Source organism: Planctellipticum variicoloris, from assembly GCF_030622045.1.
GTDB lineage: Bacteria > Planctomycetota > Planctomycetia > Planctomycetales > Planctomycetaceae > Planctellipticum > Planctellipticum variicoloris.
Genome location: NZ_CP130886.1, coordinates 57,672 through 115,342, shown reverse-complemented (window position 1 = coordinate 115,342; position 57,671 = coordinate 57,672). Strand labels below are relative to the sequence as shown.

At 63.6% G+C, this 57,671-nt stretch carries 47 protein-coding genes (2 of these 47 cut by a window edge); 30 read left to right on the top strand and 17 right to left on the bottom strand.

All coding sequences use genetic code 11. The features are described from left to right. Both SH412_RS00460 and SH412_RS00455 read right to left on the bottom strand, forming a co-directional pair. Positions 1 to 689, bottom strand: partial view of a DUF1501 domain-containing protein gene (locus tag SH412_RS00460; RefSeq protein WP_336521533.1) — the 5' portion only. The gene continues 634 nt to the left of window position 1, outside the view; the window shows 689 of its 1,323 coding nt (coding positions 1–689); its start codon is at positions 687 to 689; its stop codon lies beyond the left edge, outside the window. 667 nt (positions 690 to 1,356) lie between these two features. Continuing rightward, positions 1,357 to 2,859, bottom strand: coding sequence for a PP2C family protein-serine/threonine phosphatase (locus tag SH412_RS00455; protein WP_336521532.1), 1,503 nt, complete (start codon positions 2,857 to 2,859; stop codon positions 1,357 to 1,359). Positions 2,860 to 3,288: 429 nt separating this feature from the next. On the opposite strand from SH412_RS00455, the gene SH412_RS00450 reads away from it, so the two are divergent. The 5 genes from SH412_RS00450 (at position 3,289) to SH412_RS00430 (ending at position 9,224) form a co-directional block, all read left to right on the top strand. Continuing rightward, positions 3,289 to 3,756, top strand: coding sequence for a hypothetical protein (locus SH412_RS00450; protein ID WP_336521531.1), 468 nt, complete (start codon positions 3,289 to 3,291; stop codon positions 3,754 to 3,756). 729 nt (positions 3,757 to 4,485) lie between these two features. After that, positions 4,486 to 5,382: an acetylglutamate kinase gene (gene argB, locus SH412_RS00445; RefSeq protein ID WP_336521530.1), complete on the top strand. Its 897-nt coding sequence runs from the start codon at positions 4,486 to 4,488 to the stop codon at positions 5,380 to 5,382. An 87-nt stretch (positions 5,383 to 5,469) separates the two neighbouring features. Beyond that, on the top strand, positions 5,470 to 6,675 hold the full coding sequence (locus tag SH412_RS00440) for an aspartate aminotransferase family protein (protein WP_336521529.1): 1,206 nt from the start codon (positions 5,470 to 5,472) through the stop codon (positions 6,673 to 6,675). 207 nt (positions 6,676 to 6,882) lie between these two features. Further along, on the top strand, positions 6,883 to 7,803 hold the full coding sequence (gene argF / locus SH412_RS00435) for an ornithine carbamoyltransferase (protein ID WP_336521528.1): 921 nt from the start codon (positions 6,883 to 6,885) through the stop codon (positions 7,801 to 7,803). A 104-nt stretch (positions 7,804 to 7,907) separates the two neighbouring features. After that, positions 7,908 to 9,224 (top strand): PP2C family protein-serine/threonine phosphatase, encoded by a 1,317-nt coding sequence (locus tag SH412_RS00430; protein ID WP_336521527.1) that lies wholly within the window; start codon positions 7,908 to 7,910, stop codon positions 9,222 to 9,224. A gap of 22 nt (positions 9,225 to 9,246) precedes the next feature. Here the strand turns inward: SH412_RS00430 and SH412_RS00425 are convergent, their stop codons facing one another. Next, positions 9,247 to 11,019, bottom strand: a complete 1,773-nt coding sequence (locus tag SH412_RS00425; RefSeq protein WP_336521526.1) for a hypothetical protein — start codon at positions 11,017 to 11,019, stop codon at positions 9,247 to 9,249. 290 nt (positions 11,020 to 11,309) lie between these two features. Here SH412_RS00425 and SH412_RS00420 point away from each other — a divergent pair, with 290 nt between their 5' ends. After that, positions 11,310 to 12,839: a pyridoxal phosphate-dependent decarboxylase family protein gene (locus SH412_RS00420; RefSeq protein ID WP_336521525.1), complete on the top strand. Its 1,530-nt coding sequence runs from the start codon at positions 11,310 to 11,312 to the stop codon at positions 12,837 to 12,839. Positions 12,840 to 12,849: 10 nt separating this feature from the next. On the opposite strand, the gene SH412_RS00415 is transcribed toward SH412_RS00420, so the two are convergent. After that, positions 12,850 to 13,560, bottom strand: coding sequence for a uracil-DNA glycosylase (locus SH412_RS00415; protein ID WP_336521524.1), 711 nt, complete (start codon positions 13,558 to 13,560; stop codon positions 12,850 to 12,852). A gap of 307 nt (positions 13,561 to 13,867) precedes the next feature. Here SH412_RS00415 and SH412_RS00410 point away from each other — a divergent pair, with 307 nt between their 5' ends. From SH412_RS00410 to glgP, 3 genes are all read left to right on the top strand, one after another. Next, on the top strand, positions 13,868 to 14,344 hold the full coding sequence (locus tag SH412_RS00410) for a hypothetical protein (RefSeq protein ID WP_336521523.1): 477 nt from the start codon (positions 13,868 to 13,870) through the stop codon (positions 14,342 to 14,344). Between the two features lie 36 nt (positions 14,345 to 14,380). Beyond that, complete coding sequence (locus tag SH412_RS00405) at positions 14,381 to 15,385, top strand: tetratricopeptide repeat protein (RefSeq protein WP_336521522.1); 1,005 nt, start codon at positions 14,381 to 14,383, stop codon at positions 15,383 to 15,385. A gap of 216 nt (positions 15,386 to 15,601) precedes the next feature. Next, positions 15,602 to 17,752, top strand: coding sequence for an alpha-glucan family phosphorylase (gene glgP, locus SH412_RS00400; RefSeq protein WP_336521521.1), 2,151 nt, complete (start codon positions 15,602 to 15,604; stop codon positions 17,750 to 17,752). 178 nt (positions 17,753 to 17,930) lie between these two features. Here glgP and SH412_RS00395 read toward each other — a convergent pair whose 3' ends face one another. Then, positions 17,931 to 18,770 (bottom strand): class I SAM-dependent methyltransferase, encoded by an 840-nt coding sequence (locus SH412_RS00395; RefSeq protein ID WP_336521520.1) that lies wholly within the window; start codon positions 18,768 to 18,770, stop codon positions 17,931 to 17,933. A gap of 262 nt (positions 18,771 to 19,032) precedes the next feature. Here SH412_RS00395 and SH412_RS00390 point away from each other — a divergent pair, with 262 nt between their 5' ends. Next, positions 19,033 to 19,851 carry an alpha/beta hydrolase family protein gene (locus SH412_RS00390; RefSeq protein ID WP_336521519.1) on the top strand — a complete coding sequence of 273 codons (819 nt, stop codon included), beginning with the start codon at positions 19,033 to 19,035 and terminating at the stop codon, positions 19,849 to 19,851. 12 nt (positions 19,852 to 19,863) lie between these two features. On the opposite strand, the gene SH412_RS00385 is transcribed toward SH412_RS00390, so the two are convergent. From SH412_RS00385 to SH412_RS00370, 4 genes are all read right to left on the bottom strand, one after another. After that, the gene (locus tag SH412_RS00385; RefSeq protein WP_336521518.1) at positions 19,864 to 21,147 is read right to left on the bottom strand and encodes a GNAT family N-acetyltransferase; all 1,284 of its coding nucleotides are present in this window, start codon (positions 21,145 to 21,147) and stop codon (positions 19,864 to 19,866) included. A gap of 240 nt (positions 21,148 to 21,387) precedes the next feature. Next, positions 21,388 to 22,620 (bottom strand): GNAT family N-acetyltransferase, encoded by a 1,233-nt coding sequence (locus SH412_RS00380; RefSeq protein ID WP_336521517.1) that lies wholly within the window; start codon positions 22,618 to 22,620, stop codon positions 21,388 to 21,390. 54 nt (positions 22,621 to 22,674) lie between these two features. Continuing rightward, positions 22,675 to 23,832: a bifunctional lysylphosphatidylglycerol flippase/synthetase MprF gene (locus tag SH412_RS00375; RefSeq protein WP_336521516.1), complete on the bottom strand. Its 1,158-nt coding sequence runs from the start codon at positions 23,830 to 23,832 to the stop codon at positions 22,675 to 22,677. Positions 23,833 to 24,217: 385 nt separating this feature from the next. Beyond that, positions 24,218 to 25,612 (bottom strand): POT family MFS transporter, encoded by a 1,395-nt coding sequence (locus tag SH412_RS00370; RefSeq protein ID WP_336521515.1) that lies wholly within the window; start codon positions 25,610 to 25,612, stop codon positions 24,218 to 24,220. Between the two features lie 182 nt (positions 25,613 to 25,794). On the opposite strand from SH412_RS00370, the gene SH412_RS00365 reads away from it, so the two are divergent. Then, complete coding sequence (locus SH412_RS00365; protein WP_419555790.1) at positions 25,795 to 27,096, top strand: IS4 family transposase; 1,302 nt, start codon at positions 25,795 to 25,797, stop codon at positions 27,094 to 27,096. A gap of 63 nt (positions 27,097 to 27,159) precedes the next feature. On the opposite strand, the gene SH412_RS00360 is transcribed toward SH412_RS00365, so the two are convergent. Beyond that, a complete protein-coding gene (locus SH412_RS00360; RefSeq protein ID WP_336521514.1) occupies positions 27,160 to 27,942 on the bottom strand; it encodes an RluA family pseudouridine synthase in 783 nt (260 codons plus the stop codon). 129 nt (positions 27,943 to 28,071) lie between these two features. On the opposite strand from SH412_RS00360, the gene SH412_RS00355 reads away from it, so the two are divergent. Beyond that, the gene (locus SH412_RS00355; RefSeq protein WP_336521513.1) at positions 28,072 to 29,037 is read left to right on the top strand and encodes an amidohydrolase family protein; all 966 of its coding nucleotides are present in this window, start codon (positions 28,072 to 28,074) and stop codon (positions 29,035 to 29,037) included. A gap of 166 nt (positions 29,038 to 29,203) precedes the next feature. Here SH412_RS00355 and SH412_RS00350 read toward each other — a convergent pair whose 3' ends face one another. After that, positions 29,204 to 30,157 (bottom strand): 3'(2'),5'-bisphosphate nucleotidase, encoded by a 954-nt coding sequence (locus SH412_RS00350; RefSeq protein ID WP_336521512.1) that lies wholly within the window; start codon positions 30,155 to 30,157, stop codon positions 29,204 to 29,206. Positions 30,158 to 30,528: 371 nt separating this feature from the next. Between SH412_RS00350 and SH412_RS00345 the strand changes: the two genes are divergently transcribed. From SH412_RS00345 to queF, 5 genes are all read left to right on the top strand, one after another. Continuing rightward, positions 30,529 to 31,488, top strand: a complete 960-nt coding sequence (locus SH412_RS00345; RefSeq protein WP_336521511.1) for a glycosyltransferase family 2 protein — start codon at positions 30,529 to 30,531, stop codon at positions 31,486 to 31,488. A gap of 40 nt (positions 31,489 to 31,528) precedes the next feature. Further along, complete coding sequence (locus SH412_RS00340; protein ID WP_336521510.1) at positions 31,529 to 32,410, top strand: hydroxypyruvate isomerase family protein; 882 nt, start codon at positions 31,529 to 31,531, stop codon at positions 32,408 to 32,410. A gap of 273 nt (positions 32,411 to 32,683) precedes the next feature. Further along, positions 32,684 to 33,304: a CPBP family intramembrane glutamic endopeptidase gene (locus SH412_RS00335; protein WP_336521509.1), complete on the top strand. Its 621-nt coding sequence runs from the start codon at positions 32,684 to 32,686 to the stop codon at positions 33,302 to 33,304. 360 nt (positions 33,305 to 33,664) lie between these two features. After that, entirely contained in the window at positions 33,665 to 36,601 is a 2,937-nt protein-coding gene (locus tag SH412_RS00330; RefSeq protein WP_336521508.1) for an MMPL family transporter, read from the top strand. Between the two features lie 83 nt (positions 36,602 to 36,684). Next, positions 36,685 to 37,041: a preQ(1) synthase gene (gene queF / locus SH412_RS00325; RefSeq protein WP_336521507.1), complete on the top strand. Its 357-nt coding sequence runs from the start codon at positions 36,685 to 36,687 to the stop codon at positions 37,039 to 37,041. Positions 37,042 to 37,162: 121 nt separating this feature from the next. Here the strand turns inward: queF and SH412_RS00320 are convergent, their stop codons facing one another. Further along, positions 37,163 to 38,182: a sugar phosphate isomerase/epimerase family protein gene (locus SH412_RS00320; RefSeq protein ID WP_336521506.1), complete on the bottom strand. Its 1,020-nt coding sequence runs from the start codon at positions 38,180 to 38,182 to the stop codon at positions 37,163 to 37,165. A 389-nt stretch (positions 38,183 to 38,571) separates the two neighbouring features. On the opposite strand from SH412_RS00320, the gene SH412_RS00315 reads away from it, so the two are divergent. The 3 genes from SH412_RS00315 (at position 38,572) to SH412_RS00305 (ending at position 41,431) form a co-directional block, all read left to right on the top strand. Next, a complete protein-coding gene (locus tag SH412_RS00315; protein ID WP_336521505.1) occupies positions 38,572 to 39,108 on the top strand; it encodes a c-type heme family protein in 537 nt (178 codons plus the stop codon). Positions 39,109 to 39,407: 299 nt separating this feature from the next. Then, the gene (locus SH412_RS00310) at positions 39,408 to 40,811 is read left to right on the top strand and encodes an APC family permease (protein WP_336521504.1); all 1,404 of its coding nucleotides are present in this window, start codon (positions 39,408 to 39,410) and stop codon (positions 40,809 to 40,811) included. A 41-nt stretch (positions 40,812 to 40,852) separates the two neighbouring features. Beyond that, positions 40,853 to 41,431, top strand: coding sequence for an SAM-dependent methyltransferase (locus SH412_RS00305; protein ID WP_336521503.1), 579 nt, complete (start codon positions 40,853 to 40,855; stop codon positions 41,429 to 41,431). Between the two features lie 87 nt (positions 41,432 to 41,518). On the opposite strand, the gene SH412_RS00300 is transcribed toward SH412_RS00305, so the two are convergent. After that, positions 41,519 to 42,604, bottom strand: a complete 1,086-nt coding sequence (locus tag SH412_RS00300) for a 3'-5' exonuclease (protein WP_336521502.1) — start codon at positions 42,602 to 42,604, stop codon at positions 41,519 to 41,521. Between SH412_RS00300 and metF the strand changes: the two genes are divergently transcribed. From metF to SH412_RS00250, 10 genes are all read left to right on the top strand, one after another. Then, positions 42,588 to 43,472: a methylenetetrahydrofolate reductase [NAD(P)H] gene (metF, locus tag SH412_RS00295; RefSeq protein ID WP_336521501.1), complete on the top strand. Its 885-nt coding sequence runs from the start codon at positions 42,588 to 42,590 to the stop codon at positions 43,470 to 43,472. The two genes, SH412_RS00300 and metF, sit on opposite strands and share 17 nt — an antisense overlap. Beyond that, positions 43,469 to 43,861, top strand: coding sequence for a barstar family protein (locus tag SH412_RS00290; protein WP_336521500.1), 393 nt, complete (start codon positions 43,469 to 43,471; stop codon positions 43,859 to 43,861). Before metF ends, SH412_RS00290 begins: the two co-directional genes overlap by 4 nt. Positions 43,862 to 43,886: 25 nt before the next feature. Beyond that, positions 43,887 to 44,297, top strand: coding sequence for an SxtJ family membrane protein (locus SH412_RS00285; protein WP_336521499.1), 411 nt, complete (start codon positions 43,887 to 43,889; stop codon positions 44,295 to 44,297). 279 nt (positions 44,298 to 44,576) lie between these two features. Continuing rightward, the gene (locus SH412_RS00280) at positions 44,577 to 44,807 is read left to right on the top strand and encodes a DUF5989 family protein (protein WP_336521498.1); all 231 of its coding nucleotides are present in this window, start codon (positions 44,577 to 44,579) and stop codon (positions 44,805 to 44,807) included. 230 nt (positions 44,808 to 45,037) lie between these two features. Continuing rightward, on the top strand, positions 45,038 to 46,606 hold the full coding sequence (locus SH412_RS00275) for a prenyltransferase/squalene oxidase repeat-containing protein (protein WP_336521497.1): 1,569 nt from the start codon (positions 45,038 to 45,040) through the stop codon (positions 46,604 to 46,606). Between the two features lie 173 nt (positions 46,607 to 46,779). Then, the gene (locus SH412_RS00270) at positions 46,780 to 47,469 is read left to right on the top strand and encodes a DedA family protein (protein WP_336521496.1); all 690 of its coding nucleotides are present in this window, start codon (positions 46,780 to 46,782) and stop codon (positions 47,467 to 47,469) included. Positions 47,470 to 47,612: 143 nt separating this feature from the next. After that, positions 47,613 to 49,268, top strand: coding sequence for a sodium-dependent transporter (locus SH412_RS00265; protein WP_336521495.1), 1,656 nt, complete (start codon positions 47,613 to 47,615; stop codon positions 49,266 to 49,268). A gap of 167 nt (positions 49,269 to 49,435) precedes the next feature. Further along, on the top strand, positions 49,436 to 49,717 hold the full coding sequence (locus SH412_RS00260) for a DUF997 family protein (protein ID WP_336521494.1): 282 nt from the start codon (positions 49,436 to 49,438) through the stop codon (positions 49,715 to 49,717). Positions 49,718 to 49,814: 97 nt separating this feature from the next. Continuing rightward, complete coding sequence (locus SH412_RS00255; RefSeq protein WP_336521493.1) at positions 49,815 to 51,512, top strand: sodium:solute symporter family transporter; 1,698 nt, start codon at positions 49,815 to 49,817, stop codon at positions 51,510 to 51,512. 88 nt (positions 51,513 to 51,600) lie between these two features. Next, positions 51,601 to 52,011: a hypothetical protein gene (locus SH412_RS00250; RefSeq protein WP_336521492.1), complete on the top strand. Its 411-nt coding sequence runs from the start codon at positions 51,601 to 51,603 to the stop codon at positions 52,009 to 52,011. 103 nt (positions 52,012 to 52,114) lie between these two features. Here the strand turns inward: SH412_RS00250 and SH412_RS00245 are convergent, their stop codons facing one another. The 4 genes from SH412_RS00245 to tyrS all read right to left on the bottom strand — a co-directional run. Next, positions 52,115 to 53,584, bottom strand: a complete 1,470-nt coding sequence (locus SH412_RS00245; protein WP_336521491.1) for an ATP-binding protein — start codon at positions 53,582 to 53,584, stop codon at positions 52,115 to 52,117. Positions 53,585 to 53,805: 221 nt separating this feature from the next. Further along, positions 53,806 to 56,094, bottom strand: coding sequence for an ArnT family glycosyltransferase (locus SH412_RS00240; RefSeq protein WP_336521490.1), 2,289 nt, complete (start codon positions 56,092 to 56,094; stop codon positions 53,806 to 53,808). A 58-nt stretch (positions 56,095 to 56,152) separates the two neighbouring features. After that, positions 56,153 to 56,422 carry a hypothetical protein gene (locus SH412_RS00235; protein WP_336521489.1) on the bottom strand — a complete coding sequence of 90 codons (270 nt, stop codon included), beginning with the start codon at positions 56,420 to 56,422 and terminating at the stop codon, positions 56,153 to 56,155. 60 nt (positions 56,423 to 56,482) lie between these two features. Continuing rightward, positions 56,483 to 57,671, bottom strand: partial view of a tyrosine--tRNA ligase gene (tyrS, locus tag SH412_RS00230; protein ID WP_336521488.1) — the 3' portion only. 35 nt of this gene lie beyond the right edge of the window; the window shows 1,189 of its 1,224 coding nt (coding positions 36–1,224); the start codon falls outside the window, past its right edge; the stop codon is at positions 56,483 to 56,485.

The following is a 57,671-nucleotide window of genomic DNA, read 5'->3' as shown; positions in this document are numbered from 1 at the left end:
TTCTGGAAGTGAGCGTTGACGGCGTCCAGCGCATTCCGCCGCGTGGCGAACCGGCTGTCATCCACGCCGTTCGGGAGCGACAGGTCCCGGACTTTGTAGCCGTTCGAGGCGGGATCGCTGCCCAGGCTGAACGGAGCGAACGCGCTGCTCAGGTACCCGCTGCCGGCGTATTCGTTCGGCATGTTGGGGATGCAGACGTAGGGCGGCAGATTGTTCCGCGGACCGTATTCGTGGCTGACCACCGACCCGATGCTCGGGAACACCAGCGCCGGACTCGGGCGATAGCCCGTAAACATGTTGTGCGTGCCGCGCTCATGAGCCGCTTCGCCGTGCGTCATCGAACGGATCACGCAGAGCTTGTCCGCGACGTCGGCAGTCTTCGCGAGCGTTTCGCCGAAGTACTCGCCCGAAATCTTCGTCGCAACCTGCTTCATCTCGCCCCGATACTCGATCGGCGCATGCGGCTTCGGATCGAACGACTCCTGATGGGCGATGCCGCCCGGCAGGAAGATATGGATGATCGACTTCGCCGTCCCTTCGAAGTTCTTGTAATCCTTCAGGTCGGCTCGCGCCTGCTCCATCCGGAGCAGATTCGGCAGCGTCAGGCCCGCCCCGGCCAGCGCACCAACCGACAGAAAACCTCGGCGGTTGAGCCGCGAAAAATGACGCGGATTGCAGCTTTCGCTCATGACCACGAGCTCCCGGAAAACGAAACGCAGAAAGATCTTGTGGGACCGCGTCGTCCCTGCAACGCAGGGTGACCATCGACAGCGTTCTCTTCAGACAGTGAATTGCGGACAGGAACCGCTCCCGAAGAATGCCGACGACGGCGGTTGGGAGAATCCTGTCGCAGTGCGGGTCAATCACAGGCAGGTCGTCCGTTCCGCCGAAACCCGGCTCGAACGGACTCTCGACTGATTGTTTACGGGCAAGTCTCTGGGGCAGGTTCGATTCAAAACCAGATTGCAAAATTTACACAACAGCACTCATGGATGGGTTGACGGTAACCCCGGAGCAATCGGAATGTCAAGGGGTTTCCTCAAGCCGTCGCGATTCTCACGTCACGCACTTGTCATTGAACACAAAATCGCAACCTTCGGGGATGTCCCTGAAGGGATTGTGCGCTCCATCTGACAAGTTACGCATCAACTTTCAGAATTTTGTTCAAGTTCCCAGGTGGCTTGCGTCGGCCGCGACAAATAGCGATCCCTGGAGATTTGGAGAAAGTCTCCGGCCACCTCTCCGCACGGCGGGCGACCGGGGCAGGAACGGCTTCGCGCTGCCCCGGATCCCCACGGACCGGGGCTCGCCTTCGGTCCAGTCCCGGCTACCTGACGCCGTCTTGGACCGACGTTGTTACACGGCTGTCGGGGAATCCGCCTGGCGCTCCAGCACGACCAGCGTGCAGTCATCAGGCAGCAGCGGCTTGCCGTGGAAATCCTGAATAGTCTCGCCAATCATCCGGGCCAGATGCTGTGGCCCTCCCCGGCGGTGCCGGCGTACGAGGTCCATCAGACGCTCCGTCCGGAACAGGTCGCCCGCGGCATTGGACACTTCAACGATGCCGTCAGTTCCCAGGAGCAGCAGATCTCCCGGTTCCAGCGACAACCGATTGTCGATGGGCGGCAGCTCGATCTGCGGGAAGCCGATCGGCAGGCTCGTCGCCTGCAGCCGGACAAACTCATCGGTTGCGGCCCGGTAATGGAGTGCCGGTGCATGGCCGGCGTTCGCGAACCGCACCGCGTGCGAAACCGGGTCGACTGTCGCCATCACCAGCGTAATAAACCGGCTGTCGCGCAGATCGGCGACCAGTCCCTCGTGGAGGAGCGCCAAAATCGCCTCGGGCGTCGAGTGAGTTCGCACAAGAACGTGCAGCATCGCCCGGACCGACGCCATCAGCAGTGCCGCGCCGATGCCATGCCCGCTGACATCGCCAACAACGATCGCCAGCCGCCCGTCCGGAAGCTGCAGCCAGTCGTAGTAGTCGCCGCTCACAAATTCGGCCGGCTGCCAGAGCGCCGCCATGCGGTAGCCCGGAACCGTCGGAAGCTGCTGCGGAAGCAAACCCACCTGAATGCTGCGGGCCGTTTCGAAGGCGGCCGCGTACTGTTGAGACTGTCGCGCTTCGTCGAGCAGACGACGACGTTCGAGGGCCGTTGCGGCGTGACCGGCGAACACCTGAATCAACTGCTCGTCGAAGCTGTCGAAGCCGTCGCCTGCTTTGTTGAGAAGCTGCAGCACCCCCAGCAGTCGGCTGTCGACGTCGGACATGATCGGAACGGCAAGGATATTGCGCGTCGTGAATCCGGTCTGACGGTCGAAGCCGGCGTTCCAGCGCGGATCGCTCGGAGGATGCGGCACATTGGTCAACTGCCCGTGACGGGCCACCCAGCCGGCGATTCCCTGATCCGCGCTGTGACGGATCTCCGCAATCTCCAGCTCGGTCGTGATCCGGGTAAACAGCTCGATCCGTTCGTCGTCATAGAGAAACAGGCTCGCTCGCTCACAGTCGACGGCGTCGCACACGCCATTGGTCACCAGTTCCAAGATCCGGTCCAGATCCTGCACCGCCGCCAGATCCAGAGCGACGCTGAGCAACTTGTGAAGTGCGGCCACTCGATCGGCCAGTACAGTACGCTTCGTCACAATGGCTTCCATGAACGTCGGAACTCCCACGGCCAGCCGCGGCCCTGCCGGTCCGAACGGGCTGCTCACAGCATAGAGTGAGTCGCAGGGCGGTGTCGCCCCGTGTTCGGAGACGACGCAGTGACTGCGGACCGCAAGACGCTCCCCATTTCGAGGATCGCCCGCCGCGCTGCGCCGGGCCAGTCCGGCAGGCCGGCCCGCAGACACAGCCATGCACGCCCCATTCCGCAGCCGGGGGAACGCGCCGAATTCCCGGACGGACTCTGCGAACCCCAGTTGCGGGACCGCAGAAACACCCCAATCGTCCAGCTCACGTCCGGGTGCGGTTGTCGGATGCTGCCGACCCACGCCAACGGGGTCCACGACTTGAGCAGAAATGACCAGATTTCGCGACGGGTGTCATCCAGCCGACACGATGCCGATGCATTCGCAACAACCCTCTCGGTCGCAACCCCTCAACCTGAATCCCGCAAATTACGCCCCTTTCCCGGACGTTTCTCCCTGCCTAAGCCGAAAATATTAGTGTCTTGCGAAACTCGTGTCTGGGTTGGACTCTCCCAGTCACCCGAACAAGGTGTTCGGCGTGAAGATTACGGGAGAGGCCTCACGTTCCCTCGGCTTTGCTGTGTAGGAGATTTTGAGATGAAGTTTGCATGGATTACCGCCGCGCTGGTTTGTTTCGCCAGCATCAACAGCGCCGACGCCGGCCTGTTCCACCGTCATGGCGGCTGCTGCGCTCCCGCGCCGAGCTGCTGCGCTCCCGCCGCTGCCGCCCCGAGCTGCTGCGCTCCGGTCGCTGCGGCCCCGGCCTGTGCTCCCGCCGCTGCCCCGAGCTGCTGTGCTCCGGTCGCTCCGTCCTGCTGCGCTCCGACGACGCACTGCTGCAAGCCTAAGAAGGTTCGCTGCTGCGGCGAACGCGTGAAGAAGGCCTGCTGCGGGTTCAAGAGCGCCTGCTGCAAGATCAAGCTGCCGAAGCTCGGCTGCTGCCACAAGACGAGCTGCTGCGCCCCGGCCGCGCCGACCTGCTGTGCTCCGGCCGCCGCGCCGACCTGCTGTGCTCCGGCTGCTGCTCCGACCTGTGCCGCTCCGGCTGCCGCCTGCTGCAACTGATTTCAACGACGGGGTCTGACCCGCAACTGATGTGAACGCTCCGGGGACCGCCGGCCGCAACCGGCGGGTCTCCGGAAGCCTTCGAAAGCCACGGGGCTGCCTCGCGGTGGAATCGCAACGAACGGACAATTTGACATCGGCAGGAGAACCCCGGCCCTGAGCCGACAGCCTGGTCTGTCGGAAAAGTGGCAGGACCGGGAACGTGAGGCTGAGTCTGGGGGAGTCATGCCAACTCCCCCAGACAAGTCACACGCAACCGGGAATCGCCCCGGGGTTTGACACAATCCGATTCCCACGAGGTGGCGCGTTCCTTAGCGAATGCGGCACCTTTTCTCTTTTGAGTCGGCGATCAGTCGGAACTGACCGACAAGTTTTTCGCCAGTCGCGCGGGCGTCTTGCTCCGGTTTTCGACCGCGATGCCAGCGGCCTGCAGACAATTGGAATCGGAGCCCAACTTCCGAGTCCTGCCCTCAGTTGCAGAAACATGGCGACTCAGACCGGCTCATTCCATTCGTCCGACTGTAAGTCCGGAGCGACTGGGAGGGAAACGTGCTGCAGGAACGGCTGAAGCTCGCCGTCGCGAATCCGCCACTTCCACTCCCCCGATCCCACCACAATCGTACAACGTCGACAGCAACTCGTTTCGGCGAAACATGTTCCGGCCGAATTGACGCTCGTATCCTCCTCGATCTACAATAGTCGTTTCCCCTTTTCTGGAGAGACTTTGCGGTGAGCCCGCTCCCCCACTTCGATAACGACGCCGTTCGCAAGGCCGATGTCCTGCTGGAAGCCCTCAACTGGATCCGGCGGTTTCGCGGTCGGCACGTAGTCATCAAACTGGGAGGGAGCGTCATGGAGGAGCAGGAGGCGGTCCGCGCCTTCCTCACTGACGTCATCTTTATGGAAGCGGTCGGCATGCGGCCGATCCTGGTCCACGGCGGCGGCAAGGCGATCAACGCCGCGATGGCCGGCGCCGGCATTGAGCCCCGCTTCGTGCAGGGCCGGCGGTACACCGACGACGCCACGCTGGAAATCGTCGCGAAGGTTCTGGCGGGAGACATCTGCCAGTCGCTGGTCGACGAAATCATCCGACAGGGAGGAGATGCGGTCGGCCTGCACTTCGACACTCTCAACTGCCTCAAGGGCCGGAAACTGATGCTCCCCGGGTCCGACGGTGCGCCGCTGGATCTGGGACGGGTGGGCGAAGTGACCGATATCGATCGGGACCTGCTGCTGATGACGTGCCGGGAAGGCCGGATCCCCGTCCTCCCATCCGTCGCCCTCGACGAGCAGGGAGGCAAGCTGAACGTCAACGCGGACACGGCGGCGGCGGCAGTCGCCCGCATGATCCAGGCGGAGAAACTCGTGTTTCTGAGCGATGTTCCCGGGATTTTCCTGGATCGCAAAGATCCTTCGACGCTGCAGTCACATCTGAATGCCGCCCGTTGCCGCGAGCTGATTCGCGACGGCATTATCGACGCAGGAATGGTGCCCAAGGTCGAAGCCGCCCTGGAAGCCCTGGAAGCGGGGGTGGGCAAGGTGCACATTATCGATGCGCGGATTCCGCACTCCGTGCTGCTGGAAATCTACTCGAACCAGGGGATCGGCACGGAAATTGTGCGTTAGTCGAAAGGCGGACCCGAACCGCCTCACGGCAATGCTCTCTCTCCGCAGTCGTTTGTTGTCTGACCGCACCCGCCGGAGCGAATCGCCATGTCCGCCGTCAGTTCACGCAGCAGCCAGGAAACGATCGAGCTGTTCAACAAGTACGTGATCCCGAACTATCGCCGGTATCCCGTCTGCATCGTCCGCGGCGAGGGGACGAGCGTATGGGACGCGGAAGGCCGGCGTTACCTGGATCTGTTTCCGGGCTGGGGCTGCAACATTCTCGGGCACTGTCCGCCGCGGGTGGTCCGGGCCATTCAGGAGCAGGCCGCCAGCCTGATCCACGTCCCGAACACCTGGTACACCGAGTCGCAGGGTGAGTTCGCCGAAGCGATCTGCACGCGCAGCTTCGGCAAGGTTTTCTTCGCCAACAGCGGCGCCGAGGCCAACGAAGGGGCGATGAAGCTGGCCCGCCTGCACGCGGGGCGCGGCCGGTACAAAATCATCACTTTCACAAACGGCTTTCATGGCCGGACGTTCGGGGCAGTGACGGCGACGGCGCAGCCCAAGTATCACGAAGGACTCGGCCCGCTCCTTCCGGGATTCCGCTACGCTCCGTTCAATGATCTCGATGCCGTGGCAGAGCTGATTGACGACGAGACGTGCGCAATCCTGCTGGAGCCGATCCAGGGCGAGGGGGGCGTAAACATCCCGGACGACGACTATCTGCGCGGACTCCGCAAGATCTGCGATGAGCGGGAACTGCTGCTGATCTTTGACGAGGTCCAGACCGGAATGGGACGGACCGGGAACTGGTTCGGCTATCAGCAGTCCGGCGTGCAGCCGGACATCATGACGCTGGCCAAGGGGCTCGCGGCGGGGGTGGCCTGCGGCGCCTTCGTCTGCCGGGACCACATCGCCCCGAGCCTGAAGCCCGGAATGCACGCCAGTACGTTCGGGGGGAACCCGCTGGCGATGGCGGCCGGTCTGGCGACTGTGCGGACGATTGAAGAAGACAATCTGCTGGAGAACGCCCGGCAGATGGGAGAGCGGTTCCGCGGGCACTTTGCAGCCCTGCGGGAAGAACTGCCGATCATTCAAGATGTTCGGGTTCGCGGCATGATGATCGGGGTCGAACTCTCGGTGCCGGCGACGGCGGCCGTCGGTCGATGTATGGAACGGGGTGTGCTCATCAACGTCACGCACGACACCGTGGTCCGGCTGCTCCCGCCGTTGAACATTACCGCAGAAGAGGTCGATGAAGGGGCGGAAGTCGTCTGCCAGGCAATTCGGGAGCTGGCTCAAGAGGCATGATCGCCCGCCGCGGAGCGGCGGGATTTCACTGAGTTTCAAACGGAGGGGCAGGCGGAACGTCTGCCCTCCGCCGTTTTTTTCAAAGGGGGGAGAATCGGGTATCGGGCCTCGGGTATCGGGTCTCGCAGAACTGGGCGGAACTGCTTCGCGTCGCTCTGCGAGACCCGAATCCCGATACCCGTACCCGCTTCCCGGTCGAGGCGGTTTATGCGGCATCTGAACTCGTTACTGGAACTGCGACGCGAGGACGTCGACGCCATTTTTTCGCTCGCACGCGTGTTGAAGGTCGGGCTGGAGAACGGGCAGCGTCCGCCGCTGCTCGCCGGCCGGGTTCTGACGCAGGTCTTCGAAAAGCCCTCGCTGCGCACGCGGGTCAGCTTCGAAGCGGCGATGATGCAGCTTGGCGGCAGCAGCATCTTTCTGCCGGCGAAAGACGCGGGACTCGGCGGTCGAGAAGCGATCCGCGACGTGGCCCGGGTGCTGGGGGGCTACAGCGATGTCATCGTGCTGCGAACGTTTTCGCAGCAGCTCATCGACGACTTCGTCGCCTTCTCCGGAACTTCCGTGATCAACGGCCTGTCCGATCTGCGTCATCCCTGCCAGGCGCTGACCGACCTGTTCACGATGCAGGAAGCCTTTGGCGAGATCCGCGGCCGTAAATTCGTGTTTGTGGGGGACGGGAACAACGTCGCGGCGTCGCTCGCCACGGCCTGTGCGATGCTCGAGGTCCCGATGACCGTCTGCACCCCCAATGACTATCGCCTGCCGGACGACTTTCTGGTCAAACTGCGGCTGCGCTGCCCCAAGGCCGAGATTGAACAGACCTCCGATCTCAAAGACGCCTTGAAGGACGCGTCGATCGTCTATACGGACGTCTGGACCAGCATGGGCCAGGAGGCCGAGGATGGAGAGCGACAGCAGGTGCTGGGGCCGTTTCAGGTCAATGCGCAGGTGATGCGGCTGGCCCCCAGAACCGCCCGCTTCATGCACTGCCTCCCGGCGAAGCGAGGCCGCGAGGTCACCGATGAAGTGATCGACGGCCCGCAGAGCATCGTCTTCCAGCAGGCGGATAACCGGATGCACCTCGCGAAGGGACTCTTCTGCTGGGTGCTGGAGGTGACTCCGTAGCTCTGCGAGGACCGTCCTTCCAGTGGCGCAATGCGCGCAGGTCTGTCGAGTCCGTCGCCTCGGAGAGACCAGTTTCATCCGGAATGGATGACGGGAGAGTCGCAGTGGACCGGGAATTTGTGGAATCCGAAGCGCAGGACGACGGCTCGAATCGACCGGCCGAAGTCCGAACCCGCCTCCAGCACGTACTGGAAACCATGCGGGAAATGAGTCTGCAGACCGACCCGCAGAAGATGGTTGGCGCTTACGTCCGGCGGATGCAGTCCATGATGCCCATGGATGCACGGCTGGGACTCAGCCGTCGCGGCCTGGTCAATCCGCAGGTCAGGATCACCCGCTTCAGCGGCTGGAATGAAGACATCAATCCCTGGATGGATCAAAGCCGGCTGCCGATCGTCGCCGGCGGACTGCTCGCCGATCTGATCTACAGCGACGAACCGCAGATCATCAGCGATCTGCGGATCAGCAGCGACGATCCCGCGGCCGAGTTTCTGGGGGAAATGCGATCGCTTCTGGCCATTCCGCTGTTCGACGAGGGCGTTTCACTGAATATGGTCGTCCTGTTGCGCCGGGAGCCCGATGCGTTTCGACTCGACGAACTTCCCGAGCGGGTCTGGATGGCCAATCTCTTCGGGCGAGCCACCAGCAATCTGGTCCTCGCCGAGCAGCGCGACGCCGCGTATCGGATGGTCGACGACGAGCTGCGTGTGGTGGCGGATATTCAGCGCTCGCTGCTGCCGACGTCGCTCCCGACCATCCCCGGAATGGAACTGGCCGCTCACTATCAGACGTCGCAGCGGGCTGGCGGCGACTACTATGACTTCTTCGCGCTGCCGGAAGGTCGCTGGGGACTGCTGATCGCCGACGTCAGCGGACACGGAACGCCGGCCGCGGTCGTGATGGCGGTGACCCATTGCATCGCCCATACGCTGCCCGGGGCGCCGACTCCCCCGGGAGTCCTGCTGGAGCATCTCAACCATCACCTGACCCGACGCTACACGCGAGACTCCGGACGGTTCGTGACGGCGTTCTATGCCGAGTTCGATCCCGCAACCCGGCGGCTGAAGTACGCTTCAGCAGGGCACAACCCGCCCCGCCTGCGGCATTGCGGCCAGCCGGAAGTACTCAGCCTCGACGAGGCCAACACCTTGCCGCTGGGAATCGCCCCCGACTGGACGTTCCCGGTCAGAACTGTCGACCTGCTGCCGGGCGATCGACTGGTGCTGTATACCGACGGAATCGTGGAAGCGGGGAACGGTCACGGACAGATGTTCGGCACGGAGCGCCTGGATGCCATCCTGCAGGACTGCACCGGCACGGCGACTCAAACGCGCGACCGGATTCTCCGCGAGATCCACGACTTCACTGAGGGTCTGCCCCCCGCCGACGACCGGACGCTCCTGGTCATCGACGTGTCCTGATTCCGCTTGCTGCGTGCAAAGACTACTGCCGACGCGGGAGCCACGCGCTGAGCCCCAGAATCGCGAGCAGAATGCCCGCCGCCGAGAACCACCACACCGTCTCTCGGGTCAGGCCGGGCTGACGATTCGTTCCGCCGGTCGCGGCGACAGCGATTTCGGCCGGTGGAGGAGGGGCGACTTCCCAGGCTGTAGCCGCTCCCGTCGCCGGTTCCCGAAAGACCACGAACGGTCCCGTGGCTTCGTCCTCGACGGGCCTGCGTGACGCAGCCTCTCCCCTGCCCGTCGAGGACCATTCGTCGCGTCCCCGGAATCCCGCCTGCTCGACGCCCGCGGTCTCCTCGCTTTCGAACGCCAGCTCGCCGAACGGCGCGCCGGCTTCCGCATCGATCTGCCGCGGCTCTTCCACCGTCACCTCGGCCGAAATGACCGGCTGCGACTGCGGTTCGACGACCGGCGACCACTCCAGGTAACGCACGCCCGATGACGACCGGAATGTTTCGGTCGACTGGGCGTCCTCGGCCGGCTGCTGGTCGGAAACCTGCTCGAAGGTCGGCTCGGCCTCGGCAACGGCCTCGGCCGTCTGCACCTCGTAAATCGGCGCCAGCGTCTCTATCGATTCAACCTCGCTGGTTGCTTCCTTCGGCGGCGGTGACTCGACTTCGACCTCGGCTGCAACCAGCGGAGCCTGAATCTCCGGTTCAGCAGCCGCCAGTTCCTCGCCGGTCCCCACCATGTCGATGGATTCGGCGGCCAGCGCAACGACGTCGTCCGCAGGTGCCGCGACCTCATCCTCAGCGGGGGCGGACGGCGTAAACGCCGGTTCCTGAATGCGGACGCGCATGCCGCTCAGCGGCTTGAGCAGTCGTTCTGTCAGCGCGGGGTCGATTCCCGAAGTCGTTGAAGCCGCAGCCTGACTGGCCATCAGCGAGCCGGAATCCATGGCTTCGACTTCCGCCGCGACTTCCGTGGTCGGCTGGTCCGGGACGCCGGCGGCTTTGTGAAGATCCGGCGGCTGCGGCGGAGTGGACTGCCGCGCTGCACTCGTACGAATCAGCGATTCGTCGAAGAACGACGACCGCGAGGCCTGCGGTTCGTCGGGACGTTTCCGGATCTCGACGGCGGAAGGTCGAGTGCGGGACGCGATCGGCGTGGGTCGAAATTCTGTGATGTTCTTTGGCGTCGGACGCGGAACGGCCTGCGCGATTGCCGGTGGCGTTGTGGTCGCCGCCGCCGCAGGGCGACTGCGTTCGCCGAGCAGTTTTTCGACGGGAGCGCCCGTCTTTCCGGATTTTGTTTCCACGGCGGGGCGTGCGGAGGACGTCGTCGGGGGACGAACGGTCGACAGGTTCGCTTTCGACGCCGGTTTGACTGGCTGAACCGCATTGGACGCAGGATTCAGAGACAGCCGAACATCCTTCCCGGCGCGAGCCTGGCGATACTGCTGCAGGACCGTCGCAATCTGGGCTGGCGAACAGTCGGGGGCAGAGCGGATCGTGGCTGCCGAACCTTCAGCCAGCTTCTGCGCCCGCTCGGCCTGGCGAATCGCGGTCGAGTAGTCCCGCTGCGTCGCTGCAAATCGGGCTTCCGCCAGCAGTTTGCGGATCTCCAGAACGGAATCGACCGGCTGAGCGTCGGTCGCCGGCTGAGCCTTGCCGAACAGTGACGACAGCCCTCCTTTGGCGAGCGCAACCTCGCTCAACGACAGCGTTCCGCCGACGACAACCGTCCCCAGCAAAAAACTCCGGGGAATCCAGCGGACAATACGCCGCGTGAAAGCAGATGTGTGCCGAGTCATTGATGACCCCCTGACCTGAAGTGAGCGCAACCTTACGGACTGTGCCGATTGCATCGGATACAATGCCGGCTCGACTGGAGTTCAACCCGCGGCCGATGCCCCGATGCCGTCGATCGGCGATCACTGACCGGAACCAACCTCGCACAGATTTCCCAGACTCACAGCCGTTCCGATGGGAGTCGCCGCGCTTGACGGATAGAGCGCGGGAGAAAGTCGATGCGAAATGGCGGCCGGGCGTCAACGCATGTTCAATCGCCCCTGTGAAACGTCAGGCGTGAAACGAGCCCTCGATGCAACCTGCTAACTTATCTGCAGACCGACAGGCGGAGATTCGCCGTCGGATCTCCCCGGCGTACGATCCCGCAATCCTGGTGTCCGCCGGTTCCCGGTTGATGGAGCTGCTGGGACGGCATCTGGAATCGGTTCAGAACCGTGAGGGTCCGGTCCTCAACTGGCGACCGCCGGCCGAGAATCTGGCGGCTGCCGGAGAGACGCTTGCGGCGCCCGCCGGCCCGCTCGCAGAGATCCCGGACCGATTCGAAGAACTGGCTCGGCTGGTACTGGCCCACGGACAGAACCTGCATCATCCGCGCTACGTCGGGCATCAGGTGCCGGCGTCGATTCCGCTGGCCGGATTGTTCGATGCGCTGGGAGCGATCTCGAATCAGGTCATGGCAGTCTACGAAATGGGGCCCTTTGTCACCGCCGTTGAGAAAGTGCTGGTCGAGCAGCTCGGCATGCGAATCGGCTGGCCGGCCGGGACGTTCGCCGGCTTCGCAACACACGGCGGGTCGCTCGCCAACCTGACCGCGCTGCTGACGGCGCGCAATGTGGCTCTGCCGCGGGCCTGGGAGCAGGGACTGGCGACGGCCGGGAATCCGGTCCTCGTCACGGGGGCGGATTCGCACTATTCCATTGCACGCGCCGCGGGCGTGCTTGGCCTGGGGACCGAACAGGTCGTCAAGGCGGAACTGGATTCCCGGCGGCGCATGGATCCGGTGCGGCTCGACACCCTGCTTCGTCGGCTTCGGGACGACGGGCGACCGGTGATCGCGGTGGCTGCGAGCTGCTGCGCCACGCCGATCGGGGCCTTCGACCCTCTGCCTGAAATCGCCGAGGTCTGCCGGCGCTGGAATGTCTGGCTGCACGTCGACGCGGCCCACGGCGGCGGGGCGCTCTTCAGCGACCGTCATCGAAGTCTGCTGGTCGGGATCGATCAGGCCGACAGCGTCGTCTGGGACGCCCACAAGATGCTGTTCGTTCCGGCCCTGTGCGCGTTTGTGTTCTATCGCAAGGCGGAGCATCGCTTTGACGCGTTTCGCCAGAGTGCTCCGTACCTGTTCGACCCGGCAGCCCCCGGGGGCGCGGACTTCGATCTCGGGCTGCAGACGCTGGAATGCACGAAACGGGCCGCGGCTCTGGGGTTGTGGGGGGCGTGGTCGGTTTTCGGCCCCGGTCTGTTTGCCGATCTCGTGGACCTGACATTCGATCTGACTCGGAAATTGCATCAACTGCTCACCGAGCAGCCTGACTTCACGCCCCTTCACGAGCCCCAGTGCAATATCCTGGCGTTCCGTTATCTCCCCGTCGAACTGGCCGGCGCCGGCCCGGCGGAAGTCGGCGATTTTCAGCTCGCCCTCCGCCGGCAGGTGATCGAGTCGGGCGATTTCTATCTGGCGCCGGTCAAACTCGACGGCGTCGGTGCATTGCGGGTGACGCTGATCAATCCGCTGACCACGCTGCAGGATCTGCATGATCTGCTCAACACGCTTCGGAGGCACGGACGCGAAGTCCTCCACGCCGTCGACATCCTGAAGTGACGACCGGCCATCAGCCTCGCTGCGAATCGAGTTCTGCGCGGGCGCGGGCGAAGACGGCGTCGAACATCGGCTCGGTCAGCCGGCCCGTAAAAGTGTTCTGCTGACTGGGGTGGTAGCTGCCAAGCACCGGCCGACCATCGCGCAATCGAACTTCGGCGCCGTGCGAGAATTTCGGGAGAGCCCCGTCCCATTGGCCGGCCTCGCGCGCCCAGAGAAAAATCGCCCGCCAGGCGATCTGGCCGAGGGCCAGCAGGACGCGAACCGGCAGCTCGGCGATCGTCTTGTGGAGCCAGCCGGCGCAGGCCGTCAGCTCGTCCGGCAACGGCTTGTTGTCGGGAGGAGCACAGTGGCAGGCCGCCGTGATGGCTGCGTCCCGCAACGTCAGGCCGTCGTCGGAGCGGGTGGACGTCGGCTGGCTGGCGAAGCCCGCCTTGTGCAGCGCCCGATACAGCCAGTCGCCGCTGCGGTCGCCGGTGAACATCCTCCCTGTCCGGTTGGCGCCATGCGCCGCCGGGGCGAGGCCAACGATCAGCAGCCGGGCGTTCGGGTCGCCGAAATTCGGGACCGGCCGCCCCCAGTAGTCCCAGTCGCTGAACGCCCGGCGTTTCTCCCGGGCGACGGCCTGGCAGTACGTTCGCAGCCGTGGGCAGCGGTGGCAGGCCACGATGCGGGCATTGAGTGCATCGAAGAGAGTTGGACCCGATCGGGAGCCGGAGGACATCAGGGCACACCTCGCAGGAACAGGGAAATTCTGCCGGGAATCGTCGTCCGCCCGGGCGTTTTCCGCAACCGGACCGGCAGGGTCGCCATATTCGTAAGTCCGGCGGCACAATCCCTTTTTCCCGACGACGATTCCCGTCGTGAAGGCCGCTGCGGGGAGACGATCTTGTCAGCGGGGGGATTTCCTCCCTACGATGGATGGTTCACCCGCAACTTTTCCGGTCAGGAAAACCGCGCCGGCCCGCAGGCGACTGCTGCCCGCCGTCGCGGTTCAATCGGAATGATTCTCCCAGACGAGGGATCCCGCCGTGGGTCGCGTACAACTGTTTCTGACATCGCTCGTCGCCGCACTTCCGGCTGCGTTCCTCACCTACCTGGTGGCGATGATGATTGTCACTCAGTCGGAAAACCTGTCGACGACGCTGATGGGCATCCTCGGCGTGACGGCGGCCTGCGGCGTAGTCGCCACGATCGGACTGCCGGTCATGTGCCTGATGCCGAGTCGCAGCAAGTCCTCCAAGGCCACCTCGAAACGCGGCGATTCGGTGGAAGACGCGGCCGCCGTCGAGGACGAGGATTTCGGCGAGTTGGATGCCATTGAAGTTGAAGAAGACGGCGACTCTGCAGAAACCGCAGCGTACGAAGCCAGCGATGCGAATGCAGATATCTTCGAAGATTCGGGCAGCCTTTCGGACGCCACGCTGTCCGATACGGATCTGCTGGACTCCGGCACCGACCTGCTCGACGACGAAGACGACGCTCCCAAGAAGAAAAAGAAGAAGTAGAGAGTTCCTCGCGATTGACCTCATTCGGCAGGGACGATGAGCGGCCGTTCGACATCGCTGAGGATTCTGCTCCTGATCGGTCTGGCTTTCTCAGCAGGACCCGTCCGCGGCGAGGATCGCGTCACTTTGCGCGGCCCCTCTGGCGTCGGACGCGTCAGTCATACCGGAACCGTGATCGACTACAATGGCCGGGAGCTGGTCATTCAGTCGCGGGATCGCTCCAACGTCCATCGGCTCCCTGTCGAGGATGTGATCGAGATCTCGACGAACTATCTCCCCGCCCACGCCGAAGGTCGGAAGCTCCTGCGCGCAGGCGACGTTGCCGCCGCCCAGAAACTGCTGGAAGCGGCCTACGAGAATGAATCCCGCGACTGGGTCCGGCGGGAGATTCTGTCGCTGCTGGTCCAGTGCGCCCTCTATCGCGGCGATCATCTGGCCGCGGCGGAGCGGTTTCTGATGATCACCGCCAGCGACCCGCAGACGCCGTACTTTTCGCTGGCGCCGCTCGTCTGGAACGAGGCCCCCCCCGAAAGTGCACTGGCGGCGCGAGCGCTGACCTGGCTGCAGTCAAAGAACGACGTGGCCCGCCTGCTGGGCGCCAGCGTGCTGCTGGCCCGTCCGCCATTCGGGGATCAGTCGCAGGCGACGCTGCGCGAGCTGGCGTCATCGGGGAATCTGCCGCTGCAGCGGCACGCGCAGCTCCAGCTCTGGCGATTGCGGGCGCACCGATCGGATATCAGCGTGAACGCCGTCCGGCATTGGGAGCGCCAACTGGACGATCTGCCCCGCGCGGCCCGGGCCGGAGCCTACCTGCTGCTCGCCGACGCGTACGAACAGACCGGCGATCCGTCCCATGCCCTGGCCTGCGCTCTGCGAACGGGTCTGAGCGGGACGCCGCACCGCGCACTCGCTGCACAGGCACTGCGCTCGGCGGAGCGACTGGCGGAACGGACGGGGGACCGGCCAACGGCGCAGGCAGTTGCGGCAGAGCTCCAGTCGCGATTCTCCGATCTGACGGTAACTGCAGACGCAGAAAGATGATCCGACGAGGTCGGGATCGTCTTTCCGACGGAGTTCGGTTCGTTCACCGAGTCGGACAGTACGTCAGTGAGCGAGAGTGGTCGTTCGACGGCGCGCCGACTGCACGCTCGGCAGGCAGTCTCGACCCTCTTCGACAATCGACCTATACTGCTCGTCAAATTCTCCTGGTTCGACATCGGGTGAGATCGGTCGGCTTCCGCACGGAAAGTACGTTTCATGACTACGCAGAACCTGGCGTTGCACGACAAACTCTGGGCGTTGGCGCGCAATTACTGGTGGAGCTGGCAGCCCGAAGTCACCGCCATCTTTCGAGATCTGGATCCGCTGCGATGGGTGCAGCTCGATCACAATCCCGTGTTGCTGCTCGACGAGTACACGCCCCAGCAGCTCGAGGACCGCGCTCGCGAAACCGTTCTGCATTCTCGGGTCAATTTCGCCTATCGTCGCTGGCAGGAGTACATGGAGTCCCGCGATACCTGGGCCGGCAAGCACGCCGGTGTCCTCGGACATCGGCCGGTCGCCTACTTCTCAGCGGAATTCGGCGTCCACGAGTCGTTGCCGAACTATTCGGGGGGTCTTGGCGTTCTGGCGGGCGATCACCTGAAGAGCGCTTCGGACCTGGGCGTCCCGCTCGTCGCAGTGGGACTGTTCTATCACGAAGGCTATTTTTCTCAGCTCATCGATCAGGACGGCTGGCAGCGCGAGGTCTACGCGCAGGTTTCCAAGGACAAGCTCCCCATTCGGCTGGTCCGGCTGGCCAATGACGAACCGGTCGTCGTCAGCGTCGATACCCGCCACGGCCCCATCTACGCGCAGGCCTGGCAGGTCGACGTCGGCCGGGTCAAGCTGTTCCTGCTCGACGTCAACATCGAGCAGAACTCGATCGAAGATCGCAAGCTGACCGCGCGACTCTACGGCGGCGACTCGCGCACCCGGATCCGCCAGGAAATCATCCTGGGCATCGGCGGCGTCCGGCTGCTGACGGCGCTCGGCTACAGCCCGCACTGCGTTCACATGAACGAGGGACACTCCGCCTTCGCGCCGCTCGAATTCATCCGCTTGAGGATGCAGGAGGACGGCTATTCGTTCGATGAAGCACTCCGCGAAACCGCCGCCATGTGCGTCTTCACCACGCACACTCCCGTTCCCGCGGGCCACGACCGCTTCGACTGGGACTTGATCGACGAACACCTCGGCCCTCTGGGAGACCAGATGGGAATCGGCGCCGGCGGCCTGATGGGGCTCGGCCGGATCGATCCCAATAACCATCACGAACCCTTCTGCATGACGGTCCTCGCCTTCAAGTGCAGCCGTCGGGCCAACGCCGTGTCCAACCTGCACGGCGTGGTCAGCCGCCGGATGTGGGCCAGCCTGTGGCCCTGGCGGGCGGAAGAAGAAATTCCCATCGGCCACATCACCAACGGCGTCCACCTGGGAAGCTGGCTCGCGCCGCAGATGCGCCAGCTCTACGACCGGACCCTCCCTCCCGGCTGGCACGTCCGCTCCGGCGAGCAGGCCGTCTGGCAGGACTTCGGCAGCATCGCCGACGGCGAATTGTGGGAAACCCACCAGTCGCTGAAGAGTCGGCTGATCGCGTTCGCTCGCGATCGGATGACCCGCCGGGCGCGACGACTCGGCTGGAACGCCGACCAGGTCTCATCGATCCAGAGCTGCCTGAGCCCCACGACGCTGACAATCGGCTTCGCCCGACGATTCGCGCCGTACAAGCGGGCCGACCTCGTCCTGCGGGATATCGAGCTGTTGAAGCGGATCGTGTCCGACGCAAAGCATCCGGTGCAGCTCGTTTTCGCCGGCAAGTCTCACCCCGCAGACGAAAACGGCAAGGCGATTCTGCAGCGGATCTATCACCTGGCGCAGGAGCCGGAGTTCCGCGGCAAGATCGTGCTGCTGGAAGACTACGACATCAACCTGGCCCGCTACCTGGTCCAAGGAGTCGACGTCTGGCTGAATAATCCCCGCCGTCCGCTGGAGGCTTCCGGGACGAGCGGCGAGAAGGTCGTCCTCAACGGCGGCCTGAACTGCTCGATCCTCGACGGATGGTGGGCCGAGGCTTATGACGGGCAGAACGGCTTCGCCATCGGCACCGGGCGAACGCACACAAATCAGGAGATCCTGGACGACCGGGACGCAAACGATCTGATGAAAACGCTGCAGAACGAAGTGATTCCGCTGTTTTACGACCGCGACCACGACGACCTGCCGCGGCTTTGGATTCAGCGGATGAAGCGCTCCGTCAGCACTCTGGGCTGGCGGTTCAATTCCGACCGCATGGTCATGGACTACGTGACAACGTCCTACCTGCACGCCGCCGGAAGCGTGTCGTGCGACATGCACCGGTTTACGTGATCGATCCCGATCTCTCGATCAAAGGACCCGGAAGAAATTGCAGGAAGCGCCGCCGCGCGACGGGGGGCATCCGGGCGGCTCGAAATCTGGCGCTATGCGGGGGGGGATCGACGGCCGGGTCTCGATCCCCCGATGTTTTCGCGGGCGCCCGCGACTGCCAAACGGGATGTCCAGGAGTTCAAGTCGACGGGGGCTTTTGCAGTTCAAAGATCATCACGCAGCGGAAGCCCTCGAACACTCGCGAGGAATTCACCAGCCGCTCGTAGAGCCATCCGCACACGTAGGTCGGCGGCGTGATTCGCAGATACTCCGGCCGCCCCTCGATGAACTGCACGTTGCGGACGACCAGACCGGCGACCGCGGCCGACTTCACCACCGCGGCCCGCGTATTGCATTGATAGGTCGTCGGAAACGTATCGACGACGTCCCGTCCGCGCAGCCGGTTGTAGAACCGGTGGAACCAGGTCGGCGTCGATCGCGCTATCGTCGGCATGTAATGCCACTTGTTGGGCGTCTTGGCGAGGAATCTTCCGCCCGGCCTCAGAACGCGCTGAATTTCGCAGAACACCTGGTCCGGATCCTCGACGTGCTCCATCACGTTGTCCGCGAAAACCAGGTCAAACGCGGCATCCGGATAGGGGATGCGGCCGGTCTGCAGATCGAGCAGGCCGGATTCATCGAGATGCGGATTGTCATGCACCTCGGGTTCCGGATCGATCCCGGCCACGCGGCGGGCGATCCCGCGAAAATTCATCTGTCGGACGTTTCCCCGTCCCGCTCCGTAGTCCAGGCAGTCCGTCTCCGCGCAGACATGCTCAAGAATCGCCGCACGGAATCGTTCGTCGTCCCAGTTGCAGCCAAAGCCCGGATAAAGCACTCGATCCAGCCAGGCCGTCATACCTTTGACCGCCGATCGCAATCCAGTCCGGCGAATCGGGTGCGTAGGACCGTCGAGCGTCGCCGCCGAACCCAGCGGCGACCGACTGACTCCGCTCTGCAACCCGGCTTGATTGGACATCGTGCGTCTCCTTCCGCCTCACAGGAACCGGGCCGCCGCTCCGCGTCGGTGAACCGCGGGATTCTCGTGATCGAGCGAAGTGAGGTCAATGTCGATCTGCCGTTTCGGCAGGAGGACAGCCTGCGGAAACTCAAGCAGCCATGATCCATGGCGTCGCAGGACTGACAACGGACTTCAATGAAGTCGGCAACATGCGGCCGATTGACCGACAGAACGCCGTCTGCCACGATACCCGGACCAATCTCCGCACCAGGAATCTCCCATGCGACACTGTCTGGCAATCGCTCTCGTTTTCGCGTCGGCCCCGGTTCTGGCGCAGGACTCCGGCAATCAGGATCCGGCGTCCCTGGCCATCAAGAAGCTGATTCTTCCCGGTGAAGCCTTCCGCGTCGAAGGTCGGCCCGCCTTCATTCTGTGGCCAGCCAAAGAACTGCGCCGGACGCCGCAACCGTGGATCATGTATGGTCCCACGCTGCCGGGATATCCCGACTCCCACGAGAAATGGATGCACGAAAAGTTCCTGGCCGCCGGCGTGGCGGTCGCGGGGATCGACGTCGACGAGGCCTATGGCAGTCCGCGCAGCCAGATGCTGTTCACCTCGCTCTATAACGAGCTGACGAGGAATCGCGGCTTTGCCGCAAAGCCCTGTCTGCTGGGCCGCAGCCGGGGCGGCCTGTGGGTCACGAGTTGGGCGGCGGCCAACCCCGACAAGGTCGCCGGCATCGCAGGGATCTATCCGGTCTTCGATTTCCGCACGTACCCCGGTCTGGAGAAGGCGGCCCCGGCCTATGGCGTGACGCCCGCCGAATTGCAGGACCGGCTGACGGAGCTCAATCCGATCGAGCGGATTGGCGGACTGATCAAAGCGCGAGTCCCGATCTGCATCATTCACGGCGACGACGACAAGGTCGTGCCGCTCAAAGAGAACTCGGCGGAGCTGCTGGCGCGCTACGAGGCCGCCGGCGCGAAAGACTCCGTGCAGCTCATCATCGCCCGGGGCCAGGGGCACAATTTCTGGGAGGGCTTCTTCCACTGCCAGGAGCTGGTCGACTTTGCAATCGCCAGGGCCAAAGGCGAGTAGCCCCGCCCGGAGCTATTCCCCCTGCCCTTCACCGTGCAACGGACGGGGCGGGAACAGTTGTTTGAACAACAGCCCGATCACCCCGTTCATCAGGGCGTTGCGACCGCGGACAAAGATCGACCGGCGGGCCTGCAGACAACCCAGTTTCGTCCGTTTCAAGTAGTCGGAATTCTGCCCCAGTTCCACAATCGCCGCGCCATGCCCCGCGCCGTCGGCAATCGTCCGGAACAGCAGATTGAAATAGAGATCAACGTCCCGATTGCGCTCGTAGTCGAAGCCGACAAACAGCGGCCGATATTCGTGCCCGGCCCGGACGGAAATGCAGAAGCCCACGACGCGGTCGCTCTCCAGTGCGAACTGGAACTCGCTGCAGTCCGGCAACTGACGGGCCATTTCCAGGAAGAAGGCGCGCGGCAGGCGTTCAAGCTGCGTCTTCGAACGGTTCAACACCGCTTCATACAACTGATGCACTTCCGGCGTGAAGAGCCGCTCGATCGTGGCCAGATCGGACGTCGTCACCACCTGAATCCCGCTCTCGGCGAACTTCTTCATCGACTGGCGGATGTGGTGCCGCTTCTTCTTGCCGACATCCTGCAGGTAGCCGTCGAACGTGGTGCTCTGCAACGCCAGCACGTGCGTCGGCAGGCTGTCGGCCCGCCGATATCCGAGAGGCATCAGCGCCTCCAGCGGCGGAAGCTCGTCGTCGGCGAATTCTTTGAAGACGAGAATGCTGGCGCCGTCTTTGCGAGCCAGCCGACGCAGCGTCTGATCGAGCTTCCCCAGGATGGCAGTCGTGTCAGCTCCCGGAACGAAACGCAGGCTGCTCTGACACGCGGACAACGGCAGGCCGCAGAACGCGATGCGGTAATCCACCAGCCAGCGCGAAATCCGCCGGCACAGTCCCAGCGCCCACCGCGACCAGTCGTCATCGGCCAGGACTCCGATATCGATCGTAAACGTGCAGAACACGGCGATGGCCACCGGCTCGGAGGCCGCGTTGCGGTAGAGGACGTAGCGAAACCGGCATGTCGACCCCATGCTGGTTTCGACAGCCCGCAGCAGCCGGAGGTCCAGAAAGATGTCGGAGGCGGGACGGACCTGCTCCCACGCAGCGACCTCGATCTCCGCCACCGACGACCAGATTTCTTCGAAGACCGACTGGGGTGACCGTGCGCCTGCACCGGCGAATTGCCCGGTTGCCGGCTCGGTTCCGGGACGACCGGTGGAACCTTGCGAACTGGACCGTTCGTGAACGGCCAGACTGGAGCTTGGCGTCAAATCCGAATCGCCGTTCATGTTCGGTCCAAACTCGTCTGCAGGTCGCGAAACAGGTGCGGATTCGTCATCACGCGCGCCACCTCGAAAACACAACGTGATCCGCTGAATCATCGGCGTAACTGGCGTCGGCGAACGCGCAATTCTCAACGGCACGCCAACAAGTCCAGACTTTGAAGTGTTACGGTCGGAAAAATACGCGACCGGGGAGCAACGTCAGCCGGCCGGATCGCACAACAGTTCGCCAACGCCGCAGAAGCGTTATTGCCCCTCCCCCGCGCCATCCAGCGGTCTGGGCGGAAAGAGCTGTTTGAACAGCAACCCGATCACCCCGTTCATGACGGCATTGCCTCCGCGGACGTAGAGCGAACGGCGCGACTGAACGGCGCCCAGCTTCGTCCGCTTGAAGTAGGAGGAGTTCTGGCCGATCTCGACGACCGCCGACCGATGAAAGGCCGCTTCGGCAATGGTCCGGAACGCCAGATTGAAGTACAGATCGAGGTCCTGATTGCGGGAAGCGTCGTAGCCGATGAACAGCCCCCGGTACTCGTGATCGTTCCAGAGGGAGATGCAGAACGCAATCACGCGCTCGCCCTCAACGGCAAACGTGAACTCGCAGCAATCCGGCAATTGCCGGGCCATCTCCAGAAAGAGCTCCTGCGGCAGATGTTCGAGCTTCGTCTCCGAACGGCCGAGCACCTCTTCGTAGAGCCGATACGTCTCCGGCGTAAACAGCCGCTCGATCGTCGCATAATCGGACGTCGTGACAAACTCGACCCCCTTACCGGCGAACTTCTTCAGCGACATCCGGACGTTCGCCCGCCGCTTGCTGTTCATATCCTTCAGGAAACCGTCGAACGAATCGCTGTGCAGCGCGACCAGGTGTGTCGGCAGGCTGTCGGCTTTGCGATAGCCCAGCGTTTCGAGCGGCTTCAGCGGCGGCAGTTCCTCGTCGGCGAATTCCTTCAGAACGATGACGCTCGCCCGGTCCTGCTTCGCAAAGCGACGCAGCGCGACGTCCAGCCGCTGCAGAATGATCTGGCTGTCGGCTCCGGGAGCAAAGCGGAGGCTGCTCTGACAGGCCGACAGCGGCAGACCGCAGAAGAGAATGCGGTAGTCGACCAGCTTCCGCGAAATCCGGCGCAGACCGCGGAGCGCCCAGCGCGACCAGGCATCATCGGCCAGCACGCCGATATCGATGGTGAATGTGCAAAGGACGGCGATCGCCGCCGGTTCGCCCGCGGCGTCCCGGTACAGGACATACCGGAACCGGCAGGTGGCCGCCATGCTGGTTTCGACCGCCTGCAGCAGCCGCAGATCCAGAAACAGGTCGCTCGGATCTCGCACCTGTTCCCAGGCGGCGACGTCGATCTCGTCAACCGACGACCAGATCTCCTCCTCAACAACCGCACTCCAGGACCGTTCCGCCGGTGCGGACCGCCGTTCGAGAACGGCCGTTCCACCGCCTTGATTTGTCCGCCAGTCTGACATCATGGCTCCAATCCTTTGGATCCGTTGCAGTTCTCACGGGCGCTCCAGCCCGTCTCTTTAATGCACCTCGGCCAGCGTGCTCCGCGATGCGTACTTGCGGAGCCGCCCCGCCGAGATTTTGACGACCTTCCAGGGATTCACGTCGAACAATCCGCAGACGCGCGCCCAGGCCAGCAGCGACCCGATGGTCACGCGCGGCTGCACGCAGACGTACCGGTTTTCGTATCGCGGGCGAAAGCGGCTTTTGAAATGCCGCAGGCCGGCGACGTCGAACACGCATCCCAGCCACGCTTCGCCCCACGTCATCCCCAGGCGGACCATCGCACTGTCCCCCGGCAGCTTCGTGCCGCAGCGCAACGCCGGGTCCAGGCAGAGTCCGACGCGCTGGATTCCCTCGTCCTGAAACTGCTGAATCACGTGGTGAAACAGGAAGGCCATCGTCCCGCGGACCGCATCGGCGCGACGACGGTACAGTTCGGTGGCCCACATCGTCCCGCCGCGCATCGGCGTACAGACCATGAAGCCTTCGATCCGACCCAGCCCCTCTTCGCTGCGAACGATGAAAACGCGACGGAGTCCCACTTCGTGATCGCCGATCCGCCCTTCAAAGAACTGCATTTCACGGTTCTGCGGTTTGTCGGCCAGGCTTTCGGCCCCGACTTCGAGCATCTCTTCCAGGGTCCGGCTCCACTGCTCAGGCGTCAGTTCGTTGTGGGGAACCTCGAAGGCCTGCAAACCGTGCCGGCGGCAGTAATTCGTCTGCCGGCGGACCCATTCGTACGCCTTGCCGCCCCAGGTGATGTTTCCCAGATCGACGACCGGCTCCTCACCCCACTTCGTCACCTGGTAGCCATGTTCACGGAACAGCGGCAGTTCGTGATCGCCGATATTGTGAAAGGCTGACCGCAGCTTCTTTTCTCGCAGGAACTCATTGAACTCCTGCAGAAGCTGTGGCTTGTGGTCGTCGGGCGCAATCAGTCCGCCGCCGACCAGCACGTAGCGCCCGCGGCGGGTGTAGGAGATCAGTCCTTCGCCGGTGCTCGACCAGAACTCTTCGCGCCCCGGTTCGGTCGCGAGGTACGAATCGAAGTACTCGCCGTGCTGAAAGACGTGGACTTCCCGTCGCCAGACCACATGGGTGTCCAGCCCGGATTGCCCGTGTGCAGCATCGAGCCTGCGCTCGGCGGCGAGTGATTCTGTCTTCAAAGTCGGCATAGCCCGTCCCCTCCCCAGATTACCAGGAATGTGAATCTAGAGAGTTTGAGTAGCAAATAGCAATAGGGAGATCCGCGAGCCTGAGGAAACTGCGGGAACCTATCGACATGTCCATACGGCCACATCGATGATCAAATCGCAGCCCTTTGCTTCCCTGCCGGGACAGATCGACTCAAGTTGCCGACGAAATCCAGAACACAGTCGACGGACGGTTCCTGCGCACCGAACGTCATAAAATTGCGCCAATTCGGCAATCTGCACCAAAGTGTGGCGGTTCTGTCGACGGGCAATCGGGGTCCCAACTCCTGAGACGGCGATGGGAACGCGTCGCCGTTGCGCTGGGCGGGCGCTGGATTCTCGCGCCGATTAAGCCAGGGTCGGCCAGCTATGCCGCGTTCTCTTCATCCTGGATGTAGGCCCGCTCGCGGAACGTCAACGCGAGCGGAATGAAGACCACCGCCGCCGCCAGCATGAGCCCGGTGAAGAACCAGTAATACTGCGCACCGGGAAGCCGGCTCGTGCCGCTGGCGTCTTGAATGATCCAGTTCACGAACGATGTCAGCGCGTTTCCTAACGAGACCGACAGCAGATACAGGGACATGATCAGCGACTTCATCTTGTTCGGCGCCTGCGTGTAGGAAAACTCCAGGCAGGTGATCGAGACCATCACCTCGGCGGCGGTCAACACCACATACGCCCAGACCTGCCACTGCACGTGCGGCGTCTCTCCCCGGTCAATCAGCAGTTGCGCGTAGCCGCTGATGGCGAACGCCGCCGCGGTCAGGAAGAACCCGATGGCGACTTTTCGCAGCGAGGTCAACCGAAAACACCTGCCCAGCAGCGGGTAGATCACGTACGAAAAGATCGGGATATAGATGAGAATCAGGATGGGATTAATCGCCTGCAGTTGCGACGAAAGGACTTCCTGCCGCTCGACGGTGATAAAGGGAAATCCGGACGTCAGCGACGGCCACCATGTCGTCCGGTCCATCAGCTCTGCCTGAATGACCCAGGCTGACGCCGTCTGGTCGTAGAGAGCCCAGAAGATTGCAACGAACAGATACAGCGGTATCAGCCGGCCGATCGCATCCAGACCCTCGTAGCTGAAGGACTCGCGAAAGAACTGCCGACCGCCGGGAGGGACATGAACGAACTTGTTGCGCCCCAGCCAGAACAAGAACGTGGCGATCCCCATCAGGATTCCGGGAATTCCAAACGCCCAGTGCGGACCATAGTGCTGCAACACCCACGGAGTCAGCAGGGTCGAAATGAAGGAACCAAAGTTAATCGAAAAGTAGAACCAGCCGAAGACCCGCCCGAGCAGATGCCGATTCTTCTCGCCGAACTGGTCGCCGACGTGGGCGGAGACGCAGGGCTTGATGCCGCCCGCCCCGATGGCGATCAGGGTCAATCCCAGCAGCAGTCCTTCCCGCGCCGGGACGACTGCCAGCGCGAGGTGTCCCAGGCAATAGACGAGCGACAGCCAGAAAATCGTCCTGTACTTGCCCCACAGCCAGTCCGACAGAATCGCCCCGAGAATCGGAAAAAAGTAGGCGGACGCCACGAACAAATGGACGTAGGTCTTGGCCTCTGCGCCAGTCATCGGCTCCGATTTGCCGGCCCAGTTCAGCAGATACTGGGTCATGTAGACCGTCAGGATCGCCTTCATGCCGTAGAAGCTGAACCGCTCGGCGGCCTCGTTCCCGACGATGTACGGAATCCCCGGCGGCATGGTCGTCAGCGGCTGAGGAGCGGTCAGATACCGGGCGGTAGTGGTCATGGAACCTCATTTGCAGCAGGAGGCCGGCGGCCGAACCGTGACAGGATAGTGAGCCGGGCCACCTGTGGCGAGTCGCATCTGACAACCCAGCCGTAGGGCAGGCTCCCGCCCAATCTCGTTCGGCACGCTTTTTGCGCAGGCCGATTGAGATTGTAGTCTTTCTCCCTGCGGAGGGAGTGGCGATGGCGGAGAAGGGGCTGACGGAGGAGGAGCGGCGGGAGCTGATTGGTCCTTTGGCCGGGACCGTCCTGCTGCGGCGCATCTTTCCGCTGCTGCAACGATTGGCTCCCTGCGGGACAGAACGCGACACCGCTCGCAACCGGCAGCTGTTCTACAGCCAGTATGCCGCGCTCCTCCTGATCGGCTTCTTCAACCCCGTTCTCAAGTCCGCCCGGGCGCTCGTCGCAGCCTCGGGACTGAAAAAGGTCCAACAGCTCGCCGGCGGGCAAAAGGTCTCGGCCGGGGCCTTCTCCGAGGCCTCGTCCGTCTTCGATCCCTCGCTCCTGGAAGGACTCGTTCACGAACTCCGCCGCCAGTTCGCCCGGCATCAGTTCCGCGTGAGCCGCAGCGGTCGGCTGGGACGCCTTCCCAACCCGATCGTCGAACGTCTCGTCGCCGTCGACGGGACCGTGCTGTCGGCCTTGCCGCAGATCGCCGCCCGGCTGGGACGCGGTTCTCAAGGCCAGTGGCGGCTGCACACCCAGCTTCGCATTCACGACCAGAGGGTCGTGGCCTCGACCCTCACCGAGGAGCCGGCCAAAGGGCCGCACTCCGAGCGCGCCGTCACGCTCCAGCAGATCCAGGCCCGCGAACCGCAACCCGCCGGTGCGCCGGGAGACCTTTATATTCTGGACCGGGGCTATCGCTCGGCCGTGGTGTTCAACGAACTGGTCGAAGCCCGCTGCGACTACGTCTGCCGGCTCAATCGCGGGGACGGTCGCGTGGTCGAGGGACCGGTCAACGACGCGAACGGTCATGCGGTTCAACTCCCCGCGCTCACCGAAGCCGATCGCGCCGCGGGGGTCGTGGCGGATGAACTGATCGCGCTGGGCGGCGGCAGCGGAGCCAGTCCCGCAAGAACCAATCACGTCGTGCGGCGGATCACCGTCGAGCCAGTGCCCGGTCGACCAAGTTCGGCAAGGCAGGGGCGGCTTCGCAGCGACCAGACCGGGCGGGAAGGCCTGATCCTGGCCACGACGCTGCTGGATCTCCCGGCCGAACAGGTGGTGCTAATCTATGAATGCCGGTGGCAGATCGAGCTGTTCTTCCGGTTTCTGAAGCAGGTGCTGGGCTGCCAGCAACTGCTCTCGGCGAAGACGCGGGGCGTGGAGATCCAGCTCTACTGTTCGCTGCTCGCCGGGCTGCTCCTGGCCCTGGCGACGGGAGGCAACCTGTCGCGTCGAGCGTATGAAATGGTCTGTCTCTACATGACCGGCTGGGCCGACGACGAAGAACTCCTCGCCGCCTTCCCCCAGCCGCCATAGATTATGCAAGCACCGTGCCGAACGAGATTGGGCTCCCGCCTGCCGAATTGTGATTTCCCACGTCTACGACGTCGGAGGCTCCATGCCCGGCGATAACTGCCGCGGCAGTACGATTTCCAGATCGAACCCCAGCAGCGCCCACGCCGCGGGCAACGGAGCCTGCAAGTGCAGCCGGTCGTAGCGCACCGGGTGGCTCAGGTGCAACTGGCCCGCATGCAGCGCAATCATCGAAGCCTGCGCGTCGTACTCGCTCACGCCAGGAAACGGCTCCCGGGCTCCGTACTGCACGTCGCCCACAATCGGCCAGCCCCGGCTGGCGAACTGGACCCGGATCTGGTGCATCCGGCCGGTGATCAGCTCCACCTCCACCAGCGCCCGGCCATCCACGACCTGCAGCGTCCGGTAGCGAAGCTCGGCCAGCTTCGCGCCGGGAGTCTGCGGCACGACGACCTGCACATGAGCCGCCTCCGCGTCTTTCAACAGCCAGTCCCGAAAATTGTCCGCCGGTCGGTCGGGCACGACTTCGGTCACGCCGTAATAGAACTTCCGGACCTGCCGCTCGCGAAACTGTTCCGCGAGCCGGGCTGCGGCTTTGGAGTTCTTCGCCAGCACGACGATCCCCGAGACCGGACGGTCGAGGCGGTGCGGCACTCCCAGGTAGACATTGCCCGGCTTCTGGTACTTCTCCCGCAGGTAGTCCTTGACCAGCCATTCCAGGGCGGGCAGTTTATGCGGCACGCCTTGCGTCAGCAGCCCGGCGGATTTGTTGACCGCCAGGAGCGGGCCGTCTTCGAGCAGTAGTTCCCAGAGGGGAGCGGGGGGCGGCGTTTCCATAAGTCCGGCCACTATCGCATCGAATCCGCCGCCGGGAAAGGGTGCCCGACCGACGGAAATTGTCCGCGACTTTTGAATCGAAACTCGCCAAGCTGTCCGCACCCGATCCGTCCATCACTCCATCTGCCCAGAGGAACCTCCATGAGCCTTCTGTCCCGCCGATCGTTCCTGCAGCAGTCTGCAATCGCCGCTCTGGCCGCCGCCGCGTCCCCGTCCGCCTTCGCTGCCGAGGCCCCGTCGCTGATCGTCGATACTCACCAGCACCTGTGGGACCTCGACAACCTGAAGCTCCCGTGGCTGGCCGGGGCGCCGGAGATTCTCCGCCACACGTACGGTCCGACGGAGTACGCCGTGGCGACGAAGGGCCTCCGCATGCGGGCCATCTACATGGAAGTCGACGTCGACGCGACCATGCACGACCGGGAAGCGGACTACGTCATCGGACTGTGCAAATCCGGGAAAGTCCCGACCGAAGCCGCAGTCCTCGGCGGTCGACCGGCGTCCCCGGATTTCGGAGCCTATCTCGACCGCCATCGCGAAGGAGGCTATCTGAAGGGAGTCCGTCAGGTGCTGCACGGCGGCGAAACGCCCCGCGGCACATGCCTGAAGGACGAATTCGTCGCCGGCGTCCGCCTGCTGGGCAAGAAGGGGCTCAAGTTTGACCTCTGCCTGCGGCCGACGGAGCTGGCCGACGGCCTCAAGCTGACCGAACTCTGCCCCGACACGCAGTTTGTCCTCGATCACTGCGGCAACGCCGATGTCGTAGCGTTCTCCGGCGGCAAAGGAAGCCACGAGCCAGATCAATGGAAAAAGGACATCGACGCCCTGTCGAAGCGGCCGAACCTGATCTGCAAGATTTCCGGAATCGTGGCCCGCGCTCCAGAGGGCTGGAAACCGGCCGACCTGGCCCCCATCGTCAACCACTGTCTCGACGCCTTCGGCCCGGACCGCGTGGTCTTCGGCGGCGATTGGCCGGTCTGCCTGCTGGGAAGCCCGCTGCAGGGCTGGGTCTCCGCCCTGGCAGAAATCATCGCGAAACGCCCGCAGGCCGAGCGTGAAAAACTCTGGTCCGGCAACGCCATCAGGCACTACGGATTGAAGGCCTAAAAGAAATGTCGAATGTCGCGAGGAAGAGGCTGATCGCGAATCGCTTTTCGCTCATCGCCAGTCAAGAAAAGATTGCACTCGGCAACTCAATTCTGGCGATCAGCGATTCCCGATAAGCGATCAGCCCCTTTTCTCTGGCTATTCGCTACTCGCTATTCCCTGCTCGCTACTTCACTCCCGCCTCCTTCACCGCCGCCAGAATCGCCTCGTGTAACACGCCATTCGTGACGATCACGCCCCGGTTGGCCTTGAGCTGCCGACCGTGGGTGAAGTCGAGGGGGAGGCCGGCGACGTCCGTCACTCGTCCGCCCGCTTCTTCGACCACCAGCACGCCGCCGGCGTGATCCCAGATCTGCTCGGAATAGTCCGCGCGGGTCGGCAGACGCAGATAGGCGTCAGCTTCGCCCCGCGCGACGACGCCGTATTTCGCCTGGCTGTCCATCCGGACCGGCGGCGCCGTCAGGCCCAGCGTGCGGGCGATTTCGGCGGAGGTGTCGTGGGCGCTGTGTCCCGACTCGACCGATTCGCAGAATCGAGCGAGAGCCGGATCTGCAGTTTTGGAAACATGAATCTGAACCGGGGCGCCGGGACCATCGAGCGGCTGCAGCCAGGCCCCCTTGCCGCGGACCGCATAAAACAGTGATCCCGCATCAGCACCTGGAGCCGGCGGCAAATTCGGGCAGCCCAGCACGCCGATCTCGATCTGCCCTTCCAGAATCAGGGCCAGTGAGATCGCATACTGTTCGCCGCGGAGAAATCCCTTCGTCCCGTCGATCGGGTCGAGCGTCCAGAAACGGTGCGAGTAGTCGGCCGCCCCTCCCAAGTCGATCCAGCGGCAGATCTCATCCTTCGACGCCTGGACGCACTCCCGGCAGATTTCGTCGTGGATGCGGTGCAGAAACGGCGCGTTCTCTTCCGTCTGCAACGCCGACGAGTCCTCCTCGGCGATGATCGGATCGTGCGGGAACGACTGACCGATCACCCGGCAGACAACCGCCTGGCTGCCGAAATCGGCCACCGTTACCGGACTACGATCCTTCTTGGCCAGGGATTCCGGCGTAATGCCGGCCTGCACCGAACGGCAGATCCGGGCGGCGTCGCGAACAGCGGCGATCGCCACTTCCAGCTCACTCCTGCCAGTCACGACAGGCAACGGGGAAACAGTCACAGCAATTCTCGTTCTGGCGACAGGATTGATTCGGAATTCAGCGACGGCGACTCGCGCCGTCCGACGGCCTCGACGATGATATCACACCCCGCCGCCCCCTGACGAGCCGGCCCCGGAGCCGGGAACTTGCGGGCGTTTTCTGGTACACATGCTGACAGAAATCGATTCACAACCAATCGCGAGCGGGTGGCCGGGGCAGGAGCGTCTTCGCGATGCCCCGGAAATCAAAGAACCGGGCCTTCCCTGCGGTCCAGCTTCGGCCACCCGACGCGAATTAAGAATTCGCTGTCAGACACCGCCGATTGCGAAAGGGCGACATCTCCATGCAGTTGTCGATCATCATCCCCGTCCTGAACGAGGCCGAGAGCCTGCGGGAACTGCACGCCCAGATTCGCCAGGTCACATCAACCGCCAACCTCGACGCCGAGATCATTTTCGTCGACGACGGTTCGCGGGACGAGTCCTGGGCAATCATCGCGGGCCTCTCCGCGGCCGACGCCAATGTCCGCGGCATCCGCTTCCGACGGAATTTCGGCAAGGCGGCGGCGCTGACGGCGGGGTTCAAAATCGCCCGCGGCGACCTGATCATGACCCTCGACGCCGACCTGCAGGACGACCCCGCCGAGATCCCGCATTTTCTCGAACGGCTCGGCACGAAATTCGACGTCGTCAACGGCTGGAAGGAACGCCGGCTCGACCCCTGGCATAAAGTCTATCCGAGCAAAGTCTTCAACTGGCTGGTCGGCCGACTGACCGGACTCTCGCTGCACGATCACAACTGCGGCATCAAGCTCTTTCGGGCGCAGGTGGCTCGCGAGATCCGCCTGTACGGCGAGCTGCACCGCTTCATCCCCGTCCTGGCCCATGCCCGCGGGTTCCGCGTCGCCGAACTGGCGGTCCACCACCGGCCGCGGCAGTTCGGCCACTCCAAGTATGGTTTCCGCCGCTTCACCCGCGGCTTTCTCGACCTGCTGACCGTGGCCTTCCTGATCTCGTATCGCCAGCGGCCTCAGCATATGCTGGGCGCCATCGGCCTGGCGTTCTTCGGCACCGGCTGCCTGGGACTGACCTATCTGGCGTTCGTCTGGATCATGATGAACGTCTTCGGACTCGTCACGCCCGCCCCGATTGGGGGTCGACCGCTGCTGGCCTATTCCATCGCGGCGACACTCCTGGGCGGCCAGGCGATTTCGCTGGGACTGCTCGCCGAACTCGTGGTCCACTACGCCAGCCGGGACAGCGACGCCTACAGCATCGCCGAAACGACGACTCCTCCCGTATAACCAATCACCGATCGGTTCCCGCTTCACGGAGCACGCTTCCATGACTTCTCCCACAATTTCCCGTCGCGGCGTGTTGCAGGTGGCGGCTGGCGTCGCGGCCTCAACCCTTTTGACGGGCGCTGCTCAACCCACGCCTCCGAAGCTCAACGGGCGCATTCGCCACTCGGTGGTCAACTGGTGCTTCAACAGCCATTGGAAAGACGTCGACGACTATTGCCGCGTCGTGAAAGGTCTCGGCTGCGAAAGCCTGGAGCTGATCGATCCCATGCACTGGCCGACTCTGAAAAAGCATGGTCTGACCTGCGCCATCGCCGGCAGCCACGGCTTCGTGAAAGGTCTCAACAACCCCAAATATCAGGAGGAATGCTCCGCAAAGATCCGCTCACGCATCGATGAGGCGGCTGACTTCGGCTGCCCGAGCGTCATCACCTTCACCGGCATGGCGGAGGACATTCCCGCCGACGTCGGCGCCGACAACTGCGTGGACGCCTTGAAGGCGTTGGCAGGGCATGCCGAGGCCAAGGGAGTTACCATCTGCCTGGAGATGCTCAACACGCGGGCTTCCGATCACCCGATGAAAGGGCACCCGGGGTACCAGGGAAACCACACCGACTATTGCGTGGAGATCCTCAAACGGGTCGGCTCGCCGCGGGTCAAGCTGCTGTTCGACGTCTACCACGTCCAGATCATGGATGGCGACGTCATTCGCAGGATTCGCGAGCACAAGGACTTGATCGGCCACGTCCACACGGCGGGCAATCCCGGCCGGGGCGAGCTCGATACGAAGCAGGAAATCTACTACCCGCCGATCATGCAGGCGCTGCTCGACGTCGGCTACGCGGGTTTCGTCGGCCACGAATTCATCCCCACGCGCGACCCGCTCGCGGGACTGCAGGAAGCCATCGCTGCCTGCGACGTCTGAACGGAGCCGGCGACCCGGAAAAGCCGATCGCCGTCGTCACTCAGAGGGGATGAGTGACGACGGCGATCACGGAAAGCTGTCGTGGGAATTCTCGGCGGGGATCATCGCCCCGCCAGAATCAGAGATCGACACGGCGACTTCTGGAAAATCATCGACCCCCTTCGAATTCCGCCAGGAACGATCCGGCAGAGACTGACGCACGATCCCGGCAGACGGGTTGGCGATGGAATCGGGACCGTATCGGACGAATCAGCAACGGAGGATGTGCGGGGAATGACGGCTGCCGACGAAGATCCCCGGCTGACGCGCGCCCGCTTTCTCAATCTGTCCGGGTTGTTCCAGACGGCGATGGTGCTGGTCGCGCTCGGATTGAGCTGGCTGCTGGACGTCGATCCGCTGGAGCGACTCCTGCCTCGCTGGGACGCCCTCGGGCCGGCGTTCCTGAGCCTCGCGCCGCTGGCGCTCTTCTTCTACGTCTCATTCCGCTTCCCGATCGGCGGACTGATCCGGATCCGGGATTTCCTGCTCGAAACACTCGGGCCGCTGCTGGTTTCGTGCAGTGCGCTCGATCTGCTGCTGCTGGCGGGGTTGGTCGGATTCTCGGAGGAGCTGCTCTTTCGCGGCGTGCTTCAGCCCTGGCTGGGCCAATGGGGATTCTGGTTCGGGCTGATCGGCTGCAGCGTGCTGTTCGGACTGGCGCATGCCATCACGCCGACCTACGCGATCGTCGCCGCACTGGTCGGCCTGTATCTGGGAGGGCTGCTGGAGTTCTGCCAGCCTTCCAATCTGACGATCCCGATCCTGGTCCATTCGTTCTACGACTGGCTGGCGTTTCTCATCGTTCGACAATCCTGCGCGAAGCGGTCGACAGCGGCCCGTGATGGCGGGGATTGAGACCTGCCGTGCAAACCCCTCAGATTACGCAGAATCCAGAAACCGAAGACTTCTTGCCCAAATTGCGAGCAAACCGCTATGATCCGGCACGCGGCCTGGCGGCAATGCTGCCTAAGCCGTTGTCCGGGCAAGACTTGCCGCAGCAATCCGGGTGGGATGCGAACCTGATCCGAACGGATGGATTGGGAGGAGCCGGTTCGCACCGGATTGAGACTGAGGGTGGTTTCGCCGATGAACCTGATATCCGCCGCTTCGGAATCCCGGAGCCCTTTCCGCTTCACATCTCGCAACGGTTTCGACACTCGGCCGCAGGATGCGGTGTCCGGAGCGCGAAATTGTTTCGTCGGTCAGGGATGATGCATGTCCAACTCCGCACATGACGGCGACGCCTCCGTGCTGTCGGACATGCTGCGCCGCGTGACCCGACTTTCGGTCAGCTATCCGCGGCTCACCGTCGGACTGGTGGCCGTTTCGGCCCTGGCTTGCGCGATCTACGCCGGTGTCTTTCTGAAGTTCAAGACCGACCGCTCGGACCTGATCGACCCCTCCGCCGCCTATCACCAGCGGTGGCAGCGGTATGAGGAGGCCTTCGGCGCCACCAGCGACATCGTGGTCGTCGTCGAAGCCGAGAAGCCCAACACCATCAAGCAGGTCCTCGACCGACTGGGCACCCGCCTGCAGCAGCAGCCCGACCTCTTCACGCATGTCCTGTTCAAAGTCGAACCGGGCCGGCTCCGCAGCAAAGGGCTGCAATACCTCAGCCCGGAAGCCCTTTCGACCGGACTCAACCGCGTTGACGATTACCGTCCGATCCTGAACGGCCGATGGGATCTCATTCAGCTCCAGAGCCTGCTGCCGCGTTTGAAGCTGCAACTGCAGTCGGCGAGTGCGCGCGGCCCCCGGGAGGCTGAGAACCTGCTGCACCACGCCGACCGGCTCACGTCGTCGATGGCGAGTTTCTTCGACGACCGGAACGAATTCCCCAATCCCTGGCCCGACGTCGTTCCGGTCGAACCCAAACTCGCCGAACGGGCCAGCGAAACGGTCTACCTGCTCAGCGACGACGGCACGATGGGATTCGTCATGGCCTCCCCGGCGAGCAAGGGAGATTCGTTCGAAGGGGCGTCCGAAGCCATTGACGCCATGCGCAAATTGACCGACGAAGTCAGGGCCGAGTTTCCCGGCACGAAGATCGCGCTGACCGGAATTCCGGTGCTGGAGAACGATGAAATGCGCCGTTCGGCGCAGGACAGCACCTGGGCCTCCCTTCTGTCGTTTGCGGGCGTCGCGCTGATTACGATCTGGGGCTTCCGCGGCCTGCGGCATCCGCTGCTGGCAATGCTGATGCTCGGCGTCGGCATGGCCTGGTCGTTCGGCATCGCGACCGCAGTGGTCGGCCACCTCAACATTCTGTCGGTGTCGTTCGCCGCCATTCTGATCGGGCTGGGCTGCGACTTTTCGACCCATATTCTCTCCCGCTATCTCGATCTCCGGCACAAGGGCGAAGACGTCGCCGAAGCGATGGTGGACTCCGCCGGGGTCGTCGGGGGCGGCATCGTCACCGGGGCCATCACGACCGCCCTGGCGTTCTTTTGCGCCACATTCACCGATTTTCTGGGGGTCGCAGAACTGGGCATTATCGCCAGCGGCGGCATCTTGGCCTGCCTGATTGCGACGTTTACGTTCTTTCCCGCCGTCGTCGTGCTCGCCGACCAGAACGCCCCGGCCCGGACGTTGCCGAACCCGTTTCAAGGCAAATGGCTCCGGAAGCTGACGCAATTCTACCCGGGACTCACGCTGGGATTTGCGATCGCGTTGTCGGTCACCGTCGGAGTCTTCGCCTGCCGCTGGACCGACGGCGCCCCGAAACCCCTGCTGAAGTACGACCACAATCTGTTGAATCTGCAGGCGACGGGCTTGGAATCGGTCGAGACTCAGAAGCGGGTCTTCGAATCCTCCAAGCATTCGCTGCTGTATGCGATTTCCCTGGCGGACTCTCCGGAGGAAGCCCGGCGGCTGAGACAGAAATTCGAAGCTCTCCCCAGCGTCCACCACGTCGAAGAGCTGGCGACGCGCCTGCCCGATCGGGGGGCCGGAGAAACCAAGCTGCTCGTGCAGGCCTTTCACGCGGAGTTGGCCCGCCTGCCGGAGCGGCCCCCCCAGTTCCAGCCGGTCATGCCCGACCCGATCGGAAAGTCGCTGGACGATCTGTATCGGTTTCTGCGGATGCGCAAGGATCCCTTGTCGCAAAAGGTGGCCGGTAACATCGACCGGTTCCTGGATGGATTCACCCAGCTCAACGGCGCCGATCAGATGGCGTTTCTGACGGAGTTCCAGTATCGCGTGGCCTATGCTCTGCTGGCGCAGTTTCAGGCCCTGGCGGACGCCTCCGACCCCGAACCGGTCGTCCCGGCCGATCTGCCCGAGGAGCTAATGTCCCGTTTCGTCAGTCCGCAGGGCAAGTGGCTGCTGCAGATTTACCCAAAAGACCAGATCTGGGACATGGCCCCGCTGAAGAAGTTCGTCACCGAGACGCGATCCATCGATCCGGAAGTCACCGGCACTCCCCTGCAGAACTACGAAGCCGCCCTGCAGATCAAGCACAGCTACGAAGTCTGCGCGATCTACGCGATGGTGGTCATCCTGATCGTGCTGCTGGTCGATTTTCTGCCCAAACAGCACCTGGCGTGGACGCTGGGGCCGCCCCTGGTGCTGGTCGTCGGTGCGGTGGCCATTTTGCAGGCCCGCCGGGTTGACTGGTCGCTGAGCTGGGTACTCCTCTCGTACGCCGGGCTGGCCTTCACCATTGCGTCGACCCTGAGTTTCCGCAGCGTGATCGACACGGTGCTGACGATGGCCACGCCCGTCTGCGGGCTGCTGCTGACGTTCGGGCTGATGGGGATCTTCGGCATTCCCCTCAACCCGGCGAACCTGATCATCCTCCCCCTCATCCTCGGGATTGGCGTCGACCACGGCGTCCACATCCTGCACGACTACCACGCGAAACCGAACGAGGTCTATGGCGTTTCCCCCAGCATCGTGAACTCCGTCGTCCTGACGTCGACCACGACGATGGTCGGGTTCGGCAGCATGATGATCGCCGCCCACCGCGGCCTCTACAGCCTGGGGGCCGTGCTGACGATTGGCGTCGGCATGTGCCTGTTCGTCAGCCTGGTCCCCGTGCCCGCCTTGCTGGCGGTCGTTTCTCGTCGGCGAAATGCGGCCCCCGCAGCGGCCGGCGGCGGGACGGTTGCGCCGGCGAGTCAGCGACCGAAGGCCGCCTCGCGCGTCGCCTGACCCGCAGATTGGGCGGGCGGGCGGCAGGGTGCTAGAATCTCACTTTGAGAATTCACATTCCCTGCTGCAGGAGCCCGCGCCCGATGACCGCCCCGTCGCGCGATACGCTGGAAACCTTCGAAAACCCGTGTCCCGGACGGGACTACGAGATCGAAACCGTCTGCCCCGAGTTTACGTCCCTCTGCCCCAAGACCGGCCAGCCCGATTTCGGGACGCTGACGATCACTTACGTCCCGGACGGGAAGTGCTTCGAGCTGAAGTCGCTCAAGATCTACCTGCAGCAGTACCGCAATCACGGCGCCTTCTACGAGCGCGTGACCAACGAGATCCTCGACGATCTGGTGGCCGTCACGGAACCCAAGTGGATGGTGCTGCACGCCGCTTTCACGCCCCGCGGCGGCATTCGGACGAACGTGAAGGCGGAGTATCGCAAGGCGTGAGGAGCGTTGATCGTCGATCGTTGAGGAAGAGTCAAAGCGGGAGGCACGCCGACCGCATAGCCTCAGGGCGTGCCTCCCGAATTTCTCAACGCAGAACCCTCAACGCTCAACGATTTGTTCCTCAAAATCCCCGCGCCGTGCGGATATCGCCGAAATCCCGCAGGTGGTAGTCGATGCCGACGTAGTCGAGCACTCGGCAGAGTGAGCGGACGGCGACGCCCATGCCATCGGGACCGCTGAAGCCGCCGAACTGGCCGCCCCCCTTGAGATGGGGCTCGAGTTCGAGGAAGACGCCCGGCGCGCCGAGCTTCCGCATCTTCTTCTCGATCTTCGGGAGGTGCTCCTTCAGGTCGCGAAGAATCAGTTCATGTCCCGAGTCGCCGACATCGGCGGGAACGAAGTTCTTCAGGCGTTCTTCATCGACGACGCCGGTCCAGGCCAGGCTGGAGTCGATGCGGTAATCCTTGATGTGCATCCAGCCGAACGAGTCCCGCATCGCGACGTATTCGGCGCAGCAATCGATTCCGTTGACGTTCTGGCAACTGATGTTCGCGCCGTCGAAGATGCAGACCAGGTTCGGCTTCTTGATGGCTTTGGCGAGCGCCGCCAGCAGATGGCCGTTCTGTCCGATCAGGTTGGCTTCGACTTCCAGCCCGAAGATCAGCCCGACTTTGGCGCAGACGTCGACGATCGGAATCAGGCGGTCGGCGGCCTGTTTGACGTACTGCTGCGGATCCTGGCCCTGCGGATGGTAGAACGAAAAACCGCGGATCATCGTCGCGCCGAGCGCCTCGGCGGCCCGGAGCGTATCCGCAACAGTGGTATTGAGATAGGTCTTCGGATCGACGTATTTGTTGTGCGATCCGTCTTCGATATCGAGCAGTTTCACTTTGCCGATCCGCGAGCCGATGCTGCAGACCGACAGCCCGTATTCCTTCTGCAGCTTGGCGAGCTGCTTGAATTCCTCTTTCGACAGCTCGGTGACGTGCTTGACCTGGCCGACGCCGGCGACGTCCACGAAACGCGGGCTGTAATACTGCAGGCCCAGCGCTGCCAGGGCGGCAAACTGCTCGACGGCGGACTTGGTGTTGGCGGCTTCGTCGGCAAACGCAGAGAGGATGACGGAGGGCTTTTCGGACATCGGATCTTCCGGAAAGAGAGGCAGGGGACACGAGCCAGTCACTCGCGTCAGAGAATGCCCCAAACCGGTCGGGATCGGCAAGTCCCAGCCGTGCAATGACGAGTCCCGCGCTCAAACTTGGGCCGCCGATCTGTGACCGTTTTCCCAAACCGGCTGGTGTCCCCGGCTGTGGATTGCCTGATGTCGATTGCAAAACTGGCGCTGGGTCGTCGCGGACTCCGACGCCAGCCCCCGGCGCATTGATCCGCAAAATTCTGGATGTCGAGATCCAGTTATTGACAGCATTGAAATCGTCAGCCAAAATTGGACCCGAATGTACTGATTTCAGCCGGCACAGGGGCTGACTGCAGATCAGTGGGTTGTTCACCGCTTGCGAGGAGCCCGTTAAAATGCGTCTGACTCGACTGACCGGGGGATCGCTGATCGCCCTCCTGATCGCCGCTGGCTGGCTGGGAAGTCTCAGTTCCGGAATCGGACAGACTAAGGCCCCGGCCGATCCCGCCTTGGAACGGACCCGCGACCAGGTCCGGATGCTCGACGACCTTTACAAGACCGTCGTCGTCTTCATCACCGACAAGTATGTCCACAAGGACACCGACGTGTCCGCCGGGACCGCGGCCGTCACACTGTTCAGCGCGATGAAGGCCAAGGGCTGGCACGATATCCGCCTGGTCGACGCCACCGACCAGCCGTTCGAGGAAAACAACTCCCCGAAGGACGCCTTCGAAAAGTCGGCGGTCAAGGCCCTCAAGGGGGGCAAGACCTACGTTGAAGAAGTCGTCCAGATCGACGGCAAACCCTTTCTGCGGGCGGCGACTCCCGTCCCGGTCGTCATGAAAAAATGCGTGCTGTGCCATCCGCACTACGCCGACGTGAAGGAAGGCGAACCGATCGGCATCCTGAGCTACATCGTCCCGATCAAGTAGTAGAGTCTGCTCTGCCAACGAAGCGAGTGGGTGGCCGGGGCAGGAGCGTCTTCGCGATGCCCCGGTCTTTCCCGGGTTCTGCGAAAACCGGGGCGGTCCAGCCCCGGCCACCCGGCCCGGGACGCTCATTCGAACTGTCGCGGCCGACGCGTCCTCTGGGAGGCGTCGGCCGTTTCGCTTTCTGGCGGGCCGACATTCGGCATCCGGCGCGGCCGACGGTATGCTGACTCGACCTTGTCAGCCGGGTGGCCTAACAGCTCCCGGATGGCGTTCGACAGACTTGCCGTCGGGAATGCTCCGTGTCAGCGATCGCCCCTTCGCGTCCAGCGCTCGGACTGTGGGACTCTGTCAGCCTGATCGTGGGCATCGTGATCGGCACCGTCATCTTCCGGATGCCGCCGTTCATCTTCGCCAAGGCGGGCGGACCCTGGACCGGACTGGGCTTGTGGCTGGCTGGCGGACTGGCGGCCTACTGCGGCGGGCTGGTCTTCGCCGAGCTGGCGACCGCCTACCCCCGTTCCGGCGGCGAATACAACTATCTCACGCGGGCCTTCGGCCGCTGGGCGGGGTTCGCTTTCGGCTGGGCGCAACTGTCGGTCGTCCAGACCGGGAGTATCGGTTTTCTCTCCTATGTCGCCGGGGAATATGCGGCGCGCCTGTTTGGTTTTCCGGAAGCTTCGATTCCGTGGCTCGCGGCGGGGGTCGTGGTCGTCATCACGGTGCTCAACATGGCCGGCGTCCAGGCGGGACGGCGGGTGCAGAATACGCTGAGTCTGACCAAGCTCGCCGGGATGACGGCGCTGATCCTGGCCGGACTGCTGCTGGGTCGGGCCGATCTGGCCAGCCCGTCCGCTGTCGCCGCCGTCGAGACCGACTGGTCGACCGCGTTTATTCTGATTCTGTATGCGTATGGCGGCTGGAACGATGCGGCGTACGTGGTCGCCGAAATCAAAGACCCGTCGCGGAACGTCCCGCGGGCGCTGTTCCTGGGGATCGGAGCCGTCACCGCGGTCTACCTGCTCTGCAATCTGGCCTATCTGCGGGCGCTGGGTTACGAGGGACTGTGCGCATCGCAGGCCCCTCCCACCGATACGCTGCAGCTCATCGCCGGCGTCCATGCCGCGAACCTGATGAGCATCGTGGTCCTGATTTCCGCCCTCGGGGGTGTCAACGGACTGGTGTTCGCGGTCAGTCGCGTCCATGCGGCACTGGGAGCGGATCACCCCTTGTTCTCTGCCTTCGCCCGACGCGATGCCGCCGGCCGGTCCCCCGTCTGGGCGCTGGCCGCACAGGGGCTGGTGACACTCGGCATCATTCTCGGGGTCGGGACCGATGCCGGACGCGGGATCGTCGACGCCCTGTTTGCCCCGGTCGGGCTGGGGCCGATCCCCTGGGGCCAGTTCTTTGGCGGCTGGGACACGCTGTTTGCCGCGACGGCTCCGGTTTTCTGGCTGTTTTTCCTGATGACCGGCGTCTCCTACTTCGTCCTGCGGTGGAAGGACGCCGCCCTCGAACGGCCCTTCCGGACGCCGCTGTTCCCCGTCATTCCGCTCGCTTTCTGCGCGGTGAGCGTGTTCGGTCTGTGGGCGGCGTGGAAATATGGCGGCGTCCTGTGGCCGCTGGTGGCGACGCCGCTGGCTGCCGGTGTACCCTTATTTGCCCTGAGCGAGTGGCTCCGGCTTCGCCGACGGGCGGCGAATTGACCCGGTCCGATTTTGCCCCGGTTGAGTTTCGGAGATTGGCGATGCTGCGTGGGTGGCTGATTCCGGTGGTGCTGCTGACGGCCGTCGACATCGTCGTTGCAGAGGACGCCTCACCCCGTCCCCCCAAGAAACCGGACGTCGGCTATTACGCCACGACGCAGGACGTCGTCGACAAGATGCTCGACCTCGCCAAGGTGACAAAGAAGGACCACGTCTGCGACCTCGGCTGCGGAGACGGGCGATTCGTCGTGACGGCCGCGAAGAAATTCGGCTGCCGATCCACAGGCTACGAACTCGACCCCCAGCTCGTCGCGACGGGGCGGACGAAGATCCGCGAAGCCGGTCTTGAGAAGCTGGCGAAGATTGAAGAGCAGGACATCTTCACGGCCGACCTCGCCGACACCACCGTCGTCATGCTCTTTCTGCTTCCGAAGCTCAACGCCCGGCTGGTACCCCAGCTCCAGAAGATGCCCCCTGGCAGCCGGATCATCACCCACGAATTCGACATCCCTGGTATCCAGGCCGACCAGGAGCTGACCTGGGTCTCGAAGCAGGACGACAGCGAACACCTGCTGTTTGTCTACACGATTCCGCTGAAGCCTATGCTGGACAAGAAGTAGATCCTGCCTGGCGGCGCACTGGGGGCTGAAGGTCACCAGTGCCACCCGGTGAAGAACGCCCATTGCCGCCGAATGCGGCATCCTCGCCTATCCCAGCTCCGAGTTGGCAGCATCCGCCACCGGCGGCGTCTGGGGTGGCGTCCAGTCGCCCCAATGGGAGAGATACTCCGCGTAGGCCGGCACTGTGGCGGCCTGCTGTTCGAGCCACTGGCGGGTGGCGGCGACCAGTTCGTGTTCCTTTTCGAGCGTCAGTTTGCCGAGGAGGACGCGGGAGCGGAGAAAGACGAAGTAGGTGTCGAGGACGTCGCAGCGGCAATAGTCGTTGACCGCGTCGACCTGCCCGGAGTCATACATGTCCTGGACTTGCGAGCCGTCCACGCCGGTCTTGCCCGGCTTGCCGATCAGGTTGGCCAGCAGATTGAGTCCGCCGGTCAGACGGGTCGCTCCGAAGTTGGACATCAGATCGTACAAGTCGAGGTGAGCGTCGGAGTTATAGCGATTCCTGGACTGCTCGAAGCTGCGGGCTTCGACGTTGAACCAGGCGGGGACCGAGTAGCCGTAACGGAAGGCTGCCAGCTCCAGAACCGGCAGGTCGTAGCCCCGCCCGTTGAAGCTGACCAGCGTCGGCCGGCCGTAGTGATTCCAGCCCTGCCAGAAATTTTTGGCGATCACGTGCGGGCGATACTGGGGCGCGTCGAGCGTCACCAGGTCCAGCAGCTTGTATTCCGCATCTATTTTCGCCACCGCGACCGAAATCGGAAGCATGAACGTCACGGGCAGGATGTCCTTCCCGTTCTGCTCCAGCAGCTCGGCCCGGTATTTCGCCAAGGCCGCTTCGGGGGGCAAGCCTTGCCCCGGATAGCGGATTCGGGAGACCAGTGCGCCGTCGGCAATCGCCTCGATATCGAAAATCAGGTAACTGACGGCGGGACGGCGTTCTTCGGGAAACACGGCAGCGCTCCGGGAGAGAGGTCGGCGGGTCTCGATGTTGAGGTCGAGAATGTCGCGGCCGCCGCCGGAAGTCCAGAGCCTGAGCAATCCGTGGACCGGGTGACAGCCATGACAGCGGTAGCGGGATTCCGGTATGCTCGTCGCACGATCGAGGGCGGAGGCGCGGACGGCGCCCCCCTCCGGTGCGGTCCTATAAGGAACGGGAATGCGGATTCGGGACATTTACGCACAGCGCCAGTTCGGCCTGTCGATCGAGATTTTCCCCCCTAAGACGCCGGAGGGGGACGAAGCCTTGCGACAGACGCTGCGCGAGCTGGCTCCGTTCGGGCCGGCCTTCGTCTCCTGCACCTACGGCGCGGGGGGCTCGACGAGCAAGCGGACGGTCGAGTGGTGCCGGGAGATCCAGGAGCAGTTCTCCCTGCCAGCCACCGCCCACTTCACCTGCGTCGGCAGCACGCGCGACGAACTCGTGGAGTGGCTGCAGTTCGCCTGGACAGCCGGCATTCGCAATATCATGGCGCTTCGCGGCGACGCGCCGGCCGGCCAGACCGAGTTCCGGGCGGTCGCCGGCGGACTGGGGCACGCCAACGAGCTGGTGTCTCTGATCCGCGAGGAGTTCCCCGAGATGGGGATCGGCGTCGCCGGCTATCCCGAGAAGCACCCGGAAGCCAGCGATCTCGCGACCGACCTGCGTTACCTGCAGCAGAAGGTGGCCTGCGGGGCGGATGCCGTCTATACGCAGCTCTTCTTCGACAACAGCGCCTTCCTGCGGTTTCGAGAGCAGTGCGAGCGAGCCGGCATTCGCATTCCGATCATCCCCGGAATCATGCCGATCACCGAATTCGCCCGGATTCAGAGAATCACCGCCATGTGCGGCGCGAAGATCCCGGCGGGTCTCGCTGCCCGCCTGGAAAATGCTCGCGACGATAAGGCCGCGCAGTTCGAGATCGGCGTCGATTTCGCCATCCAGCAGTGCCGCGAACTGATCGATCAGGGTGTCGCGGGCATCCACCTGTATGTGCTCAATAAGTCGCACGCCGGCCAGCGGATTCTGGACGCACTGGGTCTCCTGCCGGCCAGCCACTCATGACCGACGATCTCCCCGGCTTTCATTTCGGTTCGTGGTCGAAGCGGCTGATGCCGCTGGGGCGGATCGTGCGCGTCCCGGCAGACATGCGTCGCAAGCAGACGCTGCTGGAGCTGCTGGCGAAAGGCCTGAGCCTTCCCGAAGATTTCGCCTGGCACTGGGACTCCTTCTGCGATTGCCTGAAAGATCTGAGCTGGCTCGATAAGCCTCCGCAGGCGGCCATCGTCCATGCCGACGTCCCGTTCCTGCAGCACTCCGCCCAGCGGGCGCCGTACTTCGCGGCGCTGCGCGAGGCGACGGAGTGGTGGGCCGAACAGGGAACCGGCGAGCTGATCGTCGCCTTTCCCGCGGAGGACGAGGCTGAAGTCCGTCGGATTCTGGAAAACCTCTGAAAGTTCACCGGGAGGCCGGCGTCGCATGCTGACTATCAAGCACCAGCCGACCGATCGCGACCTGCGCTGGTTTGCCGGGCTGCTGCTCCCCTTCATCGCGGTCGTGATGTGGGGGGTGTGGCGGCGGACCGGGTGGACCACGCTGCCGGTCGTGCTGATCGCCCTGGCGGCGCTCGTCACTGTCATCGGTCTCATCCAGCCGCGGGTAATTCGCCGGGTCTACCTCGGCTGGGTCTATGCGTTCTTTCCTCTCGGCTGGGTCGTGTCGCACCTCATCCTGGCGGCGACGTTCTATCTGGTCTTCACGCCGCTGGGCCTGCTGCTGCGGCTATCCGGCCTCGACCTGATCGGCAGGCGCTGGGAACCGGAGCGGAAGACCTACTGGACGGAGCGCCCGGCCGCACCGCCCGCCGAGAGCTATTTCCGGCAGTTTTGACGAGGACGGTTCAAATGGTGGAAGACGGCCGGAACCGTGCCCCATATGCTGTGATAGTGCCGCAGAATCTGGGGAACGTGCTCCTGGGCCGAAGGGGTGGCTGAGGTCGAGTCTTCGAGCCCTCAGTTTCTCACCACTTCGCTGGGGGCGGCCCAGAGCGGCCGACCCCAGCCACCCGATATCAGATCCGATCTGCGTAAGTCGCAACACTATGACAAAGTCGCTGTTGTCGAATCAGGGATCGCCGCTACGACATTCAACGGTGGATCGGGAACCGCAATGACTGACACTTCTTCCTCGCCTCAGAACACGACCGGACAATCCGCCAACCAGAGCTTTCAGCAAGCTGCGGACGCTCCCGATCCCGGCATCATCCGGGAGTTCATCGATTTCCTGTCGACGAGCAAGAAGTGGTGGCTGACGCCGATCATCGTGGTACTGCTGCTGGTCGCGGGATTGGTGCTCCTGGCGGGCTCGCCGGCCGGGCCGTTCCTGTATTCGTTGTGGTAGCGAGTGGCAGGGGCAAGCCGGTCCACCATCAACGGAACGCGAAGTCCCCCTGGATCGCGCCCCGCACCTCGGCCCCCGCAGGTGCCCCGCACGATTCTCCGGAAGCCTGCTGGGGATGAGACCTCGTTGTTGACGAAGGGTTTCGACGGCCCTAGGATTCCCGGTCCGATCCGCGTGTCTTGCTGCCCCCCTTCGAAATCAGAACTTACGGCCACCACTTCGAGGCGGACATGAACAGTCCCAAGGCCCCTGCGTCGGGAGGGGTTCCCGCATCGCCACAGGCCTCGGCCTTGTCACAGCAGCCGCGTGAGGGCGCCGGCCGGCCGACCATTCGCGACCGGGTCGGACCGCTGAAGCCTGAGCGCCGTCCGGTCGACTGGAAGAGCACGGCGACGACGACGGGGATCAGCCTGCTGGTCCATGTCGTCGTCCTCTTCGTCTGCTCGCTGATCGTCTTGGATCACGACAATCTGCGCGAGATCGTCACGGTTCTCGTCTCGACGAAAGAAAACGACCAGGAGCCGATCGTCGAGACGACGATTCAACCAGACCAGATCGACGAGAATACGTCTGAAATCACTCCCCAGCAGAGCGTGACGGACTTCGTTTCAGACATCCGAGCGCCGGTCAATCTGGATGTCAGCGATGCGGAGCCGCAGGTGGTCATTGACGAAGCCAACCTGCCGGGACTGGCCGGCATCAAGGTGGGCGATCAGATGGCGGGCCGGTCGTCGGCGGCCAAGTCGGCGATGGTGAAGAGGTTTGGCGGCAGCGATGCCAGCGAACGGGCCGTGGCCACGGGGCTCAAATGGTTGAAGTCGCGACAATTTCCGGACGGGAGCTGGAGTTTCGACCACGCCGCACACCCCGACAACCAGGGAACGTGGTCGCAGCCGGGGACACTGAAGGAGGTCCGGACAGGTTCCACCGGACTGGCGCTGCTGGCCTTTCTCGGAGCCGGCCATACTCCCGACAAGGGGGACTATCAGCAGGAAATCCAAAGGGGTTTCGACGCCCTGGTGAAGCTCGGCAAGTTGTCTCCGGCGGGGTTCGACCTGCGCGGCACCCCGGAAAGCGGCCACGGTCACACCGCAATGTACTCCCATGCGATCGCCACGCTGGCTCTTTGCGAAGTGGTGGCGATGACCGGGGATGTTCGTTACCGCCAGCAGGCCGAAAGTGCGGTCCGGTTCATTGTGAATGCGCAGGATCCGAAAGGGGGCGGCTGGCGCTATGCGCCGGGGGATCCGGGCGACACCTCTGTCGTCGGCTGGGAAGTCATGGCGCTCAAGGCCGCATCGCAGGCCAGGATGCGGATTCCGCAGGGGGTCTTCCGGAAGGCCGGAACGTTTCTCGACAGCGTCGAATATGAGAAGGGGGCGAAGTACTCGTACACGGCCGTTCCCAAAACGCCGCCGACCCCCACGCTGAGCGCGGCCGGGTTGCTCTGCCGGATGTATCTGGGCTGGGACAACCGCAGGCCAGCGTTGAAGGCGGGGGTGGCGTATCTCGATGCGGTCAAGCCGATGACCAACAACATGTACTACAACTACTACGCCACCCAGGTGCTGCATCACTGGGGAGGCGAAGAGTGGGACCGGTGGAACGACGTGATGCGCGAGCAGCTCGTCCGGACGCAACTCAAAGACGGCCCGGAAGCGGGGAGCTGGGACGTCGCCGATCCGCACGGCAGCGTCGGCGGTCGGCTGTTCATGACGTCGCTGTGCGTGATGACGCTCGAAGTCTACTACCGTCATTTGCCGCTCTATCAGCGGGATAAGGTGAAGGTCGAATTCTGACCGGCGTTTCCCGCAGTATCCGCACAGCCAGTCCAGCGGGCACGTGACCTGCGGTCTCCCTGCGAAGCTCGCATGGTGCGCGCCTCGGATTTGTCCTATCCTGAGGTCGTGGCCCGCCTGAAGGGTGTACACAGGCCCACAGCTTTCCTGCGCACTCTCGATCCCGGACGCCCATGGACTCCGTCAAATACCTGTTCGACCTGCTGCTGCACTTTGACGAGCATCTCAAGCAGATGGTCGAAAACTTCGGGAGCTGGACCTACCTGTTCCTGTTCCTGATCGTCTTTTGCGAAACCGGCCTGGTGGTCACGCCATTTTTGCCGGGGGACTCGCTCCTGTTTGCGGCGGGGGCCGTCGCCGCCCTGGCGCCCGACACGATCAACCTCTGGGTGCTGATGGCCCTGCTGCTGATTGCCGCCATCGCGGGCGATGCCGTCAACTACTCGATCGGCTACTGGATCGGCCCCCGCGCCTTCAGCGGCAAGATTCCGCTCCTCAAGCAGGAGTATCTGCTCCGCGCCCAGGCGTTCTACGTGACGCATGGCGGCAAGGCGATCTTCCTGGCCCGCTTCATTCCGATCATCCGCACCTTTGCCCCCTTCGTGGCGGGGATCGGGCGGATGAACTACGCGAAGTTTGCGATGTACAACATCATCGGCGGCGTCGTGTGGGTCGTGACCTTTCTGCTGCTGGGCTACTTCTGCGGCAACATCCCGTTCGTCAGGAAGCACTTCGAGATCGTGATTCTCGGAATCGTCGGCGTCTCGTTGTTGCCGATCGTCTGGGAAGTCGCCGTGGCCCGCCTGCGCGGCCGCAAGCTGGCGGAAGTCCTCCCCGCGGATTCCCAGCCTCCGCAGGCCTGAATTTCCGGATTGCGGCGAAATGTCTCATCTTTCGTCGTGGAAACTGGCGTCCGGGGCGGGTCCGTGATTAGGATGTCCCCCGTCCGGTCGGGGGACCTGGCGCTGACAGCGTTTCTGGAGACGTGACGTACTGAGGGACGGGCATGAGCGGAAGCGAACGGTGGGCCTCCCGGGTGGGACTGGTGCTGGCCATGGCGGGGAACGCCGTGGGGCTGGGCAACTTCCTCCGGTTTCCCGCCCAGGCTGTCCAGAACGGCGGCGGCGCGTTTCTCATTCCCTACTTCGTCTCCCTGGCGATCGTCGGTTTTCCGCTGATGTGGATGGAATGGACGATCGGTCGCTACGGCGGTCAGTTCGGACATCATTCGACCCCCGGCATGTTCGATGCGATGGGGCGCGGTCGGCTCTGGAAGTACTTCGGGGTCTTTGGACTCTGGAACTGCCTGCTGATCGCGGCGTTCTACCTCTACATCGAATCGTGGTGTCTGGCCTACGCCGGGAACTCGCTGCTGGGGGGCTTCCGGTCCACGACCGGGAAGGAATACTACGACTATCTGCTGGGAACGCGGGAGAATTCCGTCATCGCCGTCGGCGGATTCGGCATGCTGATGTTCGGCGTCTGCATTCTGATGAATCTCTACATTCTGTCCCGCGGCCTGGCGAAAGGAATCGAGATTGTCTCCAAGATCGGCATGCCGGTCCTGATCATCTTCGCGACGATCCTGGCGGTGCGCGGGCTGATGATCTCGCCCGAGACCGATCCGCACGCCGTCGCCAGCCCCTTCGAGGGGTTGAATTTCGTCTGGAATCCGAAGTTCGACTCGCTGCTCAATCCGACCGTCTGGCTGGCGGCGGTGGGGCAGACGTTTTTCACGCTGTCGATCGGCATGGGGTCGATGCACTGCTATGCCTCCTACCTGCGTCAGAACGACGACATTGCGCTCAACGGCGCCGCCGGGGCGTGGACCAATGAGTTCTGCGAAGTAGTGCTGGGGGGGACGATTCTGATTCCGATCGCCGTGGCCTATCTGGGACTGGAAACAGTCCAGGGGAGCTCGGGGTTCGGGCTGGGGTTCATGGTCTTTCCGCAGCTCTTCAACAACTGGGGCTCGTTTGCCCCGCTGGCCGGTTTCCTGTGGTTCGGCCTGCTGTTCTTTGCCGCGATCACCAGTTCGCTGGCGATGGGTCAGCCGATGATGGCCTTCCTGGAGGACGAGTTCGACCTCCCTCGCGAGAAGTGCGCACTGCTGTTCGGGGCGATGCTGCTGCCGCTGGCCCTGCCCGTCGCGCTGCTGCATTCCAAGACGTTCTTCGACGAGTTCGACTTCTGGGCGGGAACGTTTTCGCTCGTGGTGATGGCGGTCGGCGAAGCGATCCTGTTCTCATGGGTCTTCGGCGCCGGCAAGGGCTGGGAAGAACTGATGCGGGGCTCCGATCTGAAGGTGCCCCGCATTTTCTTTTACATCATGAAGTACGTCACGCCGGTCTTCCTGATCGTCATCCTGGTCGCCTTCATGCTGAAGCCGCAGGCCGGGTGGGATACCTACCTCGCGGCCGCCGCCGGCCAGAAGGAGGCGCCGCCGTGGGAATGGGCGCCGGACGGAATGGTCGGCATGCTGCTGCACCGGGACCTGCCGATCCCCGACGGAGCGCATCCCGACGAAGCCGCCTTCGTCAACAATCTGAAGCTGGTCCGGACTGTTGATCGCGGAGTGATGATCGCCACATTTCTGGGGCTGGCGGGCCTGGTCGCCGTCGCGTGGAATCGCCGCAAGCTGAAGTCGGGAGCCGCCGTATGACCGTTCTCGCGTGGGTGTTTCTGGCATCGACCTGGTCGATCATCATCGGCTGTACGCTGTATTCGTTCTACAAGCTGCTGTTCATATCGCGCGGGCTGGACGAAGATCCGAAGTAACGCCGCCCCCAGCCGCATCGATTTCCGTTTTGTCACCGAAAGGCCGCCGCGATGCCTCAGGAAGATCCCGTCCTCACCAGTTCCCGCCGGGAAATGCTGGTCGCCTTCGGCATCTGGCTGACCGCCACCGTTTACTCGCTGAGCTACTGCGGGCTCTACGGCTACAACCGCGACCCGGCGTCGCTGAAATTCGTGTTCGGCTTCCCCGACTGGATCTTCTGGGGCGTTGTCTTCCCCTGGGGGCTGTGCACCGTCGCTTCGGGGATCTTTGCGTTCGGCTTCATGCGCGACGAGGATCTCGGCGATCCGCATCCCGAGGAATCCGACGGCTGAGTCCCCGCCAGCACTTCAACCTCACCTTCGAGCCTGCACCTGCGTCCCTCCCGCCCGCTGAACCCTCCCGACTCCCCGCTCGCCCCGAGGACCACGCATGCCCGAAGTTATCCTGGCAGACGCCCCTTCCCCCGGTCTCGCCGTCCTGGGGGCTCTGCTCGTCTTCATCGCCGCCTCGGTCTGGCTGGGGACGATGGCCCAGCGGTCGCTCAAGAAGCAGCGGTTTCTGGAAGGATTCTTTCTCGGCAACCGCGGCCTGGGCGCGTGGACGCTGGCCCTGACCGCCACGGTGCAGAGCGGCGGCACCTTCATGGGCTTCCCCGCGCTGGTCTACAGCCACGGCTGGGTCGTGACGCTCTGGATCGGCAGCTATATGGTCGTGCCGCTGACGGGCTTCGCCATCGTCGGCAAACGACTCGCTCAGATCTCCCGCAAGACGCAGACCGTGACGGTCCCCGATATGTTCCGCGAACGCTACGCCGCTCCGCGCGTCGGCCTGACCGCGTCGCTGCTGATCATCATCTTCCTGAGCTTCACGATGATCGCCCAGTTCAAGGCCGGGGCGACGATCATGAAGCTCTCGATTCCCGGCAGTGGGGCGTTTGTCCTGTCCGAAGACCTTCCGGTCGAAATCGACATGAAGTTCTACCTCGGCCTGGCGGTGTTCGGCGTGACCGTCGTCGGCTACACGATGATCGGCGGCTTCCTCGCCTCCGTCTGGACCGACCTGTTCCAGAGCGTGATGATGGCGTTCGGCGTCATGATCCTGCTCTGCCTCGCGCTCCCTGCCGCGGGCGGGATGGAGCAGGCGACTGTCGTCGCCATGGAGCGGACCGGACCCGGCTATGTGTTCGCACCCGGCTACGAGCCCGGCGGACGCGATTTCCTGCCGATCGGTCTGGCGATTTCGATGTTCTTCATCTGGGTCTATGCCGGCTTCGCCACGCCGGCCAGCATGATCCGCGTGATGGCGGCCCAGAACACCGAGGTCATGCGGAAGTCGATCTGTCTGCTGGCCTGCTACAACTGCCTGATCTACGTCCCGCTGATCATGATCTGCATCGCCGCCCGGGCGATTCTGCCGGACTTCAATCAGCCCGACGAAGTGATTCCGCGAATTGCCATGCACGTGACGCAGGACATTCCATTTGGCGGCCTGCTGACCGGACTGATTCTCGCCGCGCCGTTCGGCGCGATCATGGCCTCCGTAAGCTGCTTCGTGCTCGTGATCGCCTCAGGCCTCGTGCAGGACATCTACCTCCGGTTCATCAATCCGAAAGCCACGCAGGACCAGATCAAGTTCGTCACCCGCGCCGCCATGGTCCTTGTCGGCTTCGTCGGCATCGCCGCCAATATCTACCCCCCCAAGTACCTGCAGGCGCTGGTCGTGATCAGCGGCTCGGCAGGGGCGTCCGCATTCGTGACGCCGGCGCTCATGGCCTGCTACTGGCGACGGTCGACCGCGAATGGCGTCATGGCGGCCATGCTTTGCGGCTTCGGCGTCTACTTCGGCCTCTACGCCACCGGCTGGATTCAAACCTGGGCCCTGGCCGTCGGGGGCGAAACTCCGACCGGCCTGGCGGCGACGATTCTTGGAATTCTCGGCCCGGATCGCGGCATCGGCCTGGCATCCGCCGTGCGGCCCTATTACCTGCTCAGCGTCGATCCCGTGCTGTGGGGGCTCGCGGCGTCCGCCGTCGCCGGCGTGGGGGTGTCGCTGATCACCACCCCTCCGCCTGCTTCGCTGGTTTCCAGGTTCTTCGACGCGCCGGAGAAGGCTCCGTCCCCCGCCTGATGCCGCCAGCGGGACGGTCCGGCTAGAATTCGGGGTGGAGCCTCAAACCGAGGCCCGATTTCCTTCCTCCGTTCCGAGCCGAAACTTCATGTCCGCTGGCCCGCCCCACCCCGCTCTGCCCTACCGAACCGCCCTCGCAGTCGCCGTCGGCAGCGCGGTCTGCGTCATGGTCATTACGATTCTCGCCGGCGGCGGACGAGGGGTGATCCATCCCCCGGCGGAATCGCTGGTCTACACGGTCGAAGGCCAGGGGACCGCCGACGTCAAGGACGAATTTGAAGTTCGCGACGGCTGGGAGCTGCGCTGGGACAAGACCGGGAAGATCGATGAGATTCGCTGGACCCGCGACAGCGGAGAGTCCCGAGCATCGCAAGGGCTCCCCGCACAGCCGCTCCACGACCACGGCAGCGTGAACGTCGCCCGCGGCGGCAAATACCGCTTCAGCGTCAAAGGAACCGGTCACTGGAAGATCAACGTCTACCAGTTTGACGTGAAGTAGTCGTCAGGGCTGCGGCCGGTTCGAATCCCGTCACCCCGACTGACATTGCAGTGGCATTGCATTCATGCTGTGGTCGCGTTGACCGGCGCGGTGGAAGAGTCTTTTATCCCAAGCCCTGTGTGAGATCGTTGAGATCCTGCGGAATGATGCCGTGGCTGGTCAGCATGGCGCGTTGATCTGCGTCCAATACTGGCGAGATGCCGACGAGTTGCTTAGACCAGCCCTGGTATTTCGGCATCGTTTGAAGGAATCGTGCGACGTGTTGCTTGAAGTTGTTCACGTCGGATATGAGCTTGCCCGGTGAACGCTTGCAGGAACCAAATCGAATTGTTTCAGTCGTCTCATTGACAGCCACCAGGTCAATTTCGGTATCCGCCTTATCCCAGAATCCTTGAATTCGATGTGTAATGGGAAAATCGCCTGCCCCATTGCGGCTTCGTTCCTCATAAAGCTGGCCCGCCAGTTTTTCCAAGGAACCACCTTCGACATCTGCCAGGCGCTGGTCGGCTTCATCGACGAGTTCCTGAAGCGGCCGAAACGCTATCGCGGAAACCGGATTGGCCAACGCCGCCAGCCATGAACGGAGGAAATTGTCGGTGACGTAGTAACGACTGCGCTTTGCTTCCGGTTTGGCGAACACGGGCAACTTGCGTTCGATCAGCCCAAATCGCTCAATAAGAACCTTCAGGTAGCCGCCCACTTGGGTATCAGGATTTCCGCCGACGTCCCGAATCGCCTGCACAAGTTCGTTGTGCATACGCCCCGGATTTCGAGCCACGAACTTCAGTATCACGTCATATCGCCCCCGCAGTTCACGCAGGAACCAATTCTCGGCTTCTGACCGAAGTGGTGAGGAACTCTCGAAGAAAATGCGACGGAGTATCGTCTTGCGGTCGGCGGCAAGGACATTCTGTTCGTAGCAGTCCCGATAGAACTTCGGCACTCCCTCGAAGAGGTTCCAAAGAAACAACAGGCGCTGAGGACTCGGCTCTGCATGATCTTTGAGGATGGACAGAATCGAGCCGATGTCGAGATGCGTGAGATTGATCGTGTCCGTGACCCGGTTGTAGAGAGGCGCCGTTCGATCTTCGAGCAGGGCCACCATCTCTGTGTGGATCGATCCGAGGACAATCAGCCCGCCCCGTACCTGATCCGCCTTTGCCGCTAATCGATCCACACTCGCCTGCAAGTACGAGCAAAACTGCTCATAGCCCTTGCGATTGAAGTATTGGAATTCATCGAGAACGAGTATGAAGCCACCTTCAGCCATCGACTCCAGGAGCTTCGCCAGTCGCAACAGGTCATTGGGACGAGGATATTGGTTCGCGGGAATATGGAACGTTTCCAGGGCGTCATTGACCGCCGAAAGAACGCCGGTCGGCTCGGAGTCAGGAACCTGCACGTAGAAAACCGGCTGGTCGCTCCTGATCTCCTGCATGGCCCGCTGGATCAGTGTCGTCTTGCCGATTCGGCGGCGCCCCGTCACTTTGGCGAAGAACCAGCGTTTACGGTCGAGCATCCGCTCCAATTCCGCAAGCTGTTCCTTTCGACCGTAAAACTTCCAATCGCCCATGCTATCCTCCAGAGATAAAGCTGCTTTACCAAAGTGAGGTAAAGCTGTATTACCTCGTCGGATTGCGTATTGCAAGTCATTTCTAGTTAAGAGTTTGCGGAACAATTAGGCGAGATTAAATCGTTGCAGCCCGGCTTCCCATCCCCGCATGCCCGCGAGAAAAGTTCGAACGGTGTCCTGTCACCCCGTTCCCGGAATTCGCAACCGTCGGCAAACTGCCGTCACCGTCCGCGAACGCGAAACAACTGACGCGCCACATACAGCGGCGGTTCCGATCCGGCGACGATCTGTTCTGGCGCCCAGCGGCGAATCTCGGCGGCCTCGTTGCCTTCGCCCAGCGGCGCCAGTGCCACCTGGTCCGGCAAGTTGATGGCTCGATCGAGCACGCCCGCGGCCACCAGTTCGTCGAACCGCCGGGGACTGGCGAAATCGGTGTACCCGTAGGTCAGCCGATACCGGACAACTTCGGCCCAGTTGACGTAGAGATGCGTCACGCCGCGGCTGGCCAGCGTCGCAAGAATTTCCTCCGCCGGCTTTAAAGGCCGCTCGGCGGAGGAAACGTCCGGATCGTCGACCCCGCACCACTCCTCAAACAGCGAATGGTCGAAGACCGTGTTGTACGTGACCGGAAACTCCGCATGGAACAGGGCGGCTTCTCCCACGCAGAGCGGATGAAAGTCCGCCGGCAATCCTCCGTCGTCGATCTCGTGCTTCAGGAAACTCAGCACCGGCGCCGCCCGCTGCCGGCCAACGGACAGATCCGTCAGCCCCGCACTGTATCCCACCAGCCCGCTCGTCACGATCGCCAGATTCAGCAACAGTCCCGCCAGCAGCACCGGCGGGACCAGTTTCCGCCGGACGCCCGTCGCACACGCCGACCACCCCGCCCCCGCCAGCAGCGACGCTACCGGCAGCATCGGCACCCAGAAGCGGTCGATGTGGTGCGTCAGCAGGAACCACTCCAGAAACAGCCAGCCCAGGTACAGCGCAATCAGCCCGATCAGCCACCGCCCCCGCTCCAGCAACCACGCCAGCGGAACGAAGGCGAACACCAGCCCGCTGTGCCAGTCGTTGTTGCCGACGAAATCCTGCAGCTTGCGAACCAGATCGACTGCCCATGCGCCGAAGCTGGCATAGTGCGGCAGCGGATGCCCGTGCTGCCATTTGGCATGATCGGCGGGAGTCCAGTCGACGCCGCCGAAGAGCCCGTACGCGAGCGGATAAACCGGATTGCCGGTCTCGCAGAGATTCTTCAGCAGCCACGGACCGGCGACCAGCAGGACCCCGGCGGAGTAGACCCCGACCAGCCAGCCGCGCGTCTTGAGCGACGCCGACTTCCCGCCGGCCCAGACGAGCGCCAGGCCCACGGGAATCGTCGACACCAGCAACCCCGGATACTTGCAGCCGAACGCTCCGCCGGCGAAGACGCCCGCCAGACTCGCCCAGGCCAGCAGCGTTCGATCGATCTTCCCGTCCTTCGCCCGCAGAACTTCCAGCGCAACCCCCGCGGCGATCATCGCCGCGAAAATGTAGGCGCTCAAGCCTCCCTCGGCATAGGCGATGATCGAGATCCGCGTCGTCCACGGGATCGACAGCCAGACCACCGCCGACATCCAGCCGGCGGCCGGCGAGAACCAGCGTCGGCCGAACGCGTAGAGCCCGACCGCCGTCAGCGGGGCGTAGAGCGCAAGGACCGCCTGGCCGACGAGTGCTCCCGTATGCCATTCGCCCCACGCAGCCATCCCCGCCAGCAGAAGCATCTCCGTTAGAAACGGAAAGCTCGTGTAGACATTGTGCGACAGAAACGTGATCCGCCCCTGCTGCAGCCACTCCTTGGGACCGCCGAGATGATACTCGCAGACGTCAAAATCGTTCTGCGGCGTCAGCGAGCCGATCAGCAGCGGCAGCAGAAACGCCACCATCACCGCCCCCAGAACGATTCGCCACGTCGTCGAGAACGGCAACTCCTCCCGCCGTCGCACAGGCCCCGGCGAAGCACACGGCGGCGTCATCCATGCTGCCCAGACGCCGGCGAAAAATCCGAGCGTCCCCCAGCCCCAGAACCAGCCGGCGGCCAGCAGACCCAGCAGTCCCAGGACCAACGTCACGGTCGACAGCACAGTCAGTCCGAGCATCCCGGCGAGATAGAACCGCTCGGCGCGCGTCAGCGCCGCATCGACGCCGACAGCCCGCAGCCCGAGCCGGCCCCAGCCCCACGCCCCCGCCGCCAGTCCCGCCGCGGCGAGCAACAGCGGCAAGCGCTGCAGCAGCCCCGACCAGCCGCCCGGCGGAGCGTCTTTGACCTCGGGAGGGTCGATCACGTCGAGCAGATGAAACGGCGCCGACTGCAGCACATCCAGCCGCGTCGACGGCCGGTTATTGGGCATGTCGAGCGAGTAGAACCAGAGACTGAAGAGGATCAACCAGGCCGCAGCAGCGACGTCGATCCTGCGCGAAACCTCTCCCGGAACATGCCCGGGCACTGCTGCCGGAGGTTTGCGCGGAGTCACTCAGAATCCTCTGTCCTGGGCGGCACAGACATTCCTGTCTGTGCTGAAAACTTTTGAGTCAGATGGCATTGGAGCAAAGCGCGCCGTCGCTCAGGGAGTAAACGTCTTCGGCCAGATCATTCCAGAATTCGAAGGCTCCCCCGGTTTCGGCCAACCGCGCCCAGTCGGAGGGAGACTCTCCGAAGGCGGCCGCGGCCTGCTCCACCGTCATCCGGCCGCTGCGGACCAGTTCGAGAATCATCGACTGCAGCATCAATTGCCGCGCAAGGTCTTCCGATCCCGCCGCGGCAATCACTTCCGCGGGAACTTCAACGACAATGGCAGTCATGGACTCTTCTCCAGAACGGAACTCACGCGAGTTATTCTCACCCGCTGAACTGTCTCCCGTCTACGTCAGCTTCACCCTTCCCAGCCGCTTCTTCCCCGCCTTCACCAGCAGACCGTCTGCCACCGGAATCGGCTGATCGTGGGTCGTCATCGCCTGCTGATCCTCGCCGAAATACGCGCCTCCCTGAGCAATCAACCGGCGGGCATCGCTGGTCGACGCCACGAGCCCCGACAGCTTCAGCAGCACCGCCGCCGGCAGCATTCCGTCGCGCAACTCGCTGGCGGGTATCGCCAGTTCGGGAATCTCGTCGGGCAGCGCCCCGCCGCCGATCTCGCGCTGCCAGCGTTCGGCCGATTCTTTCGCCTCGCCGGCCGCGTGGTAGAAGCCGATCACCTCTTCGGCCAGACGGACTTTGGCAGCCTTGGGATGTCCGGCGAGAATCGCCTCCACGTCGCTCAGTGGCAGGCTGGTCAGCAGCTCGAAGTACATCCGCATCACCTCGTCGGGGAGCTGCATGAACTTCTTCATCATCTCGTACGGCGACTCGCTGATGCCGATGTAGTTCCCCAGGCTCTTCCCCATCCGCCGGACGCCGTCGAGACCCACCAGGATCGGCGACATCACGCCGATCTGCTGCGGCAAATTCTGATCCCGCTGCAAGTCCCGCGCGAGCATGAAGCTGTAGAGCTGCTCGGTCCCCCCCAGCTCGATGTCCGCCTTGATCACCACCGAGTCCCACGCCTGCATCACGGGATACAGGCACTCGTGCAGGAAGATCGGCGACTGAGCGGCGTAGCGCTTGGCGAAGTCGTCCCGCGTCAGAAGCTGCGCCACGGTCACTTTGCCGCAGAGCTGGATCACATCCGCAAACGACATCTTGCCGAACCAGTCGCCGTTGCGGTGGATCTCGGCCCGCGACAGGTCCACCACTTTGCCGACCTGCTGCAGGTAGTCTTGCGCATTTCGCTCGACGTCCTCGGCCGTCAGCTTCTTGCTGCGGGCGTGATCGCGACCGCTCGGATCGCCGACGAGAGCCGTGTAGTTCCCGATGATGATGACGGCCTGGTGTCCCAGTTCCTGAAACTGACGCATCTTGCGCAGCGGGACCGTGTGGCCCAGATGAACGTCGATCCCGGTCGGGTCGATCCCGTACTTGATCCGCAGCGGCTTCCCGGTCCGCCGGCTTTCGTCCAGCCGCTTCGCCAGTTCCTCTTCGGGAACGATCTTCTCCACGCCCCGGCGAATGATC

Coding starts and splice junctions, on each gene's coding strand:
- SH412_RS00455 (WP_336521532.1), bottom strand. CDS start 2,859: ATGGCTGTGTCTGCGGGCCGGCCTGCCGGACTGGCCCGGCGCAGCGCG.
- SH412_RS00450 (WP_336521531.1), top strand. CDS start 3,289: ATGAAGTTTGCATGGATTACCGCCGCGCTGGTTTGTTTCGCCAGCATC.
- SH412_RS00440 (WP_336521529.1), top strand. CDS start 5,470: ATGTCCGCCGTCAGTTCACGCAGCAGCCAGGAAACGATCGAGCTGTTC.
- argF (WP_336521528.1), top strand. CDS start 6,883: ATGCGGCATCTGAACTCGTTACTGGAACTGCGACGCGAGGACGTCGAC.
- SH412_RS00425 (WP_336521526.1), bottom strand. CDS start 11,019: ATGACTCGGCACACATCTGCTTTCACGCGGCGTATTGTCCGCTGGATT.
- SH412_RS00420 (WP_336521525.1), top strand. CDS start 11,310: ATGCAACCTGCTAACTTATCTGCAGACCGACAGGCGGAGATTCGCCGT.
- SH412_RS00415 (WP_336521524.1), bottom strand. CDS start 13,560: ATGTCCTCCGGCTCCCGATCGGGTCCAACTCTCTTCGATGCACTCAAT.
- SH412_RS00405 (WP_336521522.1), top strand. CDS start 14,381: ATGAGCGGCCGTTCGACATCGCTGAGGATTCTGCTCCTGATCGGTCTG.
- glgP (WP_336521521.1), top strand. CDS start 15,602: ATGACTACGCAGAACCTGGCGTTGCACGACAAACTCTGGGCGTTGGCG.
- SH412_RS00395 (WP_336521520.1), bottom strand. CDS start 18,770: ATGTCCAATCAAGCCGGGTTGCAGAGCGGAGTCAGTCGGTCGCCGCTG.
- SH412_RS00390 (WP_336521519.1), top strand. CDS start 19,033: ATGCGACACTGTCTGGCAATCGCTCTCGTTTTCGCGTCGGCCCCGGTT.
- SH412_RS00385 (WP_336521518.1), bottom strand. CDS start 21,147: ATGAACGGCGATTCGGATTTGACGCCAAGCTCCAGTCTGGCCGTTCAC.
- SH412_RS00380 (WP_336521517.1), bottom strand. CDS start 22,620: ATGATGTCAGACTGGCGGACAAATCAAGGCGGTGGAACGGCCGTTCTC.
- SH412_RS00375 (WP_336521516.1), bottom strand. CDS start 23,832: ATGCCGACTTTGAAGACAGAATCACTCGCCGCCGAGCGCAGGCTCGAT.
- SH412_RS00370 (WP_336521515.1), bottom strand. CDS start 25,612: ATGACCACTACCGCCCGGTATCTGACCGCTCCTCAGCCGCTGACGACC.
- SH412_RS00365 (WP_419555790.1), top strand. CDS start 25,795: ATGGCGGAGAAGGGGCTGACGGAGGAGGAGCGGCGGGAGCTGATTGGT.
- SH412_RS00355 (WP_336521513.1), top strand. CDS start 28,072: ATGAGCCTTCTGTCCCGCCGATCGTTCCTGCAGCAGTCTGCAATCGCC.
- SH412_RS00345 (WP_336521511.1), top strand. CDS start 30,529: ATGCAGTTGTCGATCATCATCCCCGTCCTGAACGAGGCCGAGAGCCTG.
- SH412_RS00340 (WP_336521510.1), top strand. CDS start 31,529: ATGACTTCTCCCACAATTTCCCGTCGCGGCGTGTTGCAGGTGGCGGCT.
- SH412_RS00335 (WP_336521509.1), top strand. CDS start 32,684: ATGACGGCTGCCGACGAAGATCCCCGGCTGACGCGCGCCCGCTTTCTC.
- SH412_RS00330 (WP_336521508.1), top strand. CDS start 33,665: ATGTCCAACTCCGCACATGACGGCGACGCCTCCGTGCTGTCGGACATG.
- queF (WP_336521507.1), top strand. CDS start 36,685: ATGACCGCCCCGTCGCGCGATACGCTGGAAACCTTCGAAAACCCGTGT.
- SH412_RS00320 (WP_336521506.1), bottom strand. CDS start 38,182: ATGTCCGAAAAGCCCTCCGTCATCCTCTCTGCGTTTGCCGACGAAGCC.
- SH412_RS00315 (WP_336521505.1), top strand. CDS start 38,572: ATGCGTCTGACTCGACTGACCGGGGGATCGCTGATCGCCCTCCTGATC.
- SH412_RS00305 (WP_336521503.1), top strand. CDS start 40,853: ATGCTGCGTGGGTGGCTGATTCCGGTGGTGCTGCTGACGGCCGTCGAC.
- metF (WP_336521501.1), top strand. CDS start 42,588: ATGCGGATTCGGGACATTTACGCACAGCGCCAGTTCGGCCTGTCGATC.
- SH412_RS00300 (WP_336521502.1), bottom strand. CDS start 42,604: ATGTCCCGAATCCGCATTCCCGTTCCTTATAGGACCGCACCGGAGGGG.
- SH412_RS00290 (WP_336521500.1), top strand. CDS start 43,469: ATGACCGACGATCTCCCCGGCTTTCATTTCGGTTCGTGGTCGAAGCGG.
- SH412_RS00285 (WP_336521499.1), top strand. CDS start 43,887: ATGCTGACTATCAAGCACCAGCCGACCGATCGCGACCTGCGCTGGTTT.
- SH412_RS00280 (WP_336521498.1), top strand. CDS start 44,577: ATGACTGACACTTCTTCCTCGCCTCAGAACACGACCGGACAATCCGCC.
- SH412_RS00275 (WP_336521497.1), top strand. CDS start 45,038: ATGAACAGTCCCAAGGCCCCTGCGTCGGGAGGGGTTCCCGCATCGCCA.
- SH412_RS00270 (WP_336521496.1), top strand. CDS start 46,780: ATGGACTCCGTCAAATACCTGTTCGACCTGCTGCTGCACTTTGACGAG.
- SH412_RS00265 (WP_336521495.1), top strand. CDS start 47,613: ATGAGCGGAAGCGAACGGTGGGCCTCCCGGGTGGGACTGGTGCTGGCC.
- SH412_RS00260 (WP_336521494.1), top strand. CDS start 49,436: ATGCCTCAGGAAGATCCCGTCCTCACCAGTTCCCGCCGGGAAATGCTG.
- SH412_RS00255 (WP_336521493.1), top strand. CDS start 49,815: ATGCCCGAAGTTATCCTGGCAGACGCCCCTTCCCCCGGTCTCGCCGTC.
- SH412_RS00250 (WP_336521492.1), top strand. CDS start 51,601: ATGTCCGCTGGCCCGCCCCACCCCGCTCTGCCCTACCGAACCGCCCTC.
- SH412_RS00245 (WP_336521491.1), bottom strand. CDS start 53,584: ATGGGCGATTGGAAGTTTTACGGTCGAAAGGAACAGCTTGCGGAATTG.
- SH412_RS00235 (WP_336521489.1), bottom strand. CDS start 56,422: ATGACTGCCATTGTCGTTGAAGTTCCCGCGGAAGTGATTGCCGCGGCG.